The sequence below is a fragment of the Halomonas sp. Mc5H-6 genome (assembly GCF_024124705.1).
Lineage (GTDB): Bacteria > Pseudomonadota > Gammaproteobacteria > Pseudomonadales > Halomonadaceae > Vreelandella > Vreelandella subterranea.
Window position 1 is genome coordinate 287,747 of record NZ_JAMXSI010000003.1, and the last position, 56,170, is coordinate 343,916.

Here is a 56,170-nt window from a genome sequence, read left to right on the forward strand (position 1 = left end):
TGGCGTTTGCCGTGGTGATGACTGCCGTGATTTATCCGGTGTCTGGCTACTGGACCTGGGGCGGCGGCTGGTTGGCCGAAGTCGGCTACTCTGACTATGCCGGTTCGGGCATCGTGCACCTTGCCGGTGCGGCAGCCGCGTTGGCAGGCGTTATCGTACTGGGGCCGCGTAAGGGCAAGTACGGCAAAGATGGCTCCATCCATGCGATTCCGGGTGCCAACATGCCGCTGGCGACGCTGGGTACCTTCATCCTGTGGATGGGCTGGTTCGGCTTTAACGGCGGCTCTGAATTGAAGCTGGCCGCTGTCGATTCCGCCAACAACGTCGCTCAGGTGTTCGTGAATACCAACGCTGCGGCCGCGGGTGGTGTGATCGCCGCGCTGATCCTCGCCAAGCTGTGGTTTCGTAAAGCGGACCTCACCATGGCGCTCAACGGCGCGCTGGCTGGCCTGGTTGCCATTACCGCCGACCCGCTGTCGCCTTCAGCGCTGGGCGCGACGATTATCGGCGCCATTGGTGGTCTGATCGTCGTGGCCGCCATCGTCACGCTGGATAAAGTGAAACTGGACGATCCGGTCGGTGCCATCTCCGTTCACGGTGTCGTCGGTATCTGGGGCGTGTTGGCCGTGCCATTGAGTAATGATGGCGCATCATTCGGCCCTCAGCTTATCGGTATCGTGGGCATCTTCGCCTGGGTCTTCATTGCCAGCCTGATCGTTTGGCTGATCCTGAAAGCCATCATGGGAATTCGGGTCAGCGAAGAAGATGAGTACGAAGGCGTCGATATCGCCGAGTGCGGTCTTGAAGCCTACCCTGAATTCGGTATCAAGAAGTAATTCAATGCCAATCAGGTGAGCACAAGCGCTCGTCACTGGCCTCCCTTCGGGGAGGCTTTTTTTATTCTGCGCCGGTAGCGGTGTATGCTGATAGGTAACGGATAACGAGCAGCGCGCTGGGCTTGTTATCTTCCATTACCATGGCTACCCAGCTAGAGGATCTCGCAATGAAACTAATCTCTGCCATTATCAAGCCCTTCAAGCTTGATGACGTGCGCGAATCGCTCTCCGACATTGGCGTACAGGGCATTACCGTCACCGAAGTCAAAGGTTTTGGTCGTCAGAAGGGCCATACCGAGCTGTACCGGGGCGCTGAATATGTGGTCGATTTTCTGCCCAAAGTGAAGCTCGAAGTGGCAGTTGACGACGACATGGTCGAGCAGGTCATCGAGGCGATCACCCAGGTAGCGAATACCGGCAAGATCGGCGATGGCAAGATTTTCGTCATGCCGCTCGAGCAAGTGATTCGTATCCGTACCGGCGAGACCGGGAAAGACGCGGTATAACGCCCCGCGCGCCAGAACACGAAAACCCCCGCCAAGCGCTGCTGTTAGGCAACGAGTGGCGGGGGTTTTTATTCGGCGGTCTGCTGCTGAGCGAGTTGCCCGTTGAGCGTGTTACGTTTCGACCTTACTTTTCGACAAAAGCCCGTTCGATAACGTAGTCGCCCGGCTCGCCCATGCGCGGCGAGATGTTGAGGCCCAGCTCGTCGAGCAGCGCGCTGGTGTCGTCGAGCATGGCGGGGCTCCCGCAAATCATTGCGCGGTCCTGGCGAGGGTCGATGGGCGGAAGCCCGGTGTCCTCGAAGATCTTGCCGGTGCGGATGTGGTCGGTCAGACGCCCCATGGTGTGAAACTCTTCACGGGTAACGGTCGGGTAGTAGACCAGCTTCTCGGCGATTTCCTCACCCAGGTACTCGTGGGCAGGCAGCTCTTTAGTGATAAAGTCGGCGTAGGCCAGTTCCGAGACTTCACGCACGCCGTGAACCAGGACCACTTTCTCGAACCGCTCGTAGACTTCCGGGTCCTGAATCAGGCTCAGGAAGGGTGCCAGGCCGGTACCGGTGGACAGCATGTAGAGATTGCGCCCTGGCAGTAGATCATCGGTGACCAACGTGCCGGTGGGCTTGCGGCTGACCATGATCTGATCGCCGACCTTCAGGTGCTGCAGGCGAGACGTAAGCGGGCCGTCGGGCACCTTGATGCTGAAGAACTCGAGGTGGTCTTCGTAGTTGGGGCTGGCAATCGAGTAAGCGCGCATCAGCGGTTTGCCGTCGACTTCCAGGCCTATCATGACGAACTGGCCGGTCTTGAAGCGCAGGCTGCGTTCCCGGGTGGTGCGGAAGCTGAACAGGGTGTCGTTCCAGTGGTGAACGCTGAGTACGTCTTCCAGGGCGAACTTGCTCATGCCATTTCCTCCGTCAGTGACGCCATCAACGCCACGGATATGCATAAAAAGAATAAAAAATAGGTATCAAGTTGCCAGCAAGTCTAAGCAATGGATGGTATATCTGTTAAGTAAATAATCTTGATAACGCTTATCTTTAAAATAGATATAGCGTCCTGGTGATAGGTCAGACCCCATGCACTATACCCTGCGTCAGTTGGAAGTCTTTGTTGCCGTTGCCCAACACGAAAGCGTCTCCCACGCGGCTCGCGCCCTTGCCATGTCCCAGTCGGCGACCAGTACGGCGCTTGCCGAGCTGGAGCGTCAGTTCGACTGTCAGTTGCTCGACCGCATCGGCAAGCGCCTCAAGCTCAATGCCCTGGGCTTCCAGTTGCTGCCCAAGGCGGTGGCGCTGTTGGACCGCGCCGAAGAAGTGGAGGAATTGCTGCGTGGCCAGCAAGGCGTGGGGTCGCTGGAGGTTGGCGCGACCCTGACCATCGGCAATTATCTGGCCACGCTATTGATCAGCGATTTCATGCAGCGCTATCCCGGCAGCCGCGTGCGTCTGGCGGTGCGCAATACGCGGCATATCATCGAGGGCGTTCGCCAGCACTCGCTGGATCTGGGGTTGATCGAAGGGCCGTGTGACGACGATATGATCATCAGCCAGCCGTGGGTCGAGGACGAGCTGTGCGTGTTCTGCTCACCACGCCATCCGCTGGCGGGCAAGACGCATCTGGAGCTTGACCAGTTGATGCGGGAGGACTGGATCATGCGGGAGGAGGGGTCGGGGACGCGGGTGACCCTGGAGCATGCCGCGCGTCATCGCCGCAGTCGCTTCAATACGCTGCTGGAGCTCGAGCATACCGAGGGTATCAAGCGTGCGGTGGAGTCGGGGCTGGGGATCGGCTGTGTCTCGCGCCTGGCGCTGCGCGATGCCTTCCGGCGGGGCAGCCTGGTACCGCTGCCCACGCCGGAGTTGGATCTCAAACGCCAGTTCACCTTTATCTGGCACCGCCACAAGTACCTCACCACCGGGGTGCGCGAGTTCCTGCGGCTGTGTCGGGAGATGACCGCCGACGCCAAGCGCAGCGATGACATCCCCATGCCGCCGATTCCTTAACGGCGCTCTTCTCCTTAACGGTGCTTTTCAGGGGCCGGTAATGCCGCCCCGTGCCGGTCTTCCTCCAAGGTGAATCCGCCTACCAGCTCGGCAAGATAGTTGGCCTGGTCTTTCAGCTGTTCGGCAGCGGTGGTCGACTCCTGCACCAGCGCGGCGTTCTGCTGGGTCATCTGGTCCAGGTCGGTGACCGCAATGCTGACCTGGCTGATACCGTCATTCTGCTCGCTAGCCGCCGTGCTGATATCGCCCAGCATCTGGGTGACCCGGGAGACGCTTTCGGCGAGCTCGTGCATTGCGGCCTCGGCGTCGCGCACCATTTGCGTGCCGCTTGCCACCTTTTCGGTAGAGGTATCGATCCGCTGGCGAATATCCTTGGCCGCGTCACTGGCCCGCGATGCCAACTGACGGACTTCATTGGCCACTACGGCAAAACCACGGCCCTGTTCACCCGCACGGGCCGCCTCCACCGAGGCGTTCAGCGCCAGTAGATTGGTCTGAAAGGCAATCCCGTCGATGACGCTGACGATATCCTGGATCTCCGCCGATGTGGTGCGGATGTCGTCCATGGTGGTCACGACCTGCCCGAAGGCTTCGTCGGTACGCCCTGCCAGCTGTGAGGCGGTTTTGGACAGGCCGCTGGCTTCCTGCGAGGCGCTGGTCGTATGCGCCACGGTGCTGCTGATTTCCTCCATGGCGGACGACGTTTGCTGCAGGCTGGCCGCGGCTTGTTCGGTACGCCGTGACAGGTCGCGACCGCCCTGGGTGATTTCGTTGGCGGCGTGATTGACGGATTCACTGCTGCGCTGCACGTCGAGCAGGATGGCCTGGATCTTGTCGGCAAAGGCATTGAATTGCTCTGCCACCGCCGCGCTCTCATCACGACCTTGTACCGGCAGGCGTTGGGTCAGGTCGCCGTTGCCTGACGCGATCGCCTGCATGCGGTTGGCCAAATGTTTGAGCGGACGCGAGATACTGCTACCCAGCAGCCAACTGGCCAGCAGGCCCAGAAAAGCGATGACCAGCCCCATGCCGATCATGCCGAGTGTCGAGGCCTCACGCTGGCTTTCCATCTGTGTCTGCAGGTCATTCAGCCCGGCCAGGACGGCACTTTCAGGCAGCCGGATCATCAGCACCCAGGGGTTACCGCTTGCATCGACTGAGAAAGGCCAATAGAGCTCGGTCATGCCCTGGCCCGTGTTGAGCCTGCGGACATTTTCCCCTTGCTGAGCCTGGGCGATGCCGGCCTGGAGGTCTTCACCCAGCACCTCGTCAGCGTGCTTGCCGAGCAGGTCAGGCTCGCTGGTGTGCGCAGCCAATGCCCCGTGCGAGGCGATCAGGGCTATTTCGCCCGCGCCATCGTAGAGCGACTGATTGGCCTCTTCCAGCAAGCTTTGAATGAACTCCACCGACAGGTCGACACCGGCGCTGCCGCGGAACTCACCGTCGACCAGAATGGGGGCATTGAACGACGTAACCAGCAACGTCTCGCCGTTGTAGTCGTAATAGTGAGGGTCGACCACGCAGGTACGTTTCGTTTCTTTGGGGCACAGATAGTATTCCCCGCGCCGAATGCCATCGGCATCGCGCTGCTGGTTTTCCATGTCGCTGCCCAGCGCCAGCACCTCGATATCGCCGCTTTCGGTGCGGTACCACCACGGCATGAAGCGACCGTCGGGGCCGTAACCTTGATCCTCACGGCCGGTATACAGGTCATCGCTATCAAAGGCGTTGGGCTCCCAGCCTATAAAAGCGTCGAGCAGTTCGGGGTTATCCACCACGGTCTGACGCACAAGCCGCGAAAGCTCGTCACGGCTCATGGTCATCAACGGCTGACCCTCGTCGTCTTCCTGACCCAGCATGGCATTGGTGTTCGCCAGGCTCTGGGCAAGCGTCAGGGCATGTTCGAGCTCGCCCCTGATTTCTTCGGTCTGGGCCGAAGCGGTCGCTGCCAGGCGTGCCTCTATGTTTTGTTCGAGCAGCGCCTTCGTCTGCTTTTCAACCAGTGCCTGGGAGCGGTCGTTGGCAATCACCGAATAGATGACCAACGCCGCCACGACCAGCAGGATGCAGCCACCGACCAGCGTGGCAATAAGGGTGCGGACAGACTTAAATTTCATTATTGTTAATTCTCTCTATGCGCGAGAGCCGCCTGAGGCGACTTTGGAGCGGATGTCATAAGATGGCCACCCTGTGTGGCTGAACCACTCGACAGTTTAAATCGGCTGATGGTCTCGGTGAGATGGTCGGCCTGATCCTTGAGCTGCTCGGCGGCGGTGGTCGATTCTTCCACCATGGCCGCGTTTTCCTGGGTCATGCGGTCAAGGTCAGCCACCGCGGTGTTTACCTGGCCGATACCGTCACTTTGCTCTGTCGTGGCGGAGGTGATTTCGCCGAGCACGTCGGTGACACGGGTGATGTTGCTGACGATTTCGTCCATGGTTGTACCGGCGTTGTGCACCAGTTTGGAACCGTTTTGGACTTTGCCCTGGGCGTCTTCGATCAGGTTTTTGATGTCGTTGGCGGCGTCATTGCTGCGCTGGGCAAGCTTACGGACCTCTTCCGCCACCACAGCAAAGCCACGGCCGTGTTCACCGGCACGCGCGGCTTCTACCGAGGCATTGAGTGCCAGCAGGTTGGTCTGGAAGGCGATGTTGTTCATCAGTGAAACGATATCGCCAATCTTGCCTGAGGACTCGGCGATATCTTCCATCGTCGTGATGACTTCTGATACCGCCTGGCCGCCACGACCGGCAACGTCGGACGCCGCCTGGGATAGCTGGTTGGCTTCCTTGGCGGACGCCGATGTGTGCTCGACCGTACTGGTGATCTCCTCCATCGAGGCAGATGTCTGTTGCAGGCTGGAGGCGGTGTTTTCAGTACGCCGCGACAGGTCCTGGCCGCCGTTGGCGATTTCTGTAGCGGCGTTGTGGACCGCTTCGCTGCTGGAGCGTACATCCTGCAACACCGTGTCCATGGTGGCCACAAAGCGGTTGAAGGCGGCGGCGATCTGGGTGATCTCGTCGTTACCCTCTTCCGGCAGGCGCTGGGTCAGGTCGCCTTCCCCCGAGGCGATGTCATTCATCGCATTGCGGGCCGATAAAAGGCGGCGCAGTAACCATTTAAGCAGCAGGCTAAGAACGATGGCGGTTATCGCCGCGACAATCAGGAGCGTAATGATCGACGTGGTGGCAATCCCGCGTAGCCCGGCGGTGGCCTCGTGCTCATCCATTGCTACCATTAGGTGCCAATCGCTGTTGCCGCCCACGGCGCTCCCTTGCAGCAACACCTCACGGCCCTCCAGCGTCAGGGCCTGGGGCTCGTCGCCGTCGGCAATCTGCTGGAGATAACTGGCATCCAACTGGTCGCTGAGCGCGGTGGAAGGTTCCAGTGCCAGCTCGGCATTGGGGTGCGCGACCAGCGTGCCGTCGCCGGTGGTTAAAAAGCCAAAGCTTGAAGGCGTTGGTTCAATGCTCGAGACGATGTCGATGACATCCTGGATGGTAACGTCGCCACCGACCACTGCCGTCAGTTCGCCATTCTGGTAGTAGGGGTGCGCAAAGGTCACGATCAAGCCGCCGGTTTGGGCGTCCACGTAAGGGGCAGTGATGATCGTGTCTTTGGCCTCGACAGCATCCTGGTACCAGGGACGTTGGCGTGGGTCGTAATCACTCGGTGGCTCCCAGCCATCAGAAAAAACGGCGTCAGATGTCTCGGGGTAGGCCATGTAGGCCGTCATGAAGTCCCCGGAGTCGGCTAATTGCCGCAGGGCGGCTAATGGGGCGTCACTAGTGGCTGCCTCATCCATACTGGCAAGCATGTTGTATCGGGCATTAAACCATTCGTCAATCGCCAGGGTATTCCCATTGACGACGGCATTCAGGTTGCGGGTGACCTGCTCGGTATTGTGGTGCTTGACGGTGGTATAGCTGGCAATGCCATTGATTACCAGGGCAAGGACAATCGCCACTAGGGCTGCGAGTAATAGCTTGGCGCGTAGGGATGCAAACATGGTCGCTCTCAAGTCGAAGTGCGTATCAGGGCGCGGGTGCCACGCCCTGTCATTGATCACGCACGTCTATCGGCAAGAGCGACCGTTTCTTTAGGTAGGTGAGAGGTGGATGTCGTCGCTGGATTAGCGCAGGTCGCGCACGGCTGTTTGAATATCTGTCAGCGACGCCTTGCTCAGGTCTTTGGAAAGGGTATGAATCACAAGCTTTTGCGTGGGGCCATCGAGTTTATCGCGCAGCAGGCCTAAAAATTTGGGTGGCGCGACCACAATGAGCTTCTCCAAGCTGTTATCGACCCGAGCATTATAAAGGTGGCTGGCGACCTGCTTGGCGAACAGTTCGTTCTCGTGCTTTGAGGCGGCTCCCTCCTCTCCGGAGCTGCGCGCGCTGGTCGAGCTTGACTCGTGGACGTCGGCGCCCGGGCGGTCAGTGACCAGATCGCCTTCATGCAGGCGCCCTTCAGCGTGTACCAAGCTTTCCTGCTCGGTGAGTGTCAGCGCTTCGCGGGTAAAAATGCGCGCACGCGCGGCATCAGCGACAACAATATAGGTGGTCATCGTGACGCGTCCTCCTTGTCGTTAGTGGTCACTTAACCATGGCAAGCGTTTAGCGCTAGGTCAAACGCTAGCCCGGTCAATAGCGCTCGGTTTAAAGCACCTTGCTACGCAGCAGGCTCGTGACGGCCTCGCCAATCAGCACCAGCACGATAATAGCGATCAAGATGGTGGCCACGGTCTGCCAGGCGAAGGTATCAATCGAGCCTTGCAAGATAACCCCGATACCACCGGCACCCACCAGCCCCAATACCGTCGATTCTCGAATGTTGATATCCCAGCGCAGAATCACAATGGCAAAAAATGCAGGCATGACCTGGGGAACCACCGCATAGGCAATCACCTTGGCTTTGGAGGCCCCGGTGGCTTCCATGGCCTCAACCGGGCGCCGGTCAATCTCCTCGATCGCCTCGCCCATCAGCTTGCCGATAAAGCCGATGGAACGAAACACGATCGCCAGAATGCCCGCAAGTACCCCGGGGCCGAAAATTGCCACGAACAAAAGCGCCCAGATAATGGTATTAACCGAACGGCTGGAGACCAGGATGAAACGCCCGAGCCAAAGGCAGGCCCGATTTGGGGTAGTATTCTGGGCGGCAATATAGGCCACCGGCAGGGCCAGAAAAATTGTCAGGAAGGTCGCCAGGGTGGCGATATGCACGGTCTCGATCAGGGCACCAATAATATTGTTCAAGCCTTCGCCACTGGGTGGCCACATTCGGGCGCCAAGGCCGGAGATTTGAGCGGGGGCATCCCATACCCAGGGCCAGAAGATATCAATATCGCGCACTGCCCAGAAAACCACCATCGCGGTCGCGAGGAGCACGGCGAAGCGGATAAGACGTTGCTTGGGGTTATGGCGCTGCCAGACGCGGTCGGCAAGTTGTTGAGCGTGATCTACCATATTTTTTTCCTTACCCAGCCGCTGATGCCCTCGCTGATCAAAATGACCGCGATGATGACGAGTAGAATCGCAAACGCGAAATCGTAATCGTAGCGTCCAAAGGCGTTCATCAGTGTGCTACCAATGCCACCCGCGCCGACAATCCCGACGACCGCGGAGGCGCGCAGGTTGCTGTCCAGCTGGTACATGGAAAGCCCCACCTGGCGCGGCAATATCTGCGGAAAGACCGCATAGAACAGAATGGCCCCGTAGCCAGCGCCTGCTGCCTTCATGGCCTCTACCTGGCCCCAGTCAATTTCTTCGATCTCTTCGGCGAGGAGCTTACCGACAAAGCCGATGGAATAGAGGATAAGCGTCAAAATCCCCGCGAGAGGACCAAAACCGACGGCGGCGACAAATAGAATCGCCACGATGACCGGATGGAAGCTGCGCGAGATGATGATCACCGCCCGGCCAATGATATATATCGGCATCGGTGCAATGTTGCGCGCCGCCATGACGGCAAACGGAATCGACAGCAAAACGCCCAGCAGCGTCGCCATGATGGCGATTTGAAAGCTTTCCTTGAAGCCTGTGATCAGCAGCTCATAACGCTCAAGACTGGGCGGGAAACCGCCGCCGAAAATACGCCCTGCGCGGGGAAGGCCTTCCGCAATCCGCTCCCAGTTGAACGGCAGTGACCCAAAGGCCCAGACTAAGTAGACGACGCCGACGATGATCAAGCCGTAGCGTAGCAGCGGGTTGGCAATAAACGGCGGCTTTTTCCAGGTGCGTGGCGTTGATGCCTGGGCGTCAGGAGGCGTCATGGGCGTGTTCCTCCGCGGGTGTATCGGTGATCGCATCGTCCGGCGCGTCTATGCCGCCGTAGATGGCATCCAGGGCGTCTTTGTTGAAGTCCGCGGGCAAGCCATCAAAGATCATCTTGCCATGGCGTAAGCCCACGATACGCTCGGTATAGGTCTTTGCCTGGGCGACGTTGTGAATATTAATCAGCACCGGCAAAGACAGCTCGCTTGCCAGGCTTTGCAGCAGAACCATAATCTGCTCCGACGTACGCGGATCGAGTGAGGCGGTAGGCTCATCGGCGAGCAGCACGTCAGGTTCTTGCATCAATGCGCGAACGACGCCGACCCGCTGGCGCTCACCACCGGAAAGCTCGTCGGCGCGCTTGTTGGCATAGTGCGCAATGCCCACGCGCTCCATCAGGACAAAGGCGCGCTCGATATCGGCCTGAGGGTAGCGGCGCGAAATCGCCTGGTAGAGATTCACATAGCCCAAGCGACCGGCCAGTACGTTTTCCATTACGGTCAACCGGTCCAGCAGGTTAAAACCCTGGAACACCATGCCAATCTTGCGCCGCGCGCGGCGTAGTTCCGCCCCTCTCAGGTGCACAAGCTCGTTGCCGTTGAGCTTGATGGAGCCGGATGTCGGCTCGACCAGGCGGTTGATGCACCTCAGCATGGTGCTTTTACCTGCCCCCGAAGCGCCTACGATAGAAACGACGCTGTTTCCCTCTACCTTGAGATCAAGCCCTTTCAGCACGGCTTCATCGTGGCCATAGCGTTTGACCAGATTGGTAATTTCCAGCATGTGTTCGCGTCCATCGTCGAGAAAATAACCGCACCGCCAATGGCGGTGCGTAACGTTTTACTCTTCCAGGTTTTCCGGCGTATAGCTCACGCCATTAGCGGACTGGATGGTACGAATCACCTGCCAGTTGTCCTTGTAATTGATAGGGATGAATTTCTCGACGCCTTCAAACTCTTCGCCTAGTTCGGTGCCCGCAAAATCAAAGCTGAAGAAGGCTTCTTCGATTTTGTCGACCAGGTCCGGGTGCAGGTTGTGCGCGTAGTTATACGAGGTAGTGGGGAAACTGTCGGACTCGTAGATCAGGCGAACATCTTCTTCATCGTAAAGACCCCGTGCGGCCATTCGCTCGACGACTTCCGAGGCCACCGGGGCGGCGTCATAGTCTTGAGCCACAACGCCGAGCATGGACTGGTCGTGGCTACCGGAGTAGATCACTTCATAATCTTCACCAGGGACGACGCCAAATTCGGGCAGCAACGCGCGAGGGGCTTGGTTACCCGAGTTGGAGGTCGGCGAGGTATGGGCGACGCGCTTGCCTTTGAGGTCTTCCACTTCATGGATGTCGGAATCGACATGGGTGAACAACTGCAGGGTATAACCGAATCGGCCGTCGTCGGAGCCCATCAAGGCAAACGGCACGGCACCGGCAAGATTGACCGCGAAAGGCGTTGGGCCGGTGGAGAACCCTGCGATATGCAGCCGTCCGCTGCGCATGGCTTCAACCTGGGCAGCGTTTGACTGCACGGCGAAGAAGCGCACGTCGCGCTCGGTGACTTCCTCCAGGTGGTCGATAAAGGGCTGCCAGATATCCGAATAAATGGCCGGATCTTCCACCGGGGTATAGGCGAAGATGAGCGTATCGGGGTTGGCCCATTCCGATTCATCGCTGGGGCGATCAGCCACCATGTCGCCATCTGCGTCACAGTAGATATCTGCCAGGTCGCCACGCTCACATTCAGCGTAGGCTTGGGTGGATAGCAGAGCGAGCGGCAATAGCGATACAGCGGTGAGCATTGCAAGCGGGCGCTTGCGAGAGAGCGGCGTTGTCATAATAAGCCTCGTCGTGTGTTGTTTTTGTGTTTTCGAATCCCTTCGCTGGGATTTTCTACTCAGAAAGCGGGAAATGTTTCATAAGTGGACATTTGATGCGAAGGATGATTATTTTCGAAAGTCAGCACTTTCAATCTAGGGTTTGTGACAAACTTATGTCAAATACTTTACAGGCACCTTACGACCATTGGCGCAATCGCTATTTGCTAATACGCCACGGCCATAGCCAGGCGAATCAACAGGGGGTGATTGTCAGCTCGCCAGAACGCGGCGTGACGACCTTCGGGCTTTCCGAGCAAGGTGAACAGCAACTTGCTCAGCGAGTGGCCGATTGGCAGTGGCCGACGCCTACCCGCGTCGTGCACTCGGATTTTTTGCGCACCGCGCAAACGGCTGCCCACATTGCCGACGCGTTTGGACTCATGCCAAGCGTGGAGACGCGCCTGAGAGAGCGCTATTTTGGTGAGTTGGAGGGGCAGGGCGACGATCGTTACCCCAGCATATGGGCTTTGGATGCCCAGAACGCGGAGCATCAGCATCATCAGGTAGAAGCGGTGAGCGCGGTGGCCAAGCGTATGCGGGCGGTGATAGACGACTGGGAAAAAACGGCCAGCGGGGAAACCATCGCGCTGGTCAGTCATGGCGACCCGCTGCAAATCCTGCTCACGGCGCTGGCCGGGAAGCCGCTGAGCCAGCACCGTGAGCAGGAAGCGCTATTGCCTGCCAGTATTACCTTGATAGGTGGCTAGACGCTGCTGTCTTCAGATGGCGGAATCCAGGCAATCATGTCGACTTCAACGTCGGCACCGCCGGCCAGGCCGGTGACGCCAATGCAGGTACGCGTGGGTAACGGCTGCGGGAAGTAGCTCGCGTAGACCCCGTTGACCTCGTCGAAGTGGCCCATGTTGGTAATAAACACCCGCGACTGCACCACGTGCTCGAAACTGCTTCCCACTTCCTCCAGCACGATCGCCAGGTTCTGCATGACACGATGGGTCTGTTCGGTGAACGTGCCGAGCAACATTTCGTTGGTTTCCGGCACGGTGGGCATTTGCCCGGTAATAAATACCAGGTCGCCCACACGGCAGGCGTGGGAAAAGGGCGCGATAGGCTGGGGCGCCCGGTCGATAAATAACTTTTCCATGGTGTCGCGTTCCTTTGTCGATTGTTTTAACTGCATGCTTAAACGTCTTATTACGCATTATGGGCCTCAAGCGAGGCCCATAACGACGAACTTATCAACAGCTGCTTTGTGCAGAGGGGGTGTGGATTAATGCCCCAGGATCTGGCTCAAGAACAGCTGAGTGCGTTCGGACTGCGGGTTGTTGAAGAACGGCTCAGGCGCATTCTCTTCAATGATTTGCCCCTGGTCCATAAAGATCACCCGGTCGGCGACGGTTTTGGCGAAGCCCATTTCGTGGGTCACGCATATCATGGTCATGCCTTCTTCAGCCAGTTCCACCATGACGTCCAGAACTTCCTTGATCATTTCAGGGTCGAGGGCCGAAGTGGGTTCATCAAACAGCATGACGTCAGGGTGCATACACAGTGAACGGGCAATCGCCACGCGCTGCTGTTGACCACCCGAAAGTTGGCCGGGGTACTTGTCCGCTTGTTCCGCGATACGCACCCGCTCCAGGTATTTCATGGCCAGCGCTTCGGCTTCCTTACGGGGCTTCTTCTGTACCCACATCGGTGCAATACAGCAGTTTTCCAGCACCGATAAATGGGGGAACAGGTTGAAGTGCTGAAACACCATGCCGACGCTACGGCGAATCTGTTCGATACGCTTAACGTCCTGCGTCAGTGGGACACCGCCTACGGTGATGTCGCCTTTCTGGTGCTCTTCAAGGTGGTTGATACAGCGGATGAGCGTCGATTTACCCGAGCCCGAGGGACCGCACACCACGATACGCTCGCCCCGTTTAACCTCCAGGTAGATGTCGCGTAGCACGTGAAAATCGCCGAACCATTTATTGACGTTATGCATCTCGACCATCAGGTCTGACGCGTTGGTGGCTGCTTGTGTCATGTTGATATCCTACTCAAAATCATAAAGAAAGCGGCATTAAGCGTTGTCGACGACCTACTGCTTATGACCGGTATTTAGCCTGCGTTCCAGGTACTGGCTGTAGCGCGACATGCTGAAACAGAAGATCCAAAATACGAACGCGGCAAACACATAGCCTTCTAGTGAGAAACCCAGCCAACGCGAGTCGGAAAGCGCCGCTTGCACAATACCCAGCAGATCAAACAGCCCAATGATCATCACCAGGGTGGTGTCCTTGAACAGCGAGATGAAGGTGTTGACGATACCGGGAATCATCATCTTCAGCGCCTGCGGCATGATGATCAGCCCCATGCGTTTCCAGTAGGTCATGCCCAGTGCGGCCGCTGCTTCATCCTGGCCTTTGGGGATGGCCTGGAGCCCCCCGCGGATCACCTCCGCCATATAGGCACTCTGGAACAGGGTCAGGCCGATCAGTGCGCGGATCAGACGATCAACACTCAGCTCTGTGGGCAAAAACAATGGCAGCATCACTGACGCCATGAACAGGATGGTGATGAGCGGAACGCCGCGCCAGAACTCGATGAAAATCACACAGAACGTTCTGACAATGGGCATTTGGGAGCGTCGCCCAAGGGCGAGCACGATGCCGATAGGCAGCGCGCCAATCATCCCCACACTGGCGAGCAGCAGTGTCAGCATCAAGCCACCCCAGCGGTGGGTGGAAACGCGCGGCATATCGAAATAGCCGCCGTGCAGCAGCACATAGGCGATGACCGGGAAGGCCAGCAAGGCAAATACGGCCACCCAGCGCTTGAGCGGCAGGCGGGGGATCACCAGCCAGGCGATAATGCCGGCGAACATGGCAAACACGATATTGGCGCGCCAGTACTCCTCGCTGGGATAGAGCCCATAAATAAACTGGGAAAAGCGTGCGTTGACGAATACCCAGCAAGCACCGGCCCGTGTGCAGTCTTCGCGGCTATCGCCCACCCAGTTGGCATCGATAAACGCCCATTGGATCGTGGGCACCATGAGTAGGTACAGGACATACAGGCCCAACAGCGTGAACAGACTATTAATGGGGCCGTTGAACAGGTTGCCGCGTAGCCATGCAATGGGGCCGATGGTGCCTTTGGGGGCCGGCTGCTCGGGTATCATGTCTTTGTTGTGAATCATAAAAGTCGCCTCCGGCCTAGCGTTCGACCAGCGCAACGCGAGCGTTGAACCAGTTCATGAACATGGACACCAGCAAGCTGATGATCAGATAAACCGCCATGGTCATGGCAATCACTTCGATAGCCTGACCGGTCTGGTTGAGCGTGGTGCCAGCAAACACCGAGACCAGGTCGGGATAACCAATGGCGGTGGCCAGTGAGGAGTTCTTGATCAGGTTGAGGTATTGGCTGGTGAGCGGCGGAATAATGACCCGCATGGCTTGTGGAATGATCACCAGACGCAGGACGAGTTTGCGCGGCAAGCTGAGTGCCTGGGCGGCTTCCGTTTGCCCATGAGGGATCGCCTGGATACCCGAACGCACAATTTCGGCAATGAACGATGCGGTGTAGATGGACAGTGCCAGCCAAAGTGCCAGAAATTCGGGGATGATGGTGATGCCGCCTGCGAAATTGAAGCCGCGCAGTTCGGGCATTTCCCAAGTCACCGGTACACCGGTGACAACCAGTATCAGCAACGGAAGGCCGAAAATAAGCACCAGCGATATCCAGAACACCGGCAGTCGCTTGCCAGTCGCCTCGTGGCGGCGTTTATTCCACATTACCAGCGCGATGCTCGCAACAATGGCGACGACGAAGGTGGCGGGAATCAACCCAAAGCCGGATTCAAACAGCGGCTCGGGCAGATACAGCCCTCGCACGTTCAGAAAAATCGCTTCGCCAAACGCCATGCTTTCCCGGGCGCTGGGCAGAGCTCGCAGTACCGCGAAGTACCAGAAGAAAATCTGCAGTAACAGCGGGATGTTACGAAAGGTTTCGATGTAGGCGTTGGCGAGTCGAGCGATTAGCCAGTTGGGCGATAATCGGGCGATGCCCACTATAAAACCAATAATCGAGGCCGCCAGTACCCCCAACCCACCGACCAGCAGTGTGTTGAGCAAACCTATGATGAAAGTACGGCCGTAGCTACTTTGAGAGGAGTACTCGATCAAGGTCTGGCCAATACCGAAGCCGGCGGTGTTGCTTAAAAAACCAAAGCCAGTGGTGATGCCTCGAGCCTCAAGGTTGGCTTGGGTGTTGCCGATAATATAGATAAGAAAAGCCACCACAGCGGTGACTAAGAGGATTTGGAAAATAAGTGCGCGCTTTGCGCGGTCTCGCCAGAACGGCGGCTTTTGGCCGACGGGGCGAGCATTGGGTCGTACAGACATGGGTGGCGTCTCCGCGATACGGAAAGTCAATCAGATGGCCCGCCTATACCCTGGCAACAGGGAATGGCGGGCCAGGGGTCAAGCGAGACGCTTAGCGAATCGGGGGAGCGTACTGGAAGCCACCGTCAGTCCACAGGGCGTTGACACCGCGCTCAATTTCAAGCGGTGAGCCCATGCCCACGTTGCGGTCGAAGCTTTCAGCGTAGTTACCCACTTGGCTGATGATGTTGTAGGCCCAGTCAGCCTCCAGTCCCATGCCTTCGCCGTAGTTGCCATCCTGGCCGAGCAGTCGAGCAACATTGGGGTCTTCAGACGATGTCATCTCGTCGACATTTTCGCTGGTAACACCGTATTCTTCAGCGTTGATCATGGCGAACAGCGACCATTTCACGATGTTGAACCAGGTATCATCGCCCTGGCGTACCACGGGGCCCAGCGGTTCTTTGGAGATCACGTCCGAAAGAATCATTGAGCTTTCAGGGTTATCTAACTGAATACGCAGGGCGGCTAGCTGAGAAGTGTCGGATGTCAGTACGTCACAGCGTCCTGCCTGATAGCCGCCTACGGTTTGCTCGGAGGTATCAAATACGATGGGGTTGAATTCCATGTCGTTAGCACGGAAGTAATCGGCGAGGTTTAGCTCGGTGGTGGTACCTGACTGAATGCAGATGGACGCACCGTTTAATTCATCTGCGCCCGTAATCCCCAGGTCCCGTGAGACCATGAAGCCTTGGCCGTCATAGAATGTCACGCCGGTGAAATTGAGACCCAACGTGGTGTCGCGAGTCGTAGTCCATGTGGTGTTGCGTGACAGTACATCCACTTCGCCAGACTGCAGCGCCGTGAAGCGCTCTACGGCATTGAGGGAAATGTAGTCAACCGCGTCGGCATCACCGAGTACGGCGGCGGCGACGGCACGACAGACATCGACGTCAAGGCCTTGCCAGTTGCCATCATCGTCAGGAGCAGAAAAGCCGGGTAGGCCGTCACTCACGCCACAACGAACGGCGCCGTTATCCCGGGTATCTTCCAGCGTGTCAGCCTGAGCGGTGGTCATTCCCGCAAGGGTAATCGAACCAGCAGATACCAGCAGCGCCAAGTGTTTTTTCTTCAACATGTAGGTTCCCTCGAATTGTTTGAAATCTTTATGCATGCCGTAGCATGTCACTTAACCTAGCAAGGAAGATGCCAAAAGGGGTACAGCCGTTGATTCAGCGCTTTTCAACGCTAAATCGAACGTTTGATACGAACGTCTAGGTGCAAAAAAATAAAAATGCCCACCCTCCGTGCACCTTTATGGAGCGACGAGGGATGGGCAGTGATGCAAAGTGATCTCGGCGGTATTATTCGGCGTCGAAGGCCCTGCGCATAAATGGCGGTAACGCCAGCGCGCCACGATGGGCTTCCAGCGTATAGTACTCGAGCGGCAGGTCGTGGTTGGCAACTGCCTGCTCGCGAAAGGCGTTGACGTCGACGTTTTTGCCCGCCAGCGTCACGCTCCACCAGCCGGACGGATACACCGGCTGCGGGAAGGGTAGCGTGGCGACGCTGTCGAACCCCGCTTCCCGCATGTCGTTGCGCAATTCACGGATGATGGTGCCGCTATGGTAAAGCGGTGATTCGCTCTGCTGCACCATGACGCCGCCATTTTTCAGGATACGGTGACAGCGCTTCAAAAAATCGGTTTTAAACAGGCCTTCGGCAGGCCCCACCGGGTCAGTCGAGTCGATGATCAGCACATCGATGCTCGCGTCGGGGGTATCATCCACCCACTTGACCCCATCGGCAAACAGCAGCTCGGCGCGGGGGTCGTCATTCGATTCCACCAGCGTTGGAAAAAAGCGCTCGGAGGCTTTGGTGACTTCTTCGTCGATATCGATCTGGGTGACGTGCTCGACCCCAGGGTGGCGCAATACTTCCTTGAGCGTACCGCAGTCGCCGCCCCCAATGATCACCACCCGCTTGGGATCCTGATGGGTGAACAAGGCCGGATGGGCAATCATCTCGTGATAAAGGAAGTTATCGCGGTCGGTGAGCATCACGCAGCCGTCCAGCACCAGCAGGTTGCCGTAGGTCTCGGTCGCGTAGACTTCAAGATGCTGATAGGGGCTTTGCACATCCAGCAGTTTGTCGGTGACTTTCAGCGAGAAAGCACTGCCGTGGCTATCAAAGACTTCGGTAAACCACTGGCCGTCTCGTAATTCGCTCATTTTGGGGCTCCCGGGTGCGCATCGTCCGCTTGCGTCGCGATGCTCTGATGATATTGCGGGCTAAGGTCGTGCAGCGCTTCCATGAAAGCGGTGACATGGTCGGGGTTGGTGAACTGGCTGATGCCGTGGCCCAGGTTAAAGATATGGCCGGGGCCATGACCGTAGCTTTCCAGCACGCGGGCGACTTCGGCACGGATCGCGGAAGGCCGCGCAAACAGCACGTTGGGGTCCAGGTTACCCTGCAGTGCGACCTTGTGGCCGACCCGGGCGCGGGCATCGGAAAGCTCGGTAGACCAGTCGATGCCCACGGCATCGGACCCGGCACAAGCGATGTGTTCCAGCCACTGGCCGCCATTCTTGGTAAACAGAATCACTGGCACCCGGCGCCCGTCGTGCTCGCGAATCAATCCGGCGACAATCTGCTCCATATAGCGCAGCGAAAACTCGAGGTACGCCGGGGTGGTCAGCGCGCCGCCCCAGGTATCGAAGATCTGAACCGCCTGGGCGCCCGCACGGATTTGCGCGTTGAGGTAGTCGGTCACCGCATGGGCCAGGGTGTCCAGCAGCTGGTGCATGGTATCCGGCGTATCGTAGAGCATGGTTTTCAGATGGCGGAAATCCTTGCTCGAACTGCCCTCGACCATGTAGGTGGCCAGCGTCCAGGGGCTGCCGGAGAAGCCGATCAACGGCATGCGGCCGTTCAGCTCACGGCGAATCGTGGACACCGCACGCATCACGTAATCCAGGTCGCGCTCGGCATCGGGAACGCGGAGCGCGGCGACCTCCTCAGCGGTACGCACGGTCTTTTTGAATTTGGGGCCTTCACCGGTTTCGAAATACAGGCCCAGACCCATGGCGTCGGGGATCGTCAGGATATCCGAAAACAGGATGGCGGCATCCAGCGGGTAACGCTCAAGCGGCTGCAGCGTCACCTCGCAGGCCAGGTCATGGTTCTGGCACAGGTCCATGAAACTACCCGCATCGGCGCGTTTAGCGCGATATTCCGGAAGGTAGCGGCCTGCCTGGCGCATCATCCACACCGGCGTGCGGTCAACGGGCTTGCGCGCCAGCGCGCGAAGAAAACGATCGTTTTGCAAAGGTGTGGGGTTCATAGACACTTGCTCTTGAGAAGTTTGCCCGCATTGTAGAGGAGCTATTGTACTGGAAGATAGACCGCAAGGCGGCGCGACCCATGGCAAAAATTGTCGCACCACGCCGATTTTTCTCGACGTTTTTCCGTCACGCTAATCGTGAGCCTGCCGCCGCTTCCTGCTAAACTACACGACCATTTTGCCAACACTGGTGTGGTTAACTGGTTTGGTTAATCAGCGAGGTAACCTGTGACCATTCGCTTCATCGCCGCTTCACGCCTGCCCACGCCCTGGGCCACCTTCACTATGCATGGTTTCGAAGACGAAGCCACCGGCAAGGATCACATCGCCTTGACGCTGGGTGATGTGACCGGCGATGAACCGGTGTTGGGACGTGTCCACTCGGAGTGCCTGACCGGTGACGCCCTGTTTTCGATGCGCTGTGACTGCGGATATCAGCTACAGGAAGCGCTCAAGCGAATAGCCGAGGAAGGCCGTGGCGTACTGCTATACTTGCGTCAGGAAGGCCGTGGCATCGGCCTTCTAAATAAAATTCGCGCCTATCACCTGCAAGATCAGGGGGCGGATACCGTCGAGGCGAATGAGCAGTTGGGCTTTGGTGCCGATATGCGCCGCTATGATCTATGCGTGCCGATGCTTGACCACCTGGACATTACGTCATTGCGGTTAATGACCAACAACCCGCGCAAGGTCGATGCCCTGACCCGTGATGGTGTTAATGTGGTCGAGCGCTTGTCCATTACCACAGGGTTGAACCCCCACAACGAGCAGTACCTCACTACCAAGGCGGGCAAGCTGGGGCATATGATGGTGCTGGATGATTTTACCCAGGCAAGCGATGTGGATATTGAGCGCAAGGGGTGATGTGTCGGTCAGGAGCGCCCAGAATGGCTACCTTTCGTGATGAACAGCATGAAAAACCCTTGGCTGAGGGTAAATTCAGCGTTATCGAAGAACGCCTGAACAGCATCTCCCACGGGCTGGGGGCGGTGCTCAGCCTGATCGGTATGGTCGTGTTGCTGGTGTTGGCGAGCCTGGCGGCCCACGTCGACCCCTGGAAGATCGTCAGCCTGAGTCTCTATGGGACGACGCTGATTCTGCTTTATACCGCCTCGACCCTTTACCACGGCATCCCCCATCGGCGCTGGAAGCAGCGCTTTCAACTGCTTGATCACTGTGCGATCTACCTGCTGATTGCCGGTACGTACACGCCCTTTCTGCTTGTCAACATGCGCGGCCCTACGGGCTGGTTACTATTTGCCGCCGTTTGGTCGCTGGCGCTGGTGGGGATTGCCTGCAAACTGCTTTGGCCTCAGCGCCTGGCGGTGCTGCGCGTTCTGATTTACCTGCTCATGGGCTGGATGATCGTACTGGCTTCAGAGGAAATGGCGGCGAGTCTGTCGTCGACGGGCATTGTGCTATTGGCCACTGGCGGCGTCGTCTACACCCTGGGCGTTATCTTTTACGCCGTGAATGCCATCCCCTTCAACCATGCCATTTGGCATCTGTTCGTGATCGCGGGCAGCGCCTGCCACTACGCCGCTATTTTCAGCGCTGTTCTGCCTCACGCTACTAACGCTTAACTTTCAGCCGCCGCCTTTTCACGCGCGATGGCGCGAGCCATTGCCGGGCGCTTGGCGTGGCGTTCACGGTAGGCAATAAACGGATCCGGCAGGCGATGTTTCATGCTCGATGCCCAGCCTAGCGTGTGGGTCAGAAACAGGTCTGCCAGCGTAAAGGTATCCCCCACCAGGGTTTCCTGTCCCTGGTAGCGCCGTTCCAGCGCTTTCATGGCGCGCTGAAACTCCCAGGCACAGGTGGGTAATATGGCGGGGATACGTTTATCCGCGGGCAAGGCAAACTGGTGCTTGGCCTGATTCCACAGAGGCTGCTCCAGTTCGGTGACGATAAAGCTCAGCCACTGGTCGACCTGCGCCCGTTGGATGGCGTTGTCGGGGAGCAAGTGGCCATTGCCATGCTGTTCGGCCAAATAGCGGCATATGGGCAGCGACTCAAACAGCATGACCTCGCCGTCGTCGAGTACCGGTACTTTTCCGTCGGGGTGGCGGGCCAAGTGCTCGGGGGTCTGGCCTTCGCCCTGATCCAGCGCGACGTGCTGGCAACGGTACTCAAGGCCCAGTTCCTCAAGCGTCCAGGTGGCTCTCAGTGAGCGAGAGTTAGGAAAGCTATAGAGTGTAATCATGGGGCATCGCTGATTGTGCCGTAACCGGCAACCTCATCGTCTTTGATCCATTCGATCTTGCCTTCATTGTTGCGGCGGACACCATAGCAGTCAATGTCATCACCGCCGTAGTCGAAACACATGGTGTCATCAACAATGGTGGCCTCTCCAGAATAGCCGTCGCCCACAATTTCGCCATCTGGAAGATAGACTTCGCTGTAAGCTTCACCGCCAGCCATCTCGCCTTGTACCTGGTTTCCCCATACCAGCTCACGAATTTCTTCGCCGGAAAGTCGTTCGCCTTCGCTATCGGCGTTTGCTAAAGCGTTTGCTGATAGTGTGCTTAGTGCTGCCGCCAGGCAGATCCCGGTAATGCTAAAAAATTGTACACGCATGATATGAAGCCTTTGCTTTGAAGTGGTGTGTACAACATTAGCCGAGATAACAGGCAATTGCGAATAGGCAAGGTTACTGGCCCCTTGCCTCGCGGATACGATCATAGGCGTTACTGATCTCGCTGGTGCGCGCCTGGGCCACTTCTCGCATGCTTTCGGGCAGCCCTTTGCCGGCCAGTTTGTCCGGATGGTTCTGGCTCATCAGGCGGCGGTAGGCCTTCTTGACCTCGGCGTCGCTGGCGTCTTCTGATACGCCCAGCACCCGGTAAGCGTCCTTGAGGGCTTCTTCGCTGGCGCCCTGCGAATTGGCAGCGGCGCCGTGCAACATGGCTTCGATCTGCTGGACTTCGGTCTCGCTACAGCCCACGCCACGGGCGACGCGCAGAATCATCTCGTGTTCGGCGTCATGTAGAACGCCGTCCGCGGCAATGGCCGACAGCTGCACCTGGAGAAACACCTGACGCATGACGGGCTGATGCCGGGTGAGGCGGTTGACGCTGGCAAGCTCGGCGTCCAGGTCAAAGTCGTCGCCGCGGCCGCGTTCAAAGGCGGCGCGTGCCCGGGTGCGCTGTTCGCCCTGCAGGCGCATCTGGTCGAAGAGTTTCTCGGCGACGCTCAATTCGCCGTCGGTGACCTTGCCGTCGGCTTGGCACAGGCAACCCATGACCGAAAAGATCGAGTCCAGAAAACCTTCCTGAATGCGCATCCGCGCCACATTCAGACGCCGCTTGATACGCCGCCCCAGCCACCAGCCCAGGCCGCAACCCACCAGAAGGCCAACGGGGCCGCCGAAAGCGAGGCCGATAAGCGCAAAGATAACAATCAGAAATAACATGGCAGTCTCTAACGTTGATAAATAAAAAGATTACGGCAGTCGGGCACGAATTGCGCGTTCGATACCGTCGGCATCCAGGCCGCAGTCGCGCAACAGTTCGGCAGGGGTGCCGTGTTCCACAAAGGCGTCCGGCAAGCCGAGGTTGAGCACTTCGACTTGAACGCCTTCGGCATGCAGGAGCTCATTGACGGCGCTTCCGGCACCACCGGCGATGACGTTTTCTTCCAGCGTGACCAGCAATTCATGTTCGTCCGCGGCGTGTAGCACGGCATCGCGGTCCAGCGGTTTGATGGAGCGCATATTGATGAGCGTGGCATCGAGTGTTTCAGCCACCTCGGCGGCGGCAATGTTCACGCTGCCAAAGGCAAGTAACGCAATGCTGGGGCCGTTGCCTGAGGACTTGCGGCGCACCTCGGCACGCCCAATGGGCAGCGCTTCCAGGTGCTCGGGAATCGCCACGCCCGGGCCGGTGCCGCGCGGGTAGCGAACGGCGGCAGGGCCCGGATGATGGTAAGCCGCACTGAGCATGGCGCGACACTCGGCTTCATCCGCGGGCGCCAGAATCACCATGCCGGGCACACAGCGCAGAAAGGACAAGTCCATGCTGCCATGGTGGGTGGGCCCATCTTCGCCGACCAGGCCTGCGCGGTCGATGGCAAAGGTGACGTCCAGGCTTTGTACCGCCACGTCATGGATCAGCTGGTCGTAGCCGCGCTGCAGAAAGGTAGAGTAAATGGCCACCACAGGCTTCATGCCTTCGCAGGCCATGCCTGCCGCGAGCGTGACGGCGTGTTGTTCGGCAATTGCTACATCAAAGTAGCGCTCGGGGTATTCCTTGGAGAAACGTATCAGGTCAGAGCCTTCGCGCATCGCCGGGGTAATGCCCATCAGGCGCTCATCGGCGGCGGCCATGTCGCACACCCAGTCGCCGAACACGTTGCAGTATTTTTTCTTGGCCACTTTTTTAGCGGCGCTTTTTGGGGCCTCAGGCGGGGCGGTCGGCGTTTGATGAGCGGGCTCGCTGGGCTTTTCCAGCTTGGTAATCGCATGGTAGCCAATCTGGTCGGCTTCGGCAGGTAAAAAGCCTTTGCCCTTGACGGTTTTGATGTGCAAAAACTGCGGGCCGTCAAGGTCGCGCAGGGTTTCCAGCGTCTCGGTGAGTGTCTCGAGGTCATGACCGTCGATGGGGCCGACGTAGTTGAAGCCCATCTCTTCAAACAGCGTGGCGGGGCTGACCATGCCTTTCATGTGCTCTTCAGTGCGCCGGGCAAGCTCCAACGCGCCCGGAAGGTGGGAAAGCACCTTTTTGCCTTCTTCACGCATCTTCAGATAGGGCTTGCTGGAAAGCACGCGGGCTAGGTAAGTCGCCATGCCGCCGACGTTTTCGGAGATCGACATCTCGTTATCATTGAGGATGACCAGCATGTTGGCATCCACGTGCCCCGCATGGGTGAGGGCTTCAAACGCCATGCCTGCACTCAGCGCGCCGTCGCCGATAATCGCGCAGACGCGGCGTGGCTTGTTCTGGGCCTGGGCGGCAAGCGCCATGCCCAGCGCGGCAGAAATCGAGGTGCTGGAATGGCCGACGCCGAAGGTATCGTAATCGGACTCGGTGCGGCGCGGAAACGCCGCGAGACCGCCATGCTGGCGAATGCTGAGCATGGCGTCGCGCCGCCCGGTGAGAATCTTGTGCGGGTAGGCCTGGTGACCTACGTCCCATACCAGACGGTCGTCGGGTGTGTCGAACGCATGGTGTAGTGCCACGCTCAGCTCTACCACCCCGAGGCCTGCGCCAAAGTGGCCGCCGGAGACGCCAACGCTGTAAAGCAGGTAGGCGCGCAGCTCATCTGCCAACTGGGCAAGCTGCTTGGCGTTCATGGCCCGCAGGGCAGCGGGGTGGTCAAAGGAGTCGAGCAGCGGCGTGGCCGGGCGCTCGCGGGGTATTTCGTCGAACAGCTTCATGGGCATGTTTTCATAGACGTGGTGTTGGATAGTGGCATGGACATCGTTTAGTGGTCGCGCTCGATCATGTAGCGGGCTAGGTCGGCCAATGGTGCGGCGTGTTCGCCCAGCGGAGCAAGGGCGTCGATAGCCTCGTCAATTAGGGCCTGGGCTTTTTGCTGTGCGCCTTCAAGCCCCAGTAAACTGGGGTACGTCGGCTTGGCGCGAGCGGCATCGGCCCCTGAAATCTTGCCGAGCGTGGCCGTATCACCGGTCACGTCGAGGATATCGTCATGAATCTGGAAGGCTAGCCCAATGGCGCGTGCGTAGCGAATCAGCGCCTGTAGCCGGGTGTCTTGCTCGTCAACGGCTGTGAGCCCGCCCAACTTGACGGCGGCAACGATCAGCGCGCCGGTCTTGTGGGCATGCATGTGCTCCAGGGCTTCGACATTGGGATGGTTGCCGACGGCGGCGAGATCCAACGCCTGGCCAGCCACCATGCCATGACGGCCAGCGGCACTGGCAAGGGTGGTCACCAGGCTGCCCAGCCGCGGGTGCCCTGTGCGGGCCAGTACTTCAAACGCCAGTGCCTGAAGAGCATCGCCTGCCAGAATAGCGGTGGCTTCATCGAAGGCCTTGTGGACCGTTGGCTGGCCGCGGCGCAGATCGTCGTCGTCCATGGCGGGCAGGTCGTCGTGGATCAGCGAATAGGCATGGATCAGCTCGATGGCAGCGGCGGGTGCGTCAAGCGCGTCGTCGCTGGACCCCAGCGCCCGGCCGGCCAGATACACCAGCAGCGGGCGTAGCCGCTTACCACCCACCAGCAAACCATGGCGCATGGCGGCTTCCAGGCGCGGTTCGGTCGCCGGTTGCGCATCGAATAGCGCGGCCAGAGTGGCGTCAACGCGCGTATTGCTAGTGTCACGTAACCTAACCAGCCCAGCGGCGGCGGGCGCTACCATGGCGGCGTCTCCTTGTTGCTGTCGTCAGGGTCTTCCGTGGGCGCGTCTGGGCCGTCAAAAGGGGTAACGTTCAGGCGACCATCGTTGTCTTCGCTAAGGGCGCGAACCTTCAACTCGGCGTTATCCAGGCGTTGCTGGGCATCGCGGGTAAGGCGAACGCCTCGTTCGAAGGCGGTTAATGCATCCTCCAATGAGAGTTCACCAGATTCGAGTCGTTCCACGATCGTTTCGAGCTGCTCGACCGTGGTGGCAAAGTCTTGTGGGGGTGTGGTGTCGCTCATTGGGCCATGCCTACCGTTTTCCTGACGCCCTGACCGGGCGGCGCGTGTGTCTGCAGAGAGTCGGCCAACAGTATACACCGAGGGCAGGGGGTGGCGTCTGCCCTCAAGGCGCTGCCTGAGAGACGACTTGTGCCGCGTTCATCTTGACAACGCACACATTTCATCATGCCAGCCCAGCGTGAGCACAGGCGAATATGCTACCATACGGGCCTTCCGCGAACCGTTACACGGCGCACGCCGCCGATCATAGAGGTTGATTCAGCCATGGCCAAAACGTCCCTGGACAAGAGCAAGATAAAGATCCTGCTGCTCGAGGGCGTCCACCAAAGCGCGGTGGACAATTTTCAAAACGCAGGTTATGAAAACATCGAGCATCTGCCCACATCGCTGGATGAAGAGGCGCTGATCGAGAAGATCCGCGACGTTCACTTCATCGGTATTCGTTCTCGTACTCAACTGAACGAGCGCGTGTTCGCAGCGGCAGAAAAGCTGGTGGGCGTTGGCTGTTTCTGCATTGGCACCAATCAGGTCGATCTCCACGCGGCGCTCAAGCGCGGGATTGCGGTATTCAACGCGCCGTATTCCAACACCCGCTCAGTCGCTGAGCTGGTACTCGCCGAAGCCATCATGCTGCTGCGCGGCATTCCGGAGAAAAACGCCCGGGCCCACCAGGGCGGCTGGTTGAAATCGGCGAAAAACTCCCACGAAGCCCGCGGCAAAACGCTGGGCATCGTGGGTTATGGCAGCATTGGCGCGCAGCTTTCCGTGCTGGCCGAGTCGCTGGGCTTCAACGTCATTTATTACGATGTCATCACCAAGCTGGGCATGGGTAACGCCAACCAGGTGGCAAGCCTTGAAGAGTTGTTGGGACGCGCCGATGTGGTCAGCCTGCACGTGCCTGACCTGGCGTCCACCCGTTGGATGGTAGGCGAAAAAGAAATCGCTGCCATGAAACCCGGTGCCATCCTGATCAACGCCTCACGGGGCAGCGTGGTGGAAATCGAGCCGCTGGCGCAAGCGATCAAGGCGGGCAAGCTGAACGGGGCGGCGATCGATGTGTTCCCCGTCGAGCCGAAGGGCAATGCCGAGGAGTTCGAAAGCCCGCTACGCGGCCTGGAAAACGTCATCCTCACGCCGCATATCGGCGGCTCGACCCTGGAAGCCCAGGAAAATATCGGCATCGAGGTGTCGGAAAAACTGATCACCTATTCGGATAACGGCACCACGGTGACCTCGGTCAACTTCCCCGAAGTGGCGCTGCCCGCACACCCGGACAAGCACCGTCTGCTGCACATTCACGACAACGTGCCCGGCGTCCTGTCGCAGATCAACCGTGTACTGTCCGAAAACGGCATCAATATCTCGGGCCAGTACCTGCAAACCAACGACAAGGTTGGCTATGTGGTCATCGACGTGGACAAAGCCTATGGCCCCCAGGCGCTGGAAGCGTTGAAGCAGGTCGACCATACGCTGAAGATTCGCGTGCTTTACTCGGCGCAGAATAGCTAATCGCATCAGCGGTCATTAACACCAAAACGGCCCCATTGGGGCCGTTTTGCATGGTGCTTGGTTCAGTGACTTAGGCCAAATCAAACAGCAGCACTTCCCCCGCCTTCTTGCCGGTCAGCGTGAACGTTTCGTCCGGTTGAAAGGCCGCGGCGTCGCCCGCGCTCAGCGTCTCGCCGTTGACCTCCATTTCCCCCTTTACCACATGCAGCCAGGCATAACGGGTACTCGGTGTATCTGCCTGTTCGCCTTCATTAAACAAGGCGCTATACAGGTTAACGTCCTGATTCACGCTCACCGAGCCATCCTGGCCGTCAGGTGATACCACCAGCCGCCACTGGCCCTGCCGCTCGGCGTGCGGAAAGGCTTTTTGTTCGTAGCTGGGCGCAATACCGCGTTTGGCCGTCTCGATCCAGATTTGCAGGAAGTGCAGGCCGTTTTCCTTGGAGTGGTTGAACTCGCTGTGCAGCACGCCGGTGCCTGCTGACATGCGCTGGACGTCCCCTGGGCGCATCACTTCGCCGTTGCCCATGTTGTCCTGATGGGCCATTTCGCCTTCGAGCACATAGGAGATAATCTCCATATCTCTATGGGGGTGAGCGCCAAAGCCGTGGCCGGGGGATACGCGATCTTCATTAATCACCCGCAGGGCACGATAGCCCATGTGGTCAGGGTCCATGTAATTGGCAAACGAGAACGTATGGTAGGAACGCAGCCAGCCATGGTCGGCGTAACCCCGCTCGTTTGAACGACGGATCTTCATCATAAGCTCCAGAGTGTTGGGAGAATGAGGATTAATATACGCCTGCTGGCTGAGGGTGTGGGGTGAAGGTTTCTCAACGATCAGATCGAATAAATCGACGTATCAGATAGGGCGCCTGCCTTGTGGCCGACTTTTTGCTAGAATGCGCCCGTTAATTCACTTGGTCCGCCTTTTACGGGGGCGACTACCTGGAGTTCGTTATGTCATCACCTACGTCATCACCGCGTATTGTGGTCGCGGCGTTATACAAATTTGTCACCCTGAACGACTTTGAAGCCCTGCGGGAACCGCTGCGCCAGACCATGCTGAACAACGGCGTGAAGGGTACGCTGCTGCTTGCCAAAGAAGGCATTAACGGCACGGTGGCGGGCACCCGCGAGGGCATCGATGCGCTGCTCGCCTGGTTGACCGCCGACCCGCGGCTAAGTGATATCGACCATAAAGAGTCGTTTTGCGACGAGCCGCCGTTCTACCGCACCAAGGTGAAACTGAAAAAAGAGATCGTCACCTTGGGCGTTCCGGATGTCGACCCTAACGACACCGTGGGCACTTACGTCGAGCCGGAGCACTGGAACGATATTATTGCCGATCCGGAAGTGCTGGTTATCGATACGCGCAATGACTACGAAGTGGAGATTGGCAGCTTCGAGGGCGCGGTTGACCCCAAAACCACCACCTTCCGTGAATTCCCTGAATACGTGCGCGAGCACTACGACCCGGCGAAGCATAAAAAAGTCGCCATGTTCTGCACCGGCGGTATTCGCTGCGAAAAAGCCTCCAGCTTCATGCTCAAGGAAGGCTTTGACGAGGTCTATCACCTCAAGGGTGGTGTGCTGAACTACCTGGAAAAAGTCCCCGAAGAGCAGTCGCTGTGGCGCGGCGAGTGCTTCGTTTTTGATAACCGAGTGACCGTCCGCCATGACTTGAGCGAAGGCGAGTTTGAACAGTGCCATGCCTGCCGTCGGCCGATCTCCTCAGAAGATATGCAGTCATCCGCATATGAGCCCGGTATCAGTTGCCCCCACTGCATCGACTCGCTGCCCGAGAAAACCCGCGCGGCGGCGCGCGAGCGTCAGCGCCAGATCGACCTCGCCAAAGCCCGTGGCGAACCCCATCCGCTGGGCCGGGATATGCGTAAAGCGTCGTCTATTTAGTTGCTTAGCGGCGAACAGGTGGTGATGGAATTCGTTTCCGTAAGCGCGACAGCGGCCGCACAGGCACGTTATCCTTACGCTCTTTGCGCCTACCTAGAGGTAGAGGTGCCTTCAGGAGAGCTTTTCAGGAGAGAGCCAGGTGAGTGACGTAAAGCGCAGGACCGTTGGCCGCCCGGCCAATTCGGCCAAAGCAGGCGGTGGGCACAGCCAGTCGTTGGTGCGTGGGTTAAATCTGCTGGAGTACCTGGCCAGCAGCCCCGAGGGCTTGGCACTTTCCGCCCTGGCGGAAATGGCCGATCTCGCCCCCTCGACGACCCACCGTTTGCTTCAGGCGCTGCAGAGTCAGGGCTTCGTCACTCAGGAGAATGAACAGGGCCTGTGGCGTATTGATGTCAAAACGTTCCGCATCGGCAACAGCTTTCTCGAAGCGCGGGATGTGGTCGCCACCAGCCGTCCGTTCTTACGTCGCCTGACAGCCGAGACCGGCGAAACCGCCAACCTGGGCATCCGCGATGCTGACACAGCGGTGTTTCTTGCCCAGCACGAGTCGCCGCAGATGATGCGCATGATTACCCGGTTAGGCTCGCGGGCTCCCTTGCACGCCTCCGGTGTCGGCAAGGCCTTGCTGGCCTGGATGCCCGAGGACGAACGCGCCAAACTGCTCGCTAAAGGCGAACTGCCTCGGGTGACCGAAAATACCCTTTACCAGCCCGACACCCTGCTCGACGAGATGCAGCGCATACGTGACCAGGGCTTTGCCTGTGACCGTGAAGAACATGCGATTGGCCTGCATTGCGTGGCGGCATGCGTCAATGACGAGCATGGCATGCCGTTGGCGGCTATTTCGGTGTCCGGTCCCGTGGCGCGCATTCCTGAGGTTCGGCTGCTGGAACTGGGTGCGCTGGTGCGCCGCGTGGCAGATGAGATTACGCTGCAACTGGGTGGTCAACTTCCCGCGTCCTGATGCTGAGTCTTTTTTGGGTAGCGCTGCTCAGTGCCACCTTGCTGCCCGGCGGGTCGGAGGTGTGGCTCGCGCGACAATGGTGCCAGGGCCATTCGGTCCTGGCATTATGGTGTGTCGCCACCGCTGGCAATACCTTGGGCAGCCTGGTTAATGTGGCATTGGGCCGATACGCACGGCGCTTTCAGGATCGTCGCTGGTTTCCGGCTTCACCTGCTCAACTGGCCCGTGCAGAGCGATGGTACCAGCGCGTTGGCGAAGTGAGCCTGTTGCTGTCCTGGCTGCCGATCATTGGCGATCCGTTGACCGTCGTGGCCGGCATATTACGCTTGCCCTGGTGGCGCGCGCTGGCATGGATACTGGTCGCAAAAGGCGCCCGCTATGCGCTGATACTCGGTTTGGCAGCGTCCTGGCTCGGGCCTTTGTGCAGGTAATCATGTTAAGCTAAATATCCTATACAATGCTTATATGTTGGTTGGCATGTATGATTGGTTTCAACAAATAGTTCAGCCGTCAGGTTGACACGACGACTCACCATCCAAGGGAGGTTACGGTGTGACGCCACTACGTTTATTACCCTGGCTCAGCGTCTGGCTGCTAGCGCTGATGACACTGTTTGCGGCGCCCGTGTTTGCGCAAAGCAGTACACCCAGTGAAGGTAGCAGTAACGGGGCAGAGACTACTGAACCGCAGACCTATGAATCCCTGGCGAACTTACTCGAAGACGAGCAGGCTCGCCAGGAACTCATCGACTTGCTACGCAACCAGGCGTCAGAGGTAGCCGAGTCGTCGGAGCAACCCGAGGGCGCTGCCCAGGGCAGTGATATCGCTCCCGAGGATGTGTCGCTGCCGCGCCAACTGGCTCAATTGACCAGCAACGTCGTCGGCGACGTCGGCGGTCAACTCGAGCAAATAGCGCTGCTGGTACGCGGCCTCTTTGTCGGGGGAGGTGAGAGCGTCTTCGACATGGCGATTTTCATGTCCGCGGCCATCAACCTGGGCATCGTGATCGCCGCCACTTTCGCCATGTTTTTCATTTTCCGCCGTTTCGCCAAGCCGCTTTTCACTAAAATCAGTGGCTGGTCACAGCAGGGGGCCGGGTTGACGCCCGTGCTGCGCCTGGTCGTTAGCGTGGCGATTGCCGCCGTGATCGATGTACTGCTGGTGGCACTCGCCTATGTGGGCGGTAATCTTGTCGCCACCTTTGCGGTCGGCGAAGTTGGCGACCTCTCCACCCGGGCATCGCTGTTTCTCAACGCCTTTTTAATTATTGAGCTCTTGAAAGCCGCGGTGCGGATGCTGTTTTCCTCGCGCTACGAAGGGCTGCGGCTGTTGCCGATTTCTGCGCAGGAAGCCTCCTACTGGAACCGCTGGTTGGCCCGCCTGATTGGCATGGTGGGGTACGGCCTGATGGTCGTGGTGCCGTTGGTCAACTTCTATGTGTCTGCGGCCATTGGTCAGGCGGTCGGCACTTTGATCATGCTGCTGGCGTTTATCTATGCCGTGGCGGTGGTGCTGAAAAACCGCGTGCGCCTGCGCGACAACCTCAATGCTATCGGGACACGCTCCTCCTTGGCGGCTAGCCGTGTATCGCTTCAGCTGTTTGCGCGCACCTGGCACTTTTTCGCACTGCTCTACTTCCTGATGGTGTTTGTGCTGACGCTGGTTCGCCCAGGCGATGCCTTGCCGTTTGTGCTGTTTGCGACACTCAAAACCCTGGCAGCGGTTGTCGTAGGGCTCTTGGTGTCGTCGTTCCTGACGCAGACCATTGGCCGCCGTATTCAGCTGTCGCCAGATATGCGCCGCAAACTGCCGCTGTTGGAAAAACGTCTTAATAGCTACGTGCCCAATGCGCTGCGTATTCTGCGCACGGTGATTGTGGTGGCGGTGATCATGGTGGTGCTGGATGCCTGGGGCGCCTTTGACCTGGCTGCCTGGTATGCCTCCGAAGCCGGGGCTGGCCTGGTCAGCAAATTAATCAGCGTCGCGATTATCCTGATCGTGTCCATTGGCGCCTGGCTGGGGCTTGCCAGCCTGATCGAGCACAAGCTCAACCCGGATACCGGTGTGGGCGAGCCCACCGCTCGGGCGAAAACGCTGCTCAGCCTGTTCCGCAACGCACTGGCCATCGCCATGGTGACGATTACCGGCATGATCGTGCTGTCGGAAATCGGCATCAATATCGGCCCGCTGATAGCCGGTGCCGGTGTGCTTGGCCTGGCAATTGGTTTCGGTGCGCAAAAACTGGTTCAGGATGTCATCACCGGGGTCTTCATCCAGGTGGAAAACGCCATGAATACCGGCGATGTGGTCACCGTTGGCGGAATTACCGGCACGGCGGAAAAACTCAGTATCCGCTCGGTGGGTATCCGTGATCTTAGCGGCACCTTCCATATCGTGCCGTTCTCCAGCGTCGACACGGTCTCCAACTACATGCGAGAGTTCGGTAACCACGTCGGCGAGTACGGCATTGCCTATCGCGAAAGTATTGACGATGCAATCGAGCAACTCAAAGTCGCGTTCGAGGACCTCAAGGCCAGTGAAGAGCATGGCCACAAGCTGCTCGAAGATATGACCGTTGCTGGTGTCATCGCGCTGGCGGATAGCTCGGTCAATATCCGTGTGGTCATCAAGACCACGCCTGGCGACCAGTGGGCGGTTGGGCGCGCGTACAACCGTTTCGTCAAGCTACGCTTCGATGAAGCCGGTATCGAGATACCCTTCCCACATACCACGCTCTACTTCGGCGAAAACAAGGACGGTAGCGCCCCGCCGGCCAACGTCCGGGTTATCGACTCTACCGCCGAGGAAACAGACGGCAAGCAGCCCCGCCAGGACGATGGGGAACAGCAACCGGCATCCCATCAGGATGTACAGCAGACGTCGGACGCGGATCACATCAAGCCTGATCACGACGACGTTGATACGCCTGACGGACGCTAAACGCCGTATCGTAATACGCAAAGGGGCTGCCATCGGGCAGCCCCTTTGCCTTGTGCGTCAGGCATGGCGCGTAGCGCCTTGATCGTCGCTGCTCCGCCCGAAGGGGAAGTCTTGTCTGCTTTGAGGGCACACCCCAGTGGCTTGTTTGTGATCGCAATGAAGCGGTCAGGCAACTGGAAAAATCCCAGTTGGAAGTGCTGTGTCGGAAAGCGCTCTTGAGCGGCGACGCCAACAAGCGGCCCTGCAGCAGCAGGCCCTCGAAGCACGTGAAGGCCGAGCTGCAGCGATGACGCTGAACTTGCGCAACTTTTTAAGCTCCATTAGTCTGTACATTTACAATGCACACATCACAGCATCATTTTTCAGTAAATTGGAAGTGATTACTGAGGTGTATGAAGCACTTTCGTACATTCCGTATGTTAGTGAAATTAGGAGCAAAACCATGAAAACTCACTACAAGATCCCGCGCACTGTGCTTGCGGCTGGTAGTGTCATGGATATCTGGCCAACTGGAGATTACTCGCAGCACATGCCGAAAGGTACTGCTCAGGATCGTATTGGCCAACATTGGGCCAATGCTGGCTCTCATCTGTATAAAGCGGTAAGCGATTATCAGAAGCGGGTGCAGCATGCCGGATCAACCCGATAAAGACTAATCAGTCGATAGCCATTCCGACACTAATAAGCATGTTGAACTAGCAGATGGGGAGCTTGATTCAGACTCTGAGCTTGATCGCCTTGTTGCTAAACTTGAACGAGGCAACCTGACTCAAGAGCAACAGCAAGAGCTCTCTAGACATCTACAAATCGAGCCAGCAAGAGAGCAGCACCTACATCAACGTGTCAGGCAAACAAGCTTCAGTGGCCCGTTGCCTCATCCAGACATCTTGAATCAGTTCGATGAAGAAACCCGCAAAACCATCGTTCAGATGGCAGTTGATGATCAGAAACACGTTCACGAAATGAACAAAACTGGCCTTTCCGGTAGTATTTTGAAGGACCGGAGAGGACAACTGTGTGGCGTCACCATCGCGGTTGTGGGGTTGATTGCAGCAGTTCTGATCGCTCCCTACAGCGCTTTTGCAGCGGGAATCATTGGTACTCTCGATTTGTTCGGCATGGTGGCGCTGTTTGTCGCTCCTCGCGTGCTTGAGGGACGGCGTAACAAAAAAGCCGTTGAAGACGATGAGTCACAAGACGCTGAGTAGAAAATTAAATTGTCCGTTTTTAAAGCCCCGTTTTGACGGGGCTTTTGCTTTGTGTGCCAGGCATGGCGCGTAGCGCCTTGATCGACGCTGTTCCTGGTAGGGGCAGGATGACTTAGGGGAAGTCCCCTGCACGTCCGGCAAGGGCAAGTGCTGGATCAATGAATACGCCGCCGCTTACGCGGCCAGATCTGGCGGCAATGGAAGCGCCTAACTACCTGGCATCGGAAACTTCGGGAGCTATGGCTGGATAGGTGTCGTGTTTGGAAATCGGCAGGCAATGGGCGATGCCCCTAGTGGAATGTGCGGGGCATCACACATGACCCAAGCCCTGCCGAGAAAATGGTTCAGTCATCAGGAGCTGACCCCGGTACTCAATAGGGGTATTACCCTGGGTAGTTTTCCGAGTGACGCCCTTCCACATTGATCGACTCGCCGCCGTCGACAAATAGAATCTGCCCGGCGACAAAGTCGTTGTTGAGCAGGTAATGCAACGCCTGCACGAGATGGTCGGGCTCGCCTTGCTGCTTGACGGGAATCCCGTCGATGCGCCAGTCAATGTAGTCACTGGTACGCTGGGACGCAGGCAGCACGACACCGGGCGCGATGCCGTTCACTCGAATGCGCGGGGCAAACTCCAGCGCCGCCATGCGGGTCATCTCCGCCAGGCTCTTTTTGGACAGCAAATAGGCGGCGTAGGGGTATTGGTGGTAGGCCACCTTGTTGTCGATAATATTGACGACCTGGCCTTTGTCGACCGCGCTGGCAAAGTGCCGGGTTAACAGCAGCGGAGTAAACAGGTTCACCCGGAACTGGGTTTCCAGCATCGCCAGGTCGGTCTCGGCAAGAGGCGCGGGTGTATAGGCGGAGGCACTATTGAGCAGAACACTTAGCTGAGGGAATCGCTGTGTGACCCGTTCTATCAGTTGGCCCACATCGTCGTGCAAGAAATCACAGCTGAATAGCCCGCAAGCCCGACCTTTTGCGCGGATGCCTTCGGCGACTTCCTCTGCCTCATCCCGGGAGTGGTTAACGTGCAGCGCGATATCATAGCCCGCGGCGGCCAGTGATTCGGCGAAATGACGTCCCAGGCGCGTCGCGCCGCCGGTGACCAATGCGGCCGGTGTACTCATTGAACAATCCTCGTCGTGGTAGGGTGCTTAGTCTGTGTAGGATGACACGACTGTCTGCGTGAGGGCAGCGTTTGTCAATAAATTGTACAGCACTTGCACAAACGGTGTGGAGCGTTAGGCTAGTAGCCAACGGTGCCCCAATCAAGGATGGATAGCCATGTCTCAGTCACGCTTGTATGCCCACCCCGATACTTCGCTTCACGAATGCGTCATTTCGTTGGGTTCCAACATAGAGCCCGAGCGCCACGCGGCCGAGGCGTTGGCAATACTTGGCCAGGAGTGTGAACTGGTTGCCCGCTCCCGCGAGATCGTTACCACCCCGGTGGGCTATCAAGAGCAGCCCAACTTTCTCAACGCCGCCCTGCTGGTACGCACTCGCCTGTCGATGGTTGACTTTCGCGACTACCTGAAAAGTGTGGAAGACCGTCTGGGGCGCGTCCGCGGCCCGATCAAATCGGGGCCGCGGACCATGGATCTGGACATTGTCGCCTGGGATGGCGAGCTGGTGGATGAGGGCTATCTTGACCACGATTACGTGCGGGTCCCCGTTGATGAACTGCTGGCGAACAGTGGCCGCACCCCCACCTCTCAAAAGTGTTAATGATTTTTGCTTCCAGGCCGATAATCTTCTTGAAGCCGCCAATCAATCGGGCGGGCTAACTTCCCTGGAGGCGTGCGTTGCTCAGCCTTAATACCAATTTGATGTCGCTAATCGTGCAGAACAATCTGCGCGGCAGTCAGCAGGCTATGCAGACCGCAATGCAGCGCCTCTCTTCCGGGCTGCGCATCAATAGCGCCAAGGACGACCCAGCGGGGCAGGCGATTGCCAACCGGATGACGGCGCAAATCAAAGGCATGACCCAGGCAATCCGCAATACCAATGATGGCATCTCCATGGTGCAGACAGCGGAAGGCTCGCTCAATCAGATTAACGACAACCTGCAACGCATCCGTGAGCTGAGCGTTCAGGCAGCGAACGGCACTAACTCTTCCGACGACCTTGTCTCCATCCAAGACGAAATCGATCAGCGTTTAGAAGAGATTGACCGCATTGCCGGGCAGAGTAATTTCAACGGCATAGGACTGATAGACGAGTCAAAGTCGTTAAACATCCAGGTGGGGGCTAACGATGGCAGTAGCATCGCAGTACGTTTTGAAGGGATGGGGTTGCAGGCCCTTGGCCTGGAAGGCTTTAGCGTGCTTGATGATGGTAGTGCCACCGAAAAGCCGCTAGCTACCCTGGATGACGCTATCAAGGGCGTAGACCGTCAGCGCAGCTATATGGGCGCCGTGCAGAATCGCTTTGAAAGCGTGATTGACGGGCTTAACACCAACATAATCAACACGTCCGCCGCCCGGTCGCGCATCCAGGATGCCGATTACGCCAAGGAAGTTTCAAATCTGGTGCGCGCCCAGATCCTTCAACAGGTGGGCATCGCCATTCTGGCCCAGGCCAACCAGCAGCCGCAGATGATCCTGCGGCTGCTGGAAGGGCTCTAGCGGCTCACTCAATAATACCCTGCTCACGCGCCATAGCATAAGCCGCCTTGGGGCCATGCCATAACGTGGGCAACAGGATCAGCGACACGGGAATGGCGGTGATCACGATAAATTGCTGTAGCGCGCTGATCTGTCCGGCACCCATGTTGAGCAATATCGCCGCCATCAGGGCCATGGCGATTCCCCAGAAGGCGCGAATGTAAGGGTTGGGGTCATCATGACCGGCACCCACAACGGCGATGGCGTAGCTCATCGAGTCGCCGGTAGTCGCCACAAAAATGGTCGTTAACAGCAAGATCGCCAACGCCATCCAGGTGCCGCCGGGGAGCGCTTGCGCGACGGTCAGCGTGGCCACGTCAAACTGGAAGTTATTCAGCGCTTCGGTTAGTTCGATGGCACCGCTCAGTTGATAGTAGATGCCCGACCCGCCGAGCAGGGTAAACCACACGCTGGTGGCAATCGGCGCGATAACGGCGACGGCGACAATCATCTGGCGAATGGTGCGGCCACGGGAAATGCGCGCCACGAAAATGGCCATCAGCGGCGCATAGCCGATGAACCAGGCAAAGAAGAACACCGTCCACCACTGCATCCACCAGTCGGGCGCGGTGTCCGCCGTCGTGGTTGCCATGGTGAAGAACTCGCTCACATAGGTGCCCATCCCTGCCACATAGCTGTTGGTCAGGAACAGGGTCGGGCCGAATATAAAGATGACGGCACCAATCGTGAGCGCCAGCAGGACGTTGAACCGGCTGAGTAATTGAATGCCTTTATGGACACCGCTCATCGAGGACAGTACGTAAATGCTGCCCAGCGCCGCAAGAATGATCAGCTGGCCGGTATAGCCTTCCGGCAGGCCAAATAGCTCATGCAAACCAAAACTCACCTGTGTCGCCAGGAAGCCGATCGGGCCCACGGTGCCTGCCACCAGGGCGATCACGCAGCAGGCATCGATAATGCCGCCGAGCGGCCCACGTAGCAGGCGCTCGCCAAATACAGGATACAGCAGGGTGCGCGGCTGAAGCGGTTGGCCTTTCACATAGTGAGCATGCGCCAGCACCACCGCCGAAAGTGACCCGAGGACTGCCCAGGCCAAAAATCCCCAGTGGTTGAACGACTGGGCGAGTGCGTTCGCCACGGCTTCTGGTGTGCCCGCCTCGCTGTCAAAGGCGGGAGGAGTGACCACAAAGTGGTAGATCGGCTCGCCTGCTGCGAAAAACACCCCACCCCCGGCCAGCAAGGTGCACAGAATGATCGATAGCCACTTGAAAGTACTCATTTCCGGCGCATCGAGGTTGCCGATTTTGGCATTGGCGGCGGGGGTAAAGGCCAGGCCAATGGCAATGAAGAAGGTGGCGATCAGCAGAAGCTGAAAATAGGTGCCAAAGACGCGTGCCGTCCAGGCGAAGCCGGTACTGATGCTATTGGCGACCAGATCGACGTCGTAAAGCGATAGGCCAATAAAGGCCACGATAAAGCCGATGCTGAGCAGCAGCACCAGCGGGTCACCGAGGGCGCGTAGACCACTGCGTGGCACTGCGTCTTGAGTTGATTGTGTCGTCATGAGAGTCCGTTTTGTGGGTGGGCAAGCAAGATGGTCTGTCAAACTTAACAGCTTGCCGCGTTGAAAAGTGGGCGCAAAAAAAAGCGCCATTCATGGAATGGCGCTAGGACAGGAAACTGTGTGCATTGTATCGTCTTTATAGACCAACGTCTAACGCCGATTGCTGCATTTTGGTGCATTACCAGTGAAAAAGCAGCGACGCGCTGGTGGTGGTGTCGCTGCGCTTGTCGGCATCGTCGGGTGGCTCTGAATTGTGTTTGATTTCGTGGGAGAGGCGTAGCGAAAGCTTTGAATTCAGCCGGGCAGTCAGGGCGGTGAGCGAGCGGGAGGTGACATTCTGACGGGTATATTCCACCGACGCTTCCTGACGAATATCGGCGTAGTCGGCAAATTCCCAGCGATAATCAATGGCCGAATAGGCAACGCCCAGGCGTTCATTACCGTGTTCGCGAAGCCGGTCGTGGCGATAGCCCGGGCCGGCTTCCAGCGACAGCGTATGACGGTCGTTGTCGAGGATCTGCCGTCCGTAGCCGCCAATGGCGCTTAGCTGCTGGTCGTAACCGGCGAAGCGGTCTTTTTCCCAACGGGCAAAGCCAAACAGATAATGCGGCCCGCTGAAGTCGTAGCGTTCGCGGGCCGCGAGCAGGTACTGTTCGGCAGCAGTGTCGTCTTCCTTGCTGACGTGGCGCACCTCACCGCGCAGCGAGTGGGTCAGGTCGCCCGTCAACCATTGCAAGCGGGTTTTACCGATGAGTGTTTCACTGTTGGTATTGCCCGTCAGGCGGTTGTAGCCCAATTCAGAGTCGCCGCTGAAAACGGGGGTATCGTCGGACGGAGGGTCAGGGGCGTAAAAGGGGCTGGCAACGGCTGACGCCCCCCAAAGAACACCCAGCAAAATGACCAATCCATTTGCCCAGTCCTTCGCTAGCATACCGCTCTCCCTGATCTGGCAGTGCAAGGCCTGTTGCCTGTCAGGCCCCAAAGCGGCGAAGTTTAACGCCCTCTGCGTGCGCATGCCATAATGAGGCCGTTACCGCTTGTGAGTACCGTCATGCCATCCTCCCGCCCGAACAAAACATTAGCTGAGCTGCAGCGCTGGCGTCGAACGCGCTCCAGGCGGCGCTGGTACAAGCGCAGCTTTCGCCTTCAGGTCATGCTGCTTGTCGGCCTGTTGCTGGCGGGCATGCTATTGGCACAAGGCACCTACCTGAATCACCGTAAAGCCGAGATCATCAGCACGCAAATGGGGGAGCGGGCCCTGGCGGTGGCCAAAACGGTGGCCTCGATGCCCGAACTGATCGATGCCTTTGACGATGAAAATCCTGCCAGCGTGATACAGCCGCTGGCTGAACGCGTGCGTCGCGAAACCGGCGCGCGGTACGTGGTGGTCGGCAATAACCAGAGCGTGCGCTATTCGCACCCGGTACCCGAGCGCATCGGCCTGACCATGGTGGGCGGCGATAATGCCCGGGCGCTTGAAAACGGCGAGTCCTATGTGTCGGAAGCGACCGGCACCCTGGGTTCCGCCATGCGCGGTAAAACCCCAGTGCGCGATGAAGCAGGCAATATCATCGGCATCGTCTCGGTTGGTTTCATGCTTGACCGCGTCGCAATGGACATCGCCCGCTATAACAGCCTGGGCTGGACGCTGGTGGCGCTGATGATCGTGCTGGGGTTTGCCGGTGCCTACTGGCTTTCACAGCACCTGAAACGCGTTATTCTAGGCTTGGAACCCTACGAAATTGCCCGCCTGGCGATCGAGAAAGAGGCCATTCTGCAATCGATACACGAGGGTATCCTGGCGGTGAACCGCGAAGGCCAGATTACGCTGGTGAACCAGCAGGCTCGGTGGTTCCTGGGGTTGGCCGACGAACATATTCTGCTTGGCCAGCCGATCCGCGAGGTGGTTCCCAACTCGAGGCTCCAGGAAGTGCTCAAGTACGGTCAGCAGGAGTTCGACCAGCAAATGTGGCTGGGCGATCATCCGGTGGTGGTGAACCGCGTGCCGATCATCCACGAGGGCGAGATCGAGGGGGCCGTGGCGACGTTCCGCAGCCGCCGGGAAATTGTCGATCTTTCCCAGGCGCTGACCCAGGCCAGCCGGGATGTCGACATGCTGCGTGCCCAGGCGCACGAGTTTTCCAACAAGCTCTACACTATTTCCGGCTTGCTGCAGCTCGAACGCATTGATGAAGCGCTGACGCTGATTCACCAGGAAACCAAGCGCGCTCAGGCGCAGATGAGCTTCTTGATGCGTCACGTCGCCGATACCGTTTTGAGCGGCACCCTGATGGGTAAACTGACCCGAGCCAGGGAGCTCGGCGTGACGCTTGAGATTGACGAACAAAGCTCTCTTGGCTGTCCGTTAACCCCCACCGGGCAGGAAGTGATGATGAGCGTGGTGGGCAACCTGTTGGATAACGCCTGTCATGCGGCCTTGCATGGGCCGAACGATCCACCGCGTGTGCGCTTGTTTTTCACCGACCTGGGCGAGCAGTTGCTCATTGAAGTGGAGGATAACGGGCCCGGCGTTATTCCTGACCATGTCGAATCGATTTTCAGCGAGGGCTTCTCGACGAAATCCGGCCAGCATCAAGGGCTGGGCCTTGCGCTTGTGGCACGGCTTTGTCGCCAGCATGGCGGCACGGTCACCCTGGAAGACAGCGAGCTCGGTGGTGCCTGCTTTATCGCGGTGCTGGACCGCTCACTATGTGCCGACGTTGAGGCTTCATCGTCCGTGATAAGCTAAGCGGCGCGGATTCTAACAATGATAACTAATGGCCTGTAATTCGGTTAAAGGAAGCCTTATGTCGGCGCACGAGTACGGTATTTTGGTGGTAGAGGACGACTTTCGCATTGCCGATATCCACCGCGCTTTTATCGAGCAAAGCGAGGGTTTTCATGTTGTCGGCATGGCCCGCAACGCCGCTGAAACCAATGCCCTGATGGCCGAGCAAGGCCAGCACGTGCAGTTGATTTTGCTGGATGCTTATCTGCCCGATGTGGAAGGGCTGGAGCTGCTTTGGGCACTACGTCGCGATTACGTCCAGGTGGATATTGTCATGGTGACCGCTGCCCGAGAGGTGGATACCATCAGCGAGGCACTGCGCGGCGGCGTTTTTGACTACCTTATCAAACCCATAGAAGCCGGTCGTATGCAGCAGATGCTGGCGCGTTTTCGCCGTGAGCGCGAGGCATTGGCGAGTCGCGCCGAGATGAATCAAGCCGAGCTTGACCAGGTGCTGGCTCGCGCAAAGCCCGTTGAACCCAATGCCCCCAGTGGGCGAAGCCTGCCAAAAGGTATCGACCGTCTGACGTTACGGTCGGTGGTTGAAGCGCTCAAGCAAGCGCATCAGCCGTTGGCTGCCACCCAGGTGGCACGGGGGATGGGCGCAAGCCGTTCCACCGCGCGCCGCTATTTAGAGTTTCTGGTCTCAGTGCAAGTGGTAGACGCCGAATTGGGCTATGGTGATGTAGGGAGACCAGAACGCCGCTATCGTTTGCGGGCCGATGCCAACGCTTGGCTGGCGGGCCTTTAATCAGGTGCTTAAACTAAGTCCTTGAAACAAGCGCTGTAACACCAGCCATTCAAGACAAGCCCTTTTGCGCCGTGAACAAAATGAACACAATGCGCGGAATGAATTTTTTGTGCTTAATGTTCACAAGCTTGTCACACGGGTCTGCCTTCTTCTAACGTTCACAGCGTGAAGCGCTATGCATCAAGACAACACGCATCACTACAACAACAGATCAAAACGTGGAGAACGCTATGACTTTCAAGTCTTCCTTGAAGTACGCAACGCTGCTGGCTCTGCCGCTGGCCGCGATGACGACTTTTTCCAGCACTGCCGCTGCCTTCGAACCGGAAGGTAAAGTCGAGTGTATCGCCCCCTCTGACCCGGGCGGCGGCTGGGACTTTACCTGCCGTAGTGTCGGTAACGTGCTCCAGGAGCTCGACCTGGTGTCGGGTAACGTTCAGACCATCAATATGGCCGGTGCCGGTGGCGGCGTAGCCTACGGTCATACCATCAGCAAGCGTGCCGGGGATGAGGAGCTTCTCGTCGCGGCGTCCACGGCCACTACGACCCGCCTTGCTCAGGGTCAGTTCCCTGACATGACCGCGGACATGGTCAACTGGATCGGGGCGCTGGGCGCTGACTACGGCATCATCGCCGTATCCGCCGATTCCGAATACGATGACCTCAATGAGCTGATGGATGCCCTTAAAGAGGATCCACGCAGCGTGAAGTTTGCAGGCGGTAGCGCCAAAGGCGGCTGGGATCACCTCAAGGTATTGATCGCGGCTCAGGCGGCCGAGGTTGAGAACCTGCCCCGCATCGCTTACCTGTCTTACAACAATGGCGGCGAAGCACTGACCCAGGTGATCGGCGGCCACGTTGAAGCGTTCACCGGTGATATTACCGAGGCTCAAGGTTTCATGGAGTCGGGTGATCTCAAGGTACTCGCGGTACTGTCGGAAGAGCGCCTGCCCGGCGACCTGTCCGATATCCCCACCGCACGCGAGCAGGGCATTGATGCGCTGGGCCCCAACTGGCGCGGCTTCTACATGCCGGCGGATATCTCTGACGAGGCCAAGCAGTACTGGGTCGATGCCATGGATACCATCTATGCCAGCGACGAGTGGAAGAGCGTCATGCAGCAGAATGGCCTGATGCCTTTCCACATGAGCGCCGGTGAGTTCGAGACCTTCGTTAAAGACCAGATCAAAGATATCGAAGAACTGTCCACGGATATCGGGCTGATTCAGTAATGGTTTTCAACGATCGTATCTTTGGGATCCTGATGATCGTCCTGGCCGTCGCGTACGGCTGGGGCGCCACCCAGTTTCCAGAACCGTTTGGTGGGTCCGAGGCCGTTGGCCCCGATACTTTTCCTCTTTTACTGGCCGTCGTCCTGGGGTTGTCCAGTCTGTACATGGTCGTGCGGCCGGACCCGGATAATGCCTGGCCATGGAGCCGTACGGGTATCGAGCTGATCGTTGCGGTAGTCGTGCTGATCCTGTATGCCATGTTGCTGCAACCGCTAGGCTTCATCATCAGTACGGCCCTGGCTGTGGGCACCCTCTGCTGGCGCATGGGTTCACGTCCGCTCAAGGCCTATATCACCGGAGCGGTTTCCGGTGTGGTGGTGTATCTGGTATTCAGCTATGCCCTCGATCTGGCGCTACCGCTAGGCATATTGTCGTTCTTGGAGGTGGGCTAATGGAAACGCTTGGCTTCTTGATGGACGGGTTTGGCGTCGCGCTGCAGCCCCATAACCTGATGTTTGCGCTGATCGGTGCCTTTTTGGGCACCTTGATTGGTGCCTTGCCGGGCCTGGGACCGGCCAACGGGGTGGCGATCCTGATCCCGCTGGCCTTTACCCTCGGCCTGGCGCCGGAAACCGCCCTTATCATGCTCACGTCGGTGTATGCCGGGGCGATGTATGGCGGGCGTATTTCCTCGATACTGCTCAATATTCCCGGTGACGAACCGGCGATGATGACCTGTCTCGATGGCTACCCGATGGCGCAACAGGGCAAGGCGTCCGAGGCGTTGGCGATCTCTGCCGTGGCGTCCTTTATCGGTAGCCTGGTGGCCACCATAGGCCTGATTATATTGGCCCCCTTGTTGGCAAAATTCGCCTTGACCTTCGGGCCTGCCGAGTATTTCGCGCTGTTCCTGTTGGCTTTCGCAACCCTGGGCGGTATTACCGGCAAGAATCCGATGAAGACCGTGGTGGCAGCCGCCATCGGCTTGATGATCGCCACGGTGGGTATCGATTCCACCGGCGTGCAGCGCTTTACCTTTGGAACGCTGGAACTCTACGAAGGCGTGGATTTCATCATAGCCATTGTGGGCCTGTTCGCCATTTCCGAGCTGTTGTTCTTCATCGAAGAAAAGGCCGGTGGTGGCAAGGAAAAAATGGCGGTCAACAAGCTCTCGCTCAAGTGGAAGGATATCCGTGAGATCCTGCCTTCGAGCTTGCGTGGCGGGGTACTGGGTTTCATCGCTGGCGTACTGCCGGGTGCCGGTGCGTCGCTGGGTAGCTTTATCGGCTATACCCTGGAGAAGAAAGTCGTCGGCAAGAAAGGCTACTTCGGCAAGGGGGATCCACGCGGTGTCGCAGGTCCCGAGGCCGGTAACAACGGCGCTTCAAGCGGCGCGCTGGTGCCCATGTTGACCTTGGGTGTGCCGGGTAGCGGGACGACGGCGGTGTTGCTGGCGCTGTTGATTTCGCTGAACATCACCCCCGGCCCGCTGATGTTTACCCAGAACGCCGATATCGTCTGGGGGGTGATTGCTGCCCTACTGGTGGGTAACTTCCTGCTGCTGATCCTGAATATTCCGATGGTAGGGATCTTCGTCAAGCTGCTGTCGGTACCACCCATGTACCTGTTGCCGATCGTTACCATGATTGCCTTTGTCGGCATCTACTCGATCAGCAATACCGTCTTCGATCTCTACTTCATGGTGATCTTTGGCGTTGCCGGTTATCTGTTACGCAAGCTTGAGATTCCCCTGGTGCCGATCATCCTCGGCCTGTTACTTGGGCCGGAGATGGAAAAGAACCTGCGCCACGCCATGGATATTTCCGATGGTGACTGGACCATACTATGGAACAGTGGCCTGGCCATTGGCCTTTGGGTATTTGCCGGTCTGGGCTTGATCCTGCCCTATATTATTGGGCCCATCCTGCGCCGCCGGATGCGTAATCCTATTGAAGAGGGGACGTCTGGCAGCGATTAATCCTGGAAGGGAGCCATCGACCCTGGAAGAAACGGGGCGTCGACGAGAGTCGGCGCCCCGTTTTTGCACGGTCGCAGTGCATTGTGCGCCAGTGGTGCGTGATCAGCGTGCGCTCGCCAACAGAAGCCGCGCTATTTTGGTGCTTCCGGCCTTTTTTGGGTTTTTTAGACTTATCTTAAGTTGCTGATTGTGCGCTTATAAGTTGCTTATGTGCCAATCTGGCGCAGCCCTTGCAAATTGTTTGTTGCTAGTGGACGTATACCAGCCTTTGCTGCTTGGCATACGACGCCAATAAACGAGCCCCCAGCATAAGGGGTGCAAGGAGATTCAAGTGACCACTTTCCTACGCAAGACACACCCAAAGACGTCTCGAGTGTTCTCAACTGCCCTGCTAACCGCCGCTGTGATGGGGGTCAGTACCCAGGCCATCGCGCAAGACGAAGACCCTATCAAGGTCGGTATCCTGCACTCGCTATCAGGCACCATGGCTATCAGCGAAACGGTTCTTAAAGACACCGTCGAGATGCTGATCGAACAGCAGAACGAAGCGGGAGGTCTGCTTGGCCGTGATATTGAAGCGGTGGTGGTCGACCCTGCCTCTGACTGGCCGCTGTTTGCCGAGCGCGCCCGTGAGCTGCTTGAACAGGACGAGGTCGACGTCATTTTCGGTAACTGGACCTCCGTATCGCGTAAATCAGTACTGCCCGTGGTGGAAGAGCTGAACGGTCTGCTGTTCTATCCGGTGCAGTACGAAGGTGAAGAGTCTTCCGAGAACGTCTTTTACACTGGCGCCGCCCCCAACCAGCAGGCGATCCCGGCCGTCAACTACCTGCATGACCAGGTCGGCGTCGAGCGCTGGGTGCTGGCGGGTACCGACTACGTCTATCCGCGTACGACCAATCGCATCCTTGAAGCCTACCTGAAAGAAGAGTTTGGCGTGGCCGATGAAGACATCATGGTCAACTACACGCCCTTTGGTCACTCCGACTGGCAGAACATCGTGTCGGAAATCGGCCGCTTCGGCAGCGAAGGCAAGAAAACCGCCGTGGTATCCACCGTTAACGGCGATGCCAATGTGCCGTTCTACCGTGAGCTTGGCAACCAGGGCATCGATGCGGCCGATATTCCCGTTGTCGCCTTCTCGGTGGGCGAGCAGGAACTCACCGGGATCGATACCGGACCGCTGGTCGGCCACCTGGCAGCCTGGAACTACTTCATGAGCGTGGATACCGATGCCAACTACGACTTCATCGACGCCTGGCTTGAGCATACCGGCGAAGACAACGCCGTGACCAACGACCCGATGGAAGCCCATTATATCGGCTTCAACATGTGGGTAGAGGCTGTCCAGAAAGCCGGTACCACCGATGTGGATGCGGTTAAAGATGCCATTATCGGCGTGACCGTGCCCAACCTGTCGGGCGGTTCGGCCGCGATGATGCCCAACCATCACATCACCAAGCCGGTAATGATCGGGGAAATTCAGGACAACGGCCAGTTCGCCGTGGTGTGGGAAACCCCGTCGACTGTGGCCGGCGATGCCTGGTCGGACTACCTGCCCGGTTCGCGTGATTTGATCAGCGACTGGCGCAAGCCCATGGAATGCGGCAACTACAACGTGGCGGAAAACCGCTGCATGGGTAGCGATGCTGAAGAAGCACTGGCCGAGTAAGCCCGTGTCAGGGGCGGTGCAAGCCGCCCCTTGTTTGTTCCGATTACCTTATTCATCTACCCAGGCGATGTCTCGTTTGAGGCAACGCCTGGGGCACGCCACTCGAAGGATTCACCCATGAGGATGCCTTGCTATTCGTGGACGGCACGCGTCATGCCAAGGATCGTCACCTGCTTGCTCATCAGCCTGCTGGCCTGGTTGCCCATGGCGGTTCAGGCGCAGGAAGACGATGGTCAAGCGCTTCTTGAAGCACTGGATACCCGCTCATTCGACGACAAAGCCATGGCCATCAACGCCATTATCGAAAGCGAGCAAGAGCGCGCTGACGTCTGGTTACAGGCCCTGCTGGACAGTGATCTGCAACGGCTGAAAGACGATGGGCGTTTTGTCATCGCGCTGGAAACGACGGGCCTGGACGTCACCATTGAAGATGCCCTGACCGGGGAAGCCATGGGCGAGGTCAGCCGCCGCGACCTGGATCGGTTGACCATCAACAACGCACTACGCACCCAGCTGCGCTCGGCGATTTCGCTGGTCGAACTGTATAACGGCGATCAAGAGGCGCGCTTGGACGCGGCGAAACGGCTGATTGGCGAGGTTGAGGAAGCTCAGGTCGAGCCGCTCACCAACCGGCTGGAAAACGAACCCTCGGCCGCGGTACGCGATCGGTTGAATCAGGCGCTGGCGGTCTATCGCCTCAACCAGGGCGACGTCGAGGCCGTCGAGGTGCTATCGGGCAGCCTGAACAGTAACGTTCGGGTGGCGTTGAGCCGGGCTGCCCAATCGGATGACCCGCTGGTAGCCGACGCTGCCACCGCCGCCCTGGCCGATATCGAGCAAAACCTTAAAATCAACCGCGCCGCCGAGACGCTCTACTTTGGCCTTTCCATGGGCTCGGTGCTGGTACTGGCGGCCATTGGCCTGGCGATCACCTTCGGCGTGATGGGCGTGATCAACATGGCCCACGGCGAGCTGATCATGCTGGGTGCCTATACCACCTGGGCGATGCAGCAACTGCTGCCCGGCCAGCCGGGGCTGGCGCTGATACTGGCGATTCCGGCCGGGTTCATGGTGTCCGCCCTGGCGGGGGTGGCGATCGAGCGTGGCGTGATTCAGTTCCTGAAAGGCCGCCCGCTGGAGACATTGCTGGCTACGTTCGGTGTCAGCCTGATTCTTCAGCAGCTGGTACGCACCTTGATCTCACCGCAAAACCGCACGGTGATTACGCCGGAGTGGATGAGCGGTTCGCTGGTGGTCAACGACGCCCTGTCGCTAACGCTTAACCGGATGTATGTGCTGGGGTTTGCGCTGGTGGTGTTTGCGGGCCTGATACTGATCATGCGCCACACGCGGCTGGGGCTTGAGGTCCGTGCGGTCACCCAGAACCGCAACATGGCCCGCTCAATGGGCATTCGTGCCACACGCGTGGATATCATGACCTTTGCGCTGGGCTCCGGCGTGGCCGGGCTTGCCGGTGTGGCACTCTCCCAGCTCACCAACGTTGGCCCCAACCTCGGCCAAAATTACATCATCGACTCCTTCATGGTGGTGGTGTTCGGCGGCGTCGGTAACCTCTGGGGTACGCTGGTGGCGGGCATGTCGCTGGGTATTATCAACCAGGTGCTGGAACCCTGGGCGGGAGCGGTACTGGCCAAGATTATCGTGCTGGTATTCATCATCCTGTTTATTCAAAAGCGCCCCCGCGGACTCTTTCCGCAGAAGGGCCGGGCGGCGGAGGGCTAATCGATTATGTGGCTAACACGACCCTTCAACGAACGCTCGACGCAGATCTTTCTGTTGATTCTGACCGTCGCGGTCATTGCCGTGACGGTGCTCCACCTGGCAGTACCCGCCGGGCACCCGCTGTACGTATCGGGCTATACCGTCGGGCTACTGGGCAAGTATTTAACCTACGCGCTCCTGGCCGTTGCGGTGGACCTGGTTTGGGGCTATCTGGGGATCTTGAGCCTGGGGCATGGCGCCTTTTTCGCCATTGGCGGCTACGCCATGGGCATGTACCTGATGCGTCAGATCGGCGATCGCGGCACCTACGGCGACCCCATCCTGCCCGACTTTATGGTCTTCCTGAACTGGGACAGCCTGCCCTGGTACTGGTACGGCTTCGACATGGCCTGGTTTGCCTTTGCCATGGTGTTGATAGCACCGGGGCTGCTGGCGCTGGTGTTTGGCTGGCTGGCCTTTCGTTCGCGGGTCACCGGGGTGTATCTGTCGATCATCACCCAAGCGATGACCTTTGCGCTGATGCTGGCGTTTTTCCGCAACGAGATGGGCTTTGGCGGCAACAACGGCCTGACCGACTTCCGCGAGTTGCTGGGCTTTGATCTGCGCAGCGAGGCCACCCGGCTCGGCTTGTTCATTGCCTCCGGCGTGGCGCTGGCGCTGGGCTATGTAGTATGCCGGTCGATTGTCGGCAGCAAACTCGGCCGGGTGTGCGTGGCAACCCGCGATGCCGAGGCGCGAACGCGCTTTCTTGGCTACCGGGTCGAGCGTTTCCAGCTGTTCGTGTTTGTTGTCTCCGCCATGCTGGCGGGGGGCGCCGGGGCGCTCTACGTGCCCCAGGTGGGGATTATCAACCCCAGCGAGTTCGACCCGATTTTCTCCATCGAGGTGGTCCTGTGGGTGGCGCTGGGGGGGCGCGCCTCGCTTTACGGCGCGGTAATCGGCGCGGTGCTGGTGAACTATGCCAAAACCGTGTTTACCGGGGTCATGCCCGATGCCTGGCTGTTTGCACTGGGCGGTCTGTTCGTGTTCGTTACGGTGTTCCTGCCCAAAGGGGTCGCCGGACTGCTGGGCCATTTGAAGCGGCGGCGAGACGATGAGCCAACGGCATCAGAGACGCCGGACAAGGAGGCAACCGCATGAGTTTTTTCCAAGCGCTTACCGAACGCGACCGGGTGTTCGACTTCATGACGCCCCAGGCCTCAACGGTCGACGTGCGCCACGGTCCGATTCTCTACATGGAAGACGTCACCGTCAGCTTCGATGGGTTCAAGGCCATCAATAAACTGAACCTGACCATCGACGATGGCGAACTGCGCTGCATTATCGGCCCCAACGGGGCGGGTAAGACCACCATGATGGACATCATTACCGGCAAGACGCGCCCCAATGAGGGCAGTGTATGGTTCGGCAGCCGTCATAACCTGCTGCACATGAACGAGCCCGAGATTGCCAGCCTGGGCATCGGGCGCAAGTTCCAGAAGCCCACGGTGTTCGAGGCGCTCTCGGTATTTGAAAACCTGGAACTGGCGATGGCGGCGGACAAGCGGATCATACCGACCCTCACCGCCCGCCTGACCGGCGAGGTCAAGGACCGCATTGACGAAGTGCTGGAGACCATCGGCCTGACCGCGCTGCGCTATCAACCCGCTGGCATTCTTTCCCACGGCCAGAAGCAGTGGCTGGAAATCGGCATGCTGCTGATGCAACGCCCGCGCCTATTGCTGGTGGATGAGCCGGTCGCGGGCATGACCGAGCAGGAAATGGAGCGTACCGCCGAGCTGCTCACCGGCTTAGCCGGTAAGCAATCCGTCGTCGTGGTCGAACACGATATGGGCTTTGTGCGGTCGATTGCCCGCCAGGTGACCGTGCTGCACCAGGGCAGCGTGCTGGCGGAAGGCACCATGGACCAAGTCTCCAGCGACCCCAGCGTGGTCGAGGTCTACCTGGGTGCCGATGACGAGGAGGCCGCCTGATGCTAGCCATTGAAAAGCTCAATCAGTTCTATGGCGAAAGTCACACCCTCTGGGACCTGGACCTTGAAGTGCCCGCCGGGCAGTGCACCTGCGTGATGGGCCGTAACGGCGTGGGGAAAACCACGCTGCTGAAAGCCGTGATGGGCGAGGTCGCGGTAAAAAGCGGCGCCTTGCGCTACTCAAGCGGTGAGGCGGGCGAGATCGAGCTGACCCAGAAAGCCGTTGAAGAACGCTCTCGGCTGGGCATCGGCTATGTGCCCCAGGGGCGACAGATATTTCCGCTACTTACCGTGGAAGATAATCTGCGAACGGGCCTTGCCGCGCGCCGTGATGGGGTGAAAAAAATCCCCGAGCGGGTCTATGAGCTGTTCCCGGTGCTCAAGGAAATGAAAAACCGCCGCGGTGGTGACCTTTCTGGCGGCCAGCAGCAACAGCTGGCCATCGGCCGCGCCCTGGTCATCGAACCCAAGCTGTTGATCCTGGATGAGCCCGGCGAGGGCATCCAGCCTAATATCGTCTCGCAGATCGGCCAGGTGATTCGCCAGTTGATCAACGAAGATGGCCTGACAGTGCTGTTGGTTGAGCAGAAGCTGCCGTTTGCCCGCAAGTACGCTGACCGCTTTGTGATCATGGATCGTGGCCGCCCCGTGGCAAATGGCGATATCGGCGAGCTATCCGATGAACTTATCCAGCAGCATTTGACGGTTTAAGTTATCCACATCCGGTTCAAAGTCTTGGATCGGGTTGGAAGGGCAGCACCTCGGCTGACGCGACGATTCGATCAAATAAGGGGTGTGCCGGGTTGAGCATGTAGTTCAGCTCTCTCGGCACCACCACGCTTGGCACTGCAAGTGCCAAACTTTGGCCAGACGCCAGCCAGCCATCACCCAGTTCGGCGGTCTCTGCGGGCGCTGGGGCTTCTTGCCAGTTTTCCGGCAAATCTTCCGTTCCAACGCTTAGGATGCTCTCGGCGGGTAGCGTCAGGCGCAGCAGCGCATAGGTATTAAGCAGTCGATAGCTTTCCAGATGCACCATAATTTCCAGCAGCGCCAGCGACTCGGAACTCGCCACATACACACAGGCTTTACCGGGGCTGTTCCAGCGACCGCCATAAAGGCGCGCTCCCTCACCATCGAAAGCAATGTCCTGAAACTTGCGCTTAACCAGCCGATAGGCGGCAACCTCGCTCATGCCGAGACTCCGTGCTCCAGACGCCCAATCAGGTTAAGCACCGTTTGATATTCCGCTGATGTAGCGCTCATTTCCACGGGGCGGCGCCCGCCTAGCCCGGCATTGGGTTTAAGTAACCAGGCACGGGCACCCTCGGCGTCACCCTCGAACAGATCCAGTGCCGCTTTGAAGAGCTCAGCAAAGCGATACAGCCGGTCGCTCTCCGCCATCTTGAAGCGCCCGGACTTGGCGCGACGGCTCAGCGTGGCAGAGGGTATGTCGACGTAGCCTGCCAGTGCCTTCTGCTCGATACCCGATACCTTTGCCAACCGGGGATAAACTCGGTATTCCACGCCTTGATGCAACAGCTCATGCAGCTTGCGCCCCCTGGCAGGGAGCCCTAGCTGTTGCCAGAATCCGGAGGCCACTGCTTTTGGAGGCTGATATTGCGTGAAGTGGGTATCCATGGCGAACTCCCATTTGATAAACTTAATATATATCAATTGATATATATGCTGCTTGGGCTCTCGTCAAGTAATACATGTGATAAAGAAAGTGTGGTTTATCACGACTAGCCGCTTGTTAAAGGGATATCCGCTACTTGACCCGTTTATCTGGCTGAGTCGTCGGTAATATGAATGCATCCTAGCGGTGCTTTTTAATCTCTCAATGTTCAATTTTGGTGCAACTCCCTGCAGGATGTATCGCTCAAAAACGCTGCTAGGCGTTGCCAATAGTGTTGCTTAGCGCTTTTCACCATTTTGGCGCATAAATTGCATTGGTTAGCTAATGGCTTACTGTAAGGACGCGATAGCTACCTATGATTTTATGCGATATCGCCAAACCATCTATTGCCTCCGGCCACCGCTTCGATGATCAGCGGCACTGGGCGGCCTCGCTGGCGTTGCGCTTTGCCCACCGCGGCGGTGCCACCCGCATGGTGCAGGCGCGCCATTCGGGGCCATTACGGGTGCAGCGGCCGTTTTACCCGGAAGGCCGCGGTGAGGCCTGCCACGTTTACCTGCTGCACCCGCCGGGTGGGCTGGTGAGCGGCGATGCGCTGACCATTCAGGCCCATGTGGAAAACGGCGCCCAGGCGCTGCTGACGACGCCTGCCGCCAACAAGCTCTATAAAGCCGACAGCCAGGGTGTTTCATGGGCCCAGCACACCCAGTTGCGTGTTGAAGACGGCGGGACCCTTGAGTGGCTGCCCCAGGAAACCATTGCCTTTGACGGCTCGCGGGGTGAGCAGCGCACCTCGATTGATTTGCATGGCAGCGCCCGCTGCCTGGGCTGGGAAGTCATGGCGCTGGGCCGCCCGGCGAGCGAGCTGCCCTATGTGTCTGGACGCATTGAGCAGCACTTTCGTTTGACCCTGGACGGCAAGCCGCTGTGGCTTGAACGCCAGCCTCTCGATCCTTTGCACCCGCGCTTTACCGGGCGCTGGGGGCAAGGCGGCGCGACGGTACAGGCCACACTCTGGGCAGTGGGCATAGCCGATGCGACGGGTGCCATCGAGGCCCTGCGCGAAGCGCTGCCCGACAACCCCCGCTGGGCCGTCACTGTGCGTCACGGCGTATTGTTACTGCGCTACCTGGGCAACTCACGCAATGAAGCCTGGACGCTGTGCGAGCAGGCCTGGCATCTGCTGCGCCCTCTTTGGATCGAGCGTGAAGCGCACACGCCGAGAATTTGGCTAACCTAATAACTCGCTAACGGAGACGCCCCATGGAATTAACCCCAAGAGACAAAGACAAGCTGCTGCTGTTTTCTGCCGCCCAGCTTGCCGAGCGCCGCAAAGCGCGCGGTTTGAAGCTCAACTATCCCGAAGCGGTCGCGCTGATCAGCTTTGAAATCATGGAAGGCGCCCGTGATGGTCGCAGCGTGGCGGACCTGATGAGCTACGGTCGCGAGATATTAAGCCGTGACGACGTGATGGAAGGTGTGGCCGAGATGGTCGACGAGGTTCAGGTGGAAGCCACCTTCCCAGACGGCACCAAGCTGGTCACTGTTCACACCCCCATTAATTAGGAGGTCGCCATGATTCCCGGCGAGTATCAGTTAAAAGACGGCGATATCGAGCTGTGCGTGGGGCGTGAGCGCATCAGCGTCGAGGTGGCCAATACCGGTGATCGGCCGATTCAGGTGGGGTCGCACTACCATTTTGCCGAAGCCAACCCGGCGCTGGTGTTTGACCGTGACAAGGCGCGGGGCTATCGCCTGGACGTTGCGGCGGGTACGGCGATTCGCTTCGAGCCCGGCCAGACCCGCGAAGTTACGCTGATCCCATATGTCGGCAAGCGGGAAATTTACGGCTTCCGCGGCGATGTGATGGGTGCGCTTGATGGAGGTAAGCAATGAAACCGGATAACAAGATCAGTCGCCAGGCCTATGCCGATATGTACGGCCCCACGGTAGGCGACCGCGTGCGGCTGGGCGACACTGAGCTATGGATCGAGGTCGAAAAAGACGCCACCCACTACGGCGATGAAGTGAAATTCGGCGGCGGCAAGGTCATCCGCGACGGCATGGGCCAAAGCCAGCGCGCCGACGACACCGTGATGGATACGGTCATCACTAATGCGCTGATCTTGGACTGGTGGGGCATCGTCAAGGCCGACGTGGGCATTCAAAACGGCCGCATTGCCGCGATTGGCAAAGCCGGTAACCCGGATACCCAGCCGGATGTCGAGATCGTGATTGGCCCCGGCACTGAAATCATCTCCGGGGAAGGCAAGATTCTGACCGCCGGGGCGCTGGATGCCCATATTCATTTCATTTGCCCGCAGCTGGTGGAAGAAGCGCTGATGAGCGGTATTACCACCATGCTCGGCGGCGGCACGGGGCCGGCCACCGGCACCAACGCCACCACCTGTACCCCTGGCGCCTGGCATATCGGCAAAATGCTCCAGGCGGTGGACGATATGCCCATGAACATTGGCTTGCTGGGCAAGGGTAACGCCAGCCTGCCCGAGTCGCTGGAAGCCCAGCTGAATGCAGGTGCCATGGGCCTCAAACTGCACGAGGACTGGGGCACGACACCCGCCTCGATCAACAACTGCCTTAACGTGGCGGATGTTTACGATGTTCAGGTGGCCATCCACACCGATACCCTGAACGAGTCGGGCTTTGTGGAAGACACCCTGGGGGCCTTTAAAGAACGCTGCATTCACACCTACCACACTGAGGGGGCAGGCGGAGGTCACGCGCCGGATATCCTCACCGCCTGCGCCAAGCCCTATGTGCTGCCGTCATCTACCAACCCGACGCGTCCCTACACCGTCAACACTATCGACGAACACCTCGATATGCTGATGGTGTGCCACCATCTCGACCCCAATATCCCCGAAGACGTGGCCTTCGCCGACTCACGCATTCGCCGCGAAACCATCTCCGCCGAGGATATCCTCCACGACCTGGGCGTGATCTCTATGATCGCCTCGGACTCCCAGGCCATGGGGCGGGTTGGTGAAGTGGTCTGCCGCACCTGGCAAACCGCCCACAAGATGAAGGTGCAGCGCGGCCTGCTGCCTGAAGATGAAGCCCTGGGCGCCGATAATTTCCGGGCCAAGCGCTATATCGCCAAATACACCATTAACCCGGCGATCACCCACGGTATCGCCCACGAAGTCGGCTCCATCGAAGTCGGAAAAATGGCGGACCTGGTGCTTTGGAAGCCGGCGTTTTTCGGTACCAAACCGGCGATGATCATCAAGGGCGGCATGATTGCGGCCGCCCCCATGGGCGACCCCAATGCGTCGATTCCCACACCACAGCCGGTGCATTACCGTTACATGTTTGGTGCACTGGGCCGCGCGGCCAGCCAGACCCGGCTCAGCTTTGTCAGCCAGGCAGCATTGGATGCGGGGATTAAAGAGACGCTGGGGCTGAACAGCGAGCTAGCGGCGTGTAAAAACGTACGCCAGGTACGCAAGCAGGACATGAAGCTCAACGACGCCTGCCCAGAGCTGACCGTCGATCCACAGACCTACGAAGTGCGCTGCGATGGCGAAATTTTGACCTGCGAGCCTGCTACCGAATTGCCGCTGGCTCAGCGGTATCACTTGTTTTGATTGAGGCTATTCCATTTAGGTAGAGGTGACGGGGGTAGGTCGTAGAGAGGGTCTTTTGCCATGGATGGCAAAAGTAGCGTACAGGGAGGTATTCACAGCGCCCTCTCGTAGACCTACCCCCGGCACATCTGCATAGACAGCGAAGGACGCTAGTCATGCTAAAACTGATAGAACGCTTAGGGCCGATAGACGAGAGCGCAGCGAGTGACACGCTGACGCTGCCCTTTGAACTGCGCATCCGCGGACGCTTGAAAGCCCAAAGCGACAGCGGTCGTGAACTGGGGCTGTTTCTGGATCGC

The 56,170-nt window shown here is 58.6% G+C and carries 57 protein-coding genes (2 of these 57 cut by a window edge); 30 read left to right on the top strand and 27 right to left on the bottom strand.

Going from position 1 to position 56,170, the window contains the following annotated elements; all coding sequences use genetic code 11:
• Positions 1-836, top strand: the 3' portion of a protein-coding gene (locus NH395_RS07055; protein WP_066320812.1) for an ammonium transporter. The gene continues 412 nt to the left of window position 1, outside the view; only the last 836 of its 1,248 coding nucleotides appear in the window; its start codon lies beyond the left edge, outside the window; the stop codon is at positions 834-836.
• A 167-nt stretch (positions 837-1,003) separates the two neighbouring features.
• Positions 1,004-1,342, top strand: a complete 339-nt coding sequence (gene glnK, locus NH395_RS07060; protein WP_066320813.1) for a P-II family nitrogen regulator — start codon at positions 1,004-1,006, stop codon at positions 1,340-1,342.
• A 124-nt stretch (positions 1,343-1,466) separates the two neighbouring features.
• Here glnK and NH395_RS07065 read toward each other — a convergent pair whose 3' ends face one another.
• Complete coding sequence (locus NH395_RS07065; protein ID WP_253023500.1) at positions 1,467-2,243, bottom strand: ferredoxin--NADP reductase; 777 nt, start codon at positions 2,241-2,243, stop codon at positions 1,467-1,469.
• A gap of 175 nt (positions 2,244-2,418) precedes the next feature.
• Here NH395_RS07065 and NH395_RS07070 point away from each other — a divergent pair, with 175 nt between their 5' ends.
• Positions 2,419-3,345, top strand: coding sequence for a LysR family transcriptional regulator (locus tag NH395_RS07070; RefSeq protein WP_066320815.1), 927 nt, complete (start codon positions 2,419-2,421; stop codon positions 3,343-3,345).
• A gap of 14 nt (positions 3,346-3,359) precedes the next feature.
• Here NH395_RS07070 and NH395_RS07075 read toward each other — a convergent pair whose 3' ends face one another.
• From NH395_RS07075 to phnD, 7 genes are all read right to left on the bottom strand, one after another.
• Positions 3,360-5,462 carry a methyl-accepting chemotaxis protein gene (locus NH395_RS07075; RefSeq protein ID WP_253023502.1) on the bottom strand — a complete coding sequence of 701 codons (2,103 nt, stop codon included), beginning with the start codon at positions 5,460-5,462 and terminating at the stop codon, positions 3,360-3,362.
• A gap of 5 nt (positions 5,463-5,467) precedes the next feature.
• Positions 5,468-7,354, bottom strand: a complete 1,887-nt coding sequence (locus NH395_RS07080) for a methyl-accepting chemotaxis protein (protein ID WP_253023504.1) — start codon at positions 7,352-7,354, stop codon at positions 5,468-5,470.
• 123 nt (positions 7,355-7,477) lie between these two features.
• The gene (locus tag NH395_RS07085; protein WP_066320819.1) at positions 7,478-7,909 is read right to left on the bottom strand and encodes a host attachment protein; all 432 of its coding nucleotides are present in this window, start codon (positions 7,907-7,909) and stop codon (positions 7,478-7,480) included.
• A 91-nt stretch (positions 7,910-8,000) separates the two neighbouring features.
• Positions 8,001-8,810 carry a phosphonate ABC transporter, permease protein PhnE gene (gene phnE, locus NH395_RS07090; protein WP_253023506.1) on the bottom strand — a complete coding sequence of 270 codons (810 nt, stop codon included), beginning with the start codon at positions 8,808-8,810 and terminating at the stop codon, positions 8,001-8,003.
• Positions 8,804-9,616, bottom strand: coding sequence for a phosphonate ABC transporter, permease protein PhnE (gene phnE, locus NH395_RS07095; RefSeq protein WP_253023515.1), 813 nt, complete (start codon positions 9,614-9,616; stop codon positions 8,804-8,806). Before phnE (NH395_RS07095) ends, phnE (NH395_RS07090) begins: the two co-directional genes overlap by 7 nt.
• Complete coding sequence (gene phnC / locus NH395_RS07100; RefSeq protein ID WP_253023517.1) at positions 9,603-10,400, bottom strand: phosphonate ABC transporter ATP-binding protein; 798 nt, start codon at positions 10,398-10,400, stop codon at positions 9,603-9,605. The genes phnE (NH395_RS07095) and phnC overlap by 14 nt, the downstream gene beginning before the upstream one ends.
• Before the next feature lie 57 nt (positions 10,401-10,457).
• Positions 10,458-11,450, bottom strand: coding sequence for a phosphate/phosphite/phosphonate ABC transporter substrate-binding protein (gene phnD, locus NH395_RS07105; RefSeq protein ID WP_253023519.1), 993 nt, complete (start codon positions 11,448-11,450; stop codon positions 10,458-10,460).
• A gap of 155 nt (positions 11,451-11,605) precedes the next feature.
• Between phnD and NH395_RS07110 the strand changes: the two genes are divergently transcribed.
• Positions 11,606-12,199 (top strand): histidine phosphatase family protein, encoded by a 594-nt coding sequence (locus NH395_RS07110; RefSeq protein ID WP_253023521.1) that lies wholly within the window; start codon positions 11,606-11,608, stop codon positions 12,197-12,199.
• Here the strand turns inward: NH395_RS07110 and NH395_RS07115 are convergent.
• From NH395_RS07115 to hemE, 7 genes are all read right to left on the bottom strand, one after another.
• Entirely contained in the window at positions 12,196-12,594 is a 399-nt protein-coding gene (locus tag NH395_RS07115) for a Rid family detoxifying hydrolase (protein WP_253023523.1), read from the bottom strand. The two genes, NH395_RS07110 and NH395_RS07115, sit on opposite strands and share 4 nt — an antisense overlap.
• A 126-nt stretch (positions 12,595-12,720) precedes the next feature.
• Positions 12,721-13,482: an amino acid ABC transporter ATP-binding protein gene (locus NH395_RS07120; protein ID WP_290443730.1), complete on the bottom strand. Its 762-nt coding sequence runs from the start codon at positions 13,480-13,482 to the stop codon at positions 12,721-12,723.
• A gap of 54 nt (positions 13,483-13,536) precedes the next feature.
• The gene (locus NH395_RS07125; RefSeq protein ID WP_253023525.1) at positions 13,537-14,637 is read right to left on the bottom strand and encodes an amino acid ABC transporter permease; all 1,101 of its coding nucleotides are present in this window, start codon (positions 14,635-14,637) and stop codon (positions 13,537-13,539) included.
• Between the two features lie 16 nt (positions 14,638-14,653).
• Positions 14,654-15,844, bottom strand: coding sequence for an amino acid ABC transporter permease (locus tag NH395_RS07130; RefSeq protein WP_253023526.1), 1,191 nt, complete (start codon positions 15,842-15,844; stop codon positions 14,654-14,656).
• Between the two features lie 91 nt (positions 15,845-15,935).
• Positions 15,936-16,961, bottom strand: a complete 1,026-nt coding sequence (locus NH395_RS07135; RefSeq protein ID WP_253023528.1) for an amino acid ABC transporter substrate-binding protein — start codon at positions 16,959-16,961, stop codon at positions 15,936-15,938.
• Between the two features lie 226 nt (positions 16,962-17,187).
• Positions 17,188-18,054 carry a polyamine aminopropyltransferase gene (gene speE, locus NH395_RS07140; protein WP_253023530.1) on the bottom strand — a complete coding sequence of 289 codons (867 nt, stop codon included), beginning with the start codon at positions 18,052-18,054 and terminating at the stop codon, positions 17,188-17,190.
• Positions 18,051-19,166 carry a uroporphyrinogen decarboxylase gene (gene hemE / locus NH395_RS07145; RefSeq protein ID WP_253023532.1) on the bottom strand — a complete coding sequence of 372 codons (1,116 nt, stop codon included), beginning with the start codon at positions 19,164-19,166 and terminating at the stop codon, positions 18,051-18,053. Before hemE ends, speE begins: the two co-directional genes overlap by 4 nt.
• 228 nt (positions 19,167-19,394) lie before the next feature.
• Between hemE and ribA the strand changes: the two genes are divergently transcribed.
• Both ribA and NH395_RS07155 read left to right on the top strand, forming a co-directional pair.
• Complete coding sequence (gene ribA, locus NH395_RS07150; RefSeq protein ID WP_066320830.1) at positions 19,395-20,030, top strand: GTP cyclohydrolase II; 636 nt, start codon at positions 19,395-19,397, stop codon at positions 20,028-20,030.
• A gap of 23 nt (positions 20,031-20,053) precedes the next feature.
• Positions 20,054-20,749, top strand: a complete 696-nt coding sequence (locus NH395_RS07155; RefSeq protein WP_253023534.1) for a hemolysin III family protein — start codon at positions 20,054-20,056, stop codon at positions 20,747-20,749.
• Here NH395_RS07155 and NH395_RS07160 read toward each other — a convergent pair.
• The 6 genes from NH395_RS07160 to NH395_RS07185 form a co-directional block, all read right to left on the bottom strand.
• A complete protein-coding gene (locus NH395_RS07160) occupies positions 20,746-21,369 on the bottom strand; it encodes a glutathione S-transferase family protein (protein WP_253023536.1) in 624 nt (207 codons plus the stop codon). The two genes, NH395_RS07155 and NH395_RS07160, sit on opposite strands and share 4 nt — an antisense overlap.
• Positions 21,366-21,743, bottom strand: coding sequence for a hypothetical protein (locus NH395_RS07165; protein WP_253023538.1), 378 nt, complete (start codon positions 21,741-21,743; stop codon positions 21,366-21,368). Before NH395_RS07165 ends, NH395_RS07160 begins: the two co-directional genes overlap by 4 nt.
• A gap of 73 nt (positions 21,744-21,816) precedes the next feature.
• Positions 21,817-22,578 carry a co-chaperone DjlA gene (djlA, locus tag NH395_RS07170; protein WP_253023540.1) on the bottom strand — a complete coding sequence of 254 codons (762 nt, stop codon included), beginning with the start codon at positions 22,576-22,578 and terminating at the stop codon, positions 21,817-21,819.
• 30 nt (positions 22,579-22,608) lie between these two features.
• Positions 22,609-24,546: a 1-deoxy-D-xylulose-5-phosphate synthase gene (dxs, locus tag NH395_RS07175; protein ID WP_253023541.1), complete on the bottom strand. Its 1,938-nt coding sequence runs from the start codon at positions 24,544-24,546 to the stop codon at positions 22,609-22,611.
• A gap of 41 nt (positions 24,547-24,587) precedes the next feature.
• Positions 24,588-25,481 (bottom strand): (2E,6E)-farnesyl diphosphate synthase, encoded by an 894-nt coding sequence (gene ispA, locus NH395_RS07180; protein ID WP_253023543.1) that lies wholly within the window; start codon positions 25,479-25,481, stop codon positions 24,588-24,590.
• Positions 25,475-25,762 carry an exodeoxyribonuclease VII small subunit gene (locus NH395_RS07185; protein WP_066320840.1) on the bottom strand — a complete coding sequence of 96 codons (288 nt, stop codon included), beginning with the start codon at positions 25,760-25,762 and terminating at the stop codon, positions 25,475-25,477. The genes ispA and NH395_RS07185 overlap by 7 nt, the downstream gene beginning before the upstream one ends.
• A gap of 264 nt (positions 25,763-26,026) precedes the next feature.
• On the opposite strand from NH395_RS07185, the gene serA reads away from it, so the two are divergent.
• On the top strand, positions 26,027-27,271 hold the full coding sequence (gene serA, locus NH395_RS07190; protein WP_253023545.1) for a phosphoglycerate dehydrogenase: 1,245 nt from the start codon (positions 26,027-26,029) through the stop codon (positions 27,269-27,271).
• A gap of 70 nt (positions 27,272-27,341) precedes the next feature.
• Here the strand turns inward: serA and NH395_RS07195 are convergent, their stop codons facing one another.
• Positions 27,342-28,031 carry a pirin family protein gene (locus NH395_RS07195; protein ID WP_253023547.1) on the bottom strand — a complete coding sequence of 230 codons (690 nt, stop codon included), beginning with the start codon at positions 28,029-28,031 and terminating at the stop codon, positions 27,342-27,344.
• 200 nt (positions 28,032-28,231) lie between these two features.
• On the opposite strand from NH395_RS07195, the gene NH395_RS07200 reads away from it, so the two are divergent.
• The 6 genes from NH395_RS07200 to NH395_RS07225 all read left to right on the top strand — a co-directional run bounded on the left by NH395_RS07200 (position 28,232) and on the right by NH395_RS07225 (position 34,297).
• A complete protein-coding gene (locus tag NH395_RS07200) occupies positions 28,232-29,185 on the top strand; it encodes a rhodanese-related sulfurtransferase (protein WP_253023549.1) in 954 nt (317 codons plus the stop codon).
• Between the two features lie 139 nt (positions 29,186-29,324).
• Complete coding sequence (locus NH395_RS07205; protein ID WP_253023551.1) at positions 29,325-30,149, top strand: IclR family transcriptional regulator C-terminal domain-containing protein; 825 nt, start codon at positions 29,325-29,327, stop codon at positions 30,147-30,149.
• Complete coding sequence (locus tag NH395_RS07210) at positions 30,149-30,580, top strand: YqaA family protein (RefSeq protein WP_253023553.1); 432 nt, start codon at positions 30,149-30,151, stop codon at positions 30,578-30,580. The genes NH395_RS07205 and NH395_RS07210 overlap by 1 nt, the downstream gene beginning before the upstream one ends.
• A 121-nt stretch (positions 30,581-30,701) precedes the next feature.
• Positions 30,702-33,089, top strand: a complete 2,388-nt coding sequence (ybiO, locus tag NH395_RS07215; RefSeq protein ID WP_253023554.1) for a mechanosensitive channel protein — start codon at positions 30,702-30,704, stop codon at positions 33,087-33,089.
• A 199-nt stretch (positions 33,090-33,288) separates the two neighbouring features.
• Complete coding sequence (locus NH395_RS07220) at positions 33,289-33,738, top strand: hypothetical protein (RefSeq protein WP_253023556.1); 450 nt, start codon at positions 33,289-33,291, stop codon at positions 33,736-33,738.
• Between the two features lie 238 nt (positions 33,739-33,976).
• Complete coding sequence (locus NH395_RS07225; RefSeq protein ID WP_253023558.1) at positions 33,977-34,297, top strand: hypothetical protein; 321 nt, start codon at positions 33,977-33,979, stop codon at positions 34,295-34,297.
• 383 nt (positions 34,298-34,680) lie between these two features.
• Here NH395_RS07225 and NH395_RS07230 read toward each other — a convergent pair whose 3' ends face one another.
• On the bottom strand, positions 34,681-35,427 hold the full coding sequence (locus tag NH395_RS07230) for an SDR family oxidoreductase (RefSeq protein ID WP_253023560.1): 747 nt from the start codon (positions 35,425-35,427) through the stop codon (positions 34,681-34,683).
• A 157-nt stretch (positions 35,428-35,584) separates the two neighbouring features.
• Here NH395_RS07230 and folK point away from each other — a divergent pair, with 157 nt between their 5' ends.
• Positions 35,585-36,028: a 2-amino-4-hydroxy-6-hydroxymethyldihydropteridine diphosphokinase gene (gene folK, locus NH395_RS07235; protein ID WP_253023562.1), complete on the top strand. Its 444-nt coding sequence runs from the start codon at positions 35,585-35,587 to the stop codon at positions 36,026-36,028.
• A gap of 77 nt (positions 36,029-36,105) precedes the next feature.
• Positions 36,106-36,927, top strand: a complete 822-nt coding sequence (locus NH395_RS07240) for a flagellin (RefSeq protein WP_290443731.1) — start codon at positions 36,106-36,108, stop codon at positions 36,925-36,927.
• 4 nt (positions 36,928-36,931) lie between these two features.
• Here the strand turns inward: NH395_RS07240 and NH395_RS07245 are convergent, their stop codons facing one another.
• Positions 36,932-38,491, bottom strand: a complete 1,560-nt coding sequence (locus NH395_RS07245) for a BCCT family transporter (protein WP_253023563.1) — start codon at positions 38,489-38,491, stop codon at positions 36,932-36,934.
• 178 nt (positions 38,492-38,669) lie between these two features.
• The gene (locus NH395_RS07250) at positions 38,670-39,422 is read right to left on the bottom strand and encodes a DUF481 domain-containing protein (protein WP_253023565.1); all 753 of its coding nucleotides are present in this window, start codon (positions 39,420-39,422) and stop codon (positions 38,670-38,672) included.
• A gap of 120 nt (positions 39,423-39,542) precedes the next feature.
• On the opposite strand from NH395_RS07250, the gene NH395_RS07255 reads away from it, so the two are divergent.
• The 10 genes from NH395_RS07255 (at position 39,543) to urtE (ending at position 51,338) form a co-directional block, all read left to right on the top strand.
• Positions 39,543-41,240 (top strand): sensor histidine kinase, encoded by a 1,698-nt coding sequence (locus tag NH395_RS07255; protein WP_253023573.1) that lies wholly within the window; start codon positions 39,543-39,545, stop codon positions 41,238-41,240.
• A 58-nt stretch (positions 41,241-41,298) separates the two neighbouring features.
• Entirely contained in the window at positions 41,299-42,030 is a 732-nt protein-coding gene (locus NH395_RS07260) for a response regulator (RefSeq protein WP_253023574.1), read from the top strand.
• Between the two features lie 287 nt (positions 42,031-42,317).
• Positions 42,318-43,262: a tripartite tricarboxylate transporter substrate-binding protein gene (locus tag NH395_RS07265; RefSeq protein WP_253023682.1), complete on the top strand. Its 945-nt coding sequence runs from the start codon at positions 42,318-42,320 to the stop codon at positions 43,260-43,262.
• A complete protein-coding gene (locus NH395_RS07270; RefSeq protein ID WP_253023575.1) occupies positions 43,262-43,714 on the top strand; it encodes a tripartite tricarboxylate transporter TctB family protein in 453 nt (150 codons plus the stop codon). Before NH395_RS07265 ends, NH395_RS07270 begins: the two co-directional genes overlap by 1 nt.
• Positions 43,714-45,240 (top strand): tripartite tricarboxylate transporter permease, encoded by a 1,527-nt coding sequence (locus tag NH395_RS07275; protein ID WP_066320872.1) that lies wholly within the window; start codon positions 43,714-43,716, stop codon positions 45,238-45,240. Before NH395_RS07270 ends, NH395_RS07275 begins: the two co-directional genes overlap by 1 nt.
• 331 nt (positions 45,241-45,571) lie before the next feature.
• Positions 45,572-46,912: an urea ABC transporter substrate-binding protein gene (urtA, locus tag NH395_RS07280; protein WP_253023576.1), complete on the top strand. Its 1,341-nt coding sequence runs from the start codon at positions 45,572-45,574 to the stop codon at positions 46,910-46,912.
• Positions 46,913-47,116: 204 nt separating this feature from the next.
• Positions 47,117-48,655, top strand: a complete 1,539-nt coding sequence (urtB, locus tag NH395_RS07285) for an urea ABC transporter permease subunit UrtB (RefSeq protein WP_253023684.1) — start codon at positions 47,117-47,119, stop codon at positions 48,653-48,655.
• A 6-nt stretch (positions 48,656-48,661) separates the two neighbouring features.
• A complete protein-coding gene (urtC, locus tag NH395_RS07290; RefSeq protein ID WP_253023584.1) occupies positions 48,662-49,795 on the top strand; it encodes an urea ABC transporter permease subunit UrtC in 1,134 nt (377 codons plus the stop codon).
• Complete coding sequence (gene urtD / locus NH395_RS07295) at positions 49,792-50,628, top strand: urea ABC transporter ATP-binding protein UrtD (RefSeq protein WP_092824650.1); 837 nt, start codon at positions 49,792-49,794, stop codon at positions 50,626-50,628. Before urtC ends, urtD begins: the two co-directional genes overlap by 4 nt.
• Positions 50,628-51,338, top strand: coding sequence for an urea ABC transporter ATP-binding subunit UrtE (urtE, locus tag NH395_RS07300; RefSeq protein ID WP_253023586.1), 711 nt, complete (start codon positions 50,628-50,630; stop codon positions 51,336-51,338). Before urtD ends, urtE begins: the two co-directional genes overlap by 1 nt.
• 16 nt (positions 51,339-51,354) lie before the next feature.
• Here the strand turns inward: urtE and NH395_RS07305 are convergent, their stop codons facing one another.
• Both NH395_RS07305 and NH395_RS07310 read right to left on the bottom strand, forming a co-directional pair.
• Positions 51,355-51,819 (bottom strand): RES family NAD+ phosphorylase, encoded by a 465-nt coding sequence (locus NH395_RS07305; RefSeq protein WP_253023588.1) that lies wholly within the window; start codon positions 51,817-51,819, stop codon positions 51,355-51,357.
• Positions 51,816-52,265 (bottom strand): antitoxin Xre/MbcA/ParS toxin-binding domain-containing protein, encoded by a 450-nt coding sequence (locus NH395_RS07310; protein WP_253023590.1) that lies wholly within the window; start codon positions 52,263-52,265, stop codon positions 51,816-51,818. Before NH395_RS07310 ends, NH395_RS07305 begins: the two co-directional genes overlap by 4 nt.
• 353 nt (positions 52,266-52,618) lie before the next feature.
• Between NH395_RS07310 and NH395_RS07315 the strand changes: the two genes are divergently transcribed.
• The 5 genes from NH395_RS07315 to ureE all read left to right on the top strand — a co-directional run.
• Complete coding sequence (locus tag NH395_RS07315; RefSeq protein ID WP_253023592.1) at positions 52,619-53,503, top strand: urease accessory protein UreD; 885 nt, start codon at positions 52,619-52,621, stop codon at positions 53,501-53,503.
• A 23-nt stretch (positions 53,504-53,526) separates the two neighbouring features.
• Positions 53,527-53,829: an urease subunit gamma gene (ureA, locus tag NH395_RS07320; protein ID WP_066320888.1), complete on the top strand. Its 303-nt coding sequence runs from the start codon at positions 53,527-53,529 to the stop codon at positions 53,827-53,829.
• Positions 53,830-53,838: 9 nt separating this feature from the next.
• Entirely contained in the window at positions 53,839-54,159 is a 321-nt protein-coding gene (locus NH395_RS07325) for an urease subunit beta (protein ID WP_253023594.1), read from the top strand.
• Complete coding sequence (gene ureC / locus NH395_RS07330) at positions 54,156-55,871, top strand: urease subunit alpha (RefSeq protein ID WP_253023596.1); 1,716 nt, start codon at positions 54,156-54,158, stop codon at positions 55,869-55,871. Before NH395_RS07325 ends, ureC begins: the two co-directional genes overlap by 4 nt.
• A gap of 155 nt (positions 55,872-56,026) precedes the next feature.
• A protein-coding gene (gene ureE, locus NH395_RS07335) for an urease accessory protein UreE (protein ID WP_253023606.1) crosses the window boundary here: on the top strand, positions 56,027-56,170 show its start. 390 nt of this gene lie beyond the right edge of the window; only the first 144 of its 534 coding nucleotides appear in the window; the start codon lies at positions 56,027-56,029; its stop codon lies beyond the right edge, outside the window.

What these genes read in the sequence shown, in the direction of transcription:
- phnD (WP_253023519.1), bottom strand. Translation starts at nt 11,450, where the DNA reads ATGACAACGCCGCTCTCTCGCAAGCGCCCGCTTGCAATGCTCACCGCT.
- NH395_RS07265 (WP_253023682.1), top strand. Translation starts at nt 42,318, where the DNA reads ATGACGACTTTTTCCAGCACTGCCGCTGCCTTCGAACCGGAAGGTAAA.
- NH395_RS07210 (WP_253023553.1), top strand. Translation starts at nt 30,149, where the DNA reads ATGCTGAGTCTTTTTTGGGTAGCGCTGCTCAGTGCCACCTTGCTGCCC.
- urtD (WP_092824650.1), top strand. Translation starts at nt 49,792, where the DNA reads ATGAGTTTTTTCCAAGCGCTTACCGAACGCGACCGGGTGTTCGACTTC.
- NH395_RS07085 (WP_066320819.1), bottom strand. Translation starts at nt 7,909, where the DNA reads ATGACCACCTATATTGTTGTCGCTGATGCCGCGCGTGCGCGCATTTTT.
- serA (WP_253023545.1), top strand. Translation starts at nt 26,027, where the DNA reads ATGGCCAAAACGTCCCTGGACAAGAGCAAGATAAAGATCCTGCTGCTC.
- urtC (WP_253023584.1), top strand. Translation starts at nt 48,662, where the DNA reads ATGTGGCTAACACGACCCTTCAACGAACGCTCGACGCAGATCTTTCTG.
- NH395_RS07270 (WP_253023575.1), top strand. Translation starts at nt 43,262, where the DNA reads ATGGTTTTCAACGATCGTATCTTTGGGATCCTGATGATCGTCCTGGCC.
- NH395_RS07255 (WP_253023573.1), top strand. Translation starts at nt 39,543, where the DNA reads ATGCCATCCTCCCGCCCGAACAAAACATTAGCTGAGCTGCAGCGCTGG.
- NH395_RS07200 (WP_253023549.1), top strand. Translation starts at nt 28,232, where the DNA reads ATGTCATCACCTACGTCATCACCGCGTATTGTGGTCGCGGCGTTATAC.
- urtE (WP_253023586.1), top strand. Translation starts at nt 50,628, where the DNA reads ATGCTAGCCATTGAAAAGCTCAATCAGTTCTATGGCGAAAGTCACACC.
- NH395_RS07230 (WP_253023560.1), bottom strand. Translation starts at nt 35,427, where the DNA reads ATGAGTACACCGGCCGCATTGGTCACCGGCGGCGCGACGCGCCTGGGA.
- NH395_RS07310 (WP_253023590.1), bottom strand. Translation starts at nt 52,265, where the DNA reads ATGGATACCCACTTCACGCAATATCAGCCTCCAAAAGCAGTGGCCTCC.
- phnE (WP_253023506.1), bottom strand. Translation starts at nt 8,810, where the DNA reads ATGGTAGATCACGCTCAACAACTTGCCGACCGCGTCTGGCAGCGCCAT.
- ureA (WP_066320888.1), top strand. Translation starts at nt 53,527, where the DNA reads ATGGAATTAACCCCAAGAGACAAAGACAAGCTGCTGCTGTTTTCTGCC.
- phnE (WP_253023515.1), bottom strand. Translation starts at nt 9,616, where the DNA reads ATGACGCCTCCTGACGCCCAGGCATCAACGCCACGCACCTGGAAAAAG.
- hemE (WP_253023532.1), bottom strand. Translation starts at nt 19,166, where the DNA reads ATGAACCCCACACCTTTGCAAAACGATCGTTTTCTTCGCGCGCTGGCG.
- NH395_RS07325 (WP_253023594.1), top strand. Translation starts at nt 53,839, where the DNA reads ATGATTCCCGGCGAGTATCAGTTAAAAGACGGCGATATCGAGCTGTGC.
- NH395_RS07125 (WP_253023525.1), bottom strand. Translation starts at nt 14,637, where the DNA reads ATGATTCACAACAAAGACATGATACCCGAGCAGCCGGCCCCCAAAGGC.
- NH395_RS07305 (WP_253023588.1), bottom strand. Translation starts at nt 51,819, where the DNA reads ATGAGCGAGGTTGCCGCCTATCGGCTGGTTAAGCGCAAGTTTCAGGAC.
- phnC (WP_253023517.1), bottom strand. Translation starts at nt 10,400, where the DNA reads ATGCTGGAAATTACCAATCTGGTCAAACGCTATGGCCACGATGAAGCC.
- glnK (WP_066320813.1), top strand. Translation starts at nt 1,004, where the DNA reads ATGAAACTAATCTCTGCCATTATCAAGCCCTTCAAGCTTGATGACGTG.
- ureC (WP_253023596.1), top strand. Translation starts at nt 54,156, where the DNA reads ATGAAACCGGATAACAAGATCAGTCGCCAGGCCTATGCCGATATGTAC.
- NH395_RS07070 (WP_066320815.1), top strand. Translation starts at nt 2,419, where the DNA reads ATGCACTATACCCTGCGTCAGTTGGAAGTCTTTGTTGCCGTTGCCCAA.
- NH395_RS07135 (WP_253023528.1), bottom strand. Translation starts at nt 16,961, where the DNA reads ATGTTGAAGAAAAAACACTTGGCGCTGCTGGTATCTGCTGGTTCGATT.
- folK (WP_253023562.1), top strand. Translation starts at nt 35,585, where the DNA reads ATGTCTCAGTCACGCTTGTATGCCCACCCCGATACTTCGCTTCACGAA.
- NH395_RS07260 (WP_253023574.1), top strand. Translation starts at nt 41,299, where the DNA reads ATGTCGGCGCACGAGTACGGTATTTTGGTGGTAGAGGACGACTTTCGC.
- NH395_RS07065 (WP_253023500.1), bottom strand. Translation starts at nt 2,243, where the DNA reads ATGAGCAAGTTCGCCCTGGAAGACGTACTCAGCGTTCACCACTGGAAC.
- NH395_RS07245 (WP_253023563.1), bottom strand. Translation starts at nt 38,491, where the DNA reads ATGACGACACAATCAACTCAAGACGCAGTGCCACGCAGTGGTCTACGC.
- NH395_RS07130 (WP_253023526.1), bottom strand. Translation starts at nt 15,844, where the DNA reads ATGTCTGTACGACCCAATGCTCGCCCCGTCGGCCAAAAGCCGCCGTTC.
- dxs (WP_253023541.1), bottom strand. Translation starts at nt 24,546, where the DNA reads ATGCCCATGAAGCTGTTCGACGAAATACCCCGCGAGCGCCCGGCCACG.
- NH395_RS07165 (WP_253023538.1), bottom strand. Translation starts at nt 21,743, where the DNA reads ATGCGTGTACAATTTTTTAGCATTACCGGGATCTGCCTGGCGGCAGCA.
- NH395_RS07275 (WP_066320872.1), top strand. Translation starts at nt 43,714, where the DNA reads ATGGAAACGCTTGGCTTCTTGATGGACGGGTTTGGCGTCGCGCTGCAG.
- NH395_RS07250 (WP_253023565.1), bottom strand. Translation starts at nt 39,422, where the DNA reads ATGCTAGCGAAGGACTGGGCAAATGGATTGGTCATTTTGCTGGGTGTT.
- urtB (WP_253023684.1), top strand. Translation starts at nt 47,117, where the DNA reads ATGGCGGTTCAGGCGCAGGAAGACGATGGTCAAGCGCTTCTTGAAGCA.
- NH395_RS07110 (WP_253023521.1), top strand. Translation starts at nt 11,606, where the DNA reads ATGTCAAATACTTTACAGGCACCTTACGACCATTGGCGCAATCGCTAT.
- NH395_RS07160 (WP_253023536.1), bottom strand. Translation starts at nt 21,369, where the DNA reads ATGATTACACTCTATAGCTTTCCTAACTCTCGCTCACTGAGAGCCACC.
- NH395_RS07195 (WP_253023547.1), bottom strand. Translation starts at nt 28,031, where the DNA reads ATGAAGATCCGTCGTTCAAACGAGCGGGGTTACGCCGACCATGGCTGG.
- NH395_RS07185 (WP_066320840.1), bottom strand. Translation starts at nt 25,762, where the DNA reads ATGAGCGACACCACACCCCCACAAGACTTTGCCACCACGGTCGAGCAG.
- speE (WP_253023530.1), bottom strand. Translation starts at nt 18,054, where the DNA reads ATGAGCGAATTACGAGACGGCCAGTGGTTTACCGAAGTCTTTGATAGC.
- NH395_RS07075 (WP_253023502.1), bottom strand. Translation starts at nt 5,462, where the DNA reads ATGAAATTTAAGTCTGTCCGCACCCTTATTGCCACGCTGGTCGGTGGC.
- NH395_RS07120 (WP_290443730.1), bottom strand. Translation starts at nt 13,482, where the DNA reads ATGACACAAGCAGCCACCAACGCGTCAGACCTGATGGTCGAGATGCAT.
- djlA (WP_253023540.1), bottom strand. Translation starts at nt 22,578, where the DNA reads ATGTTATTTCTGATTGTTATCTTTGCGCTTATCGGCCTCGCTTTCGGC.
- NH395_RS07155 (WP_253023534.1), top strand. Translation starts at nt 20,054, where the DNA reads ATGGCTACCTTTCGTGATGAACAGCATGAAAAACCCTTGGCTGAGGGT.
- NH395_RS07315 (WP_253023592.1), top strand. Translation starts at nt 52,619, where the DNA reads ATGATTTTATGCGATATCGCCAAACCATCTATTGCCTCCGGCCACCGC.
- ispA (WP_253023543.1), bottom strand. Translation starts at nt 25,481, where the DNA reads ATGGTAGCGCCCGCCGCCGCTGGGCTGGTTAGGTTACGTGACACTAGC.
- NH395_RS07080 (WP_253023504.1), bottom strand. Translation starts at nt 7,354, where the DNA reads ATGTTTGCATCCCTACGCGCCAAGCTATTACTCGCAGCCCTAGTGGCG.
- NH395_RS07115 (WP_253023523.1), bottom strand. Translation starts at nt 12,594, where the DNA reads ATGGAAAAGTTATTTATCGACCGGGCGCCCCAGCCTATCGCGCCCTTT.